Annotated in this window: 55 protein-coding genes and 1 pseudogene (1 of these 56 only partly in view); 29 read left to right on the top strand and 27 right to left on the bottom strand. The window is 60.5% G+C overall.

Going from position 1 to position 56,147, the window contains the following annotated elements:
• The 4 genes from AC0VX3_RS16240 to AC0VX3_RS16225 all read left to right on the top strand — a co-directional run.
• Nucleotides 1-793, top strand: partial view of an ArnT family glycosyltransferase gene (locus AC0VX3_RS16240; RefSeq protein ID WP_475521380.1) — the 3' portion only. The gene continues 1,037 nt to the left of window position 1, outside the view; only the last 793 of its 1,830 coding nucleotides appear in the window; its start codon lies beyond the left edge, outside the window; the stop codon is at nt 791-793.
• Nucleotides 777-1,688 carry a phosphatase PAP2 family protein gene (locus AC0VX3_RS16235; protein ID WP_475521379.1) on the top strand — a complete coding sequence of 304 codons (912 nt, stop codon included), beginning with the start codon at nt 777-779 and terminating at the stop codon, nt 1,686-1,688. Before AC0VX3_RS16240 ends, AC0VX3_RS16235 begins: the two co-directional genes overlap by 17 nt.
• Nucleotides 1,685-2,446, top strand: a complete 762-nt coding sequence (locus AC0VX3_RS16230) for a glycosyltransferase family 2 protein (RefSeq protein WP_475521378.1) — start codon at nt 1,685-1,687, stop codon at nt 2,444-2,446. The genes AC0VX3_RS16235 and AC0VX3_RS16230 overlap by 4 nt, the downstream gene beginning before the upstream one ends.
• 66 nt (nt 2,447-2,512) lie before the next feature.
• Nucleotides 2,513-2,827 carry a lipid-A-disaccharide synthase N-terminal domain-containing protein gene (locus AC0VX3_RS16225; protein WP_342894925.1) on the top strand — a complete coding sequence of 105 codons (315 nt, stop codon included), beginning with the start codon at nt 2,513-2,515 and terminating at the stop codon, nt 2,825-2,827.
• Nucleotides 2,828-2,850: 23 nt separating this feature from the next.
• Here the strand turns inward: AC0VX3_RS16225 and metC are convergent, their stop codons facing one another.
• Nucleotides 2,851-4,029 carry a cystathionine beta-lyase gene (metC, locus tag AC0VX3_RS16220; protein WP_475521377.1) on the bottom strand — a complete coding sequence of 393 codons (1,179 nt, stop codon included), beginning with the start codon at nt 4,027-4,029 and terminating at the stop codon, nt 2,851-2,853.
• 599 nt (nt 4,030-4,628) lie between these two features.
• On the opposite strand from metC, the gene AC0VX3_RS16215 reads away from it, so the two are divergent.
• The 5 genes from AC0VX3_RS16215 (at nt 4,629) to AC0VX3_RS16195 (ending at nt 10,015) form a co-directional block, all read left to right on the top strand.
• The gene (locus AC0VX3_RS16215) at nt 4,629-5,648 is read left to right on the top strand and encodes an amino acid ABC transporter substrate-binding protein (RefSeq protein ID WP_475521376.1); all 1,020 of its coding nucleotides are present in this window, start codon (nt 4,629-4,631) and stop codon (nt 5,646-5,648) included.
• A 234-nt stretch (nt 5,649-5,882) separates the two neighbouring features.
• A complete protein-coding gene (locus AC0VX3_RS16210; protein WP_475525193.1) occupies nt 5,883-7,088 on the top strand; it encodes an amino acid ABC transporter permease in 1,206 nt (401 codons plus the stop codon).
• A gap of 12 nt (nt 7,089-7,100) precedes the next feature.
• Nucleotides 7,101-8,420, top strand: a complete 1,320-nt coding sequence (locus AC0VX3_RS16205; protein WP_475521375.1) for an amino acid ABC transporter permease — start codon at nt 7,101-7,103, stop codon at nt 8,418-8,420.
• Nucleotides 8,421-8,488: 68 nt separating this feature from the next.
• Nucleotides 8,489-9,292, top strand: coding sequence for an amino acid ABC transporter ATP-binding protein (locus AC0VX3_RS16200; RefSeq protein WP_342894920.1), 804 nt, complete (start codon nt 8,489-8,491; stop codon nt 9,290-9,292).
• A 15-nt stretch (nt 9,293-9,307) separates the two neighbouring features.
• The gene (locus tag AC0VX3_RS16195; protein WP_475521374.1) at nt 9,308-10,015 is read left to right on the top strand and encodes a TIGR02117 family protein; all 708 of its coding nucleotides are present in this window, start codon (nt 9,308-9,310) and stop codon (nt 10,013-10,015) included.
• Nucleotides 10,016-10,059: 44 nt separating this feature from the next.
• Here AC0VX3_RS16195 and sseA read toward each other — a convergent pair whose 3' ends face one another.
• From sseA to AC0VX3_RS16165, 6 genes are all read right to left on the bottom strand, one after another.
• Nucleotides 10,060-10,905, bottom strand: coding sequence for a 3-mercaptopyruvate sulfurtransferase (gene sseA / locus AC0VX3_RS16190; protein ID WP_475521373.1), 846 nt, complete (start codon nt 10,903-10,905; stop codon nt 10,060-10,062).
• A gap of 9 nt (nt 10,906-10,914) precedes the next feature.
• Entirely contained in the window at nt 10,915-11,343 is a 429-nt protein-coding gene (locus tag AC0VX3_RS16185) for a GFA family protein (protein WP_475521372.1), read from the bottom strand.
• Nucleotides 11,344-11,411: 68 nt separating this feature from the next.
• Entirely contained in the window at nt 11,412-12,128 is a 717-nt protein-coding gene (locus AC0VX3_RS16180; RefSeq protein ID WP_475521371.1) for an alanyl-tRNA editing protein, read from the bottom strand.
• A 106-nt stretch (nt 12,129-12,234) separates the two neighbouring features.
• Nucleotides 12,235-12,879, bottom strand: coding sequence for a LysE family translocator (locus AC0VX3_RS16175; protein ID WP_475521370.1), 645 nt, complete (start codon nt 12,877-12,879; stop codon nt 12,235-12,237).
• Nucleotides 12,880-12,989: 110 nt separating this feature from the next.
• Nucleotides 12,990-14,504 carry a cardiolipin synthase gene (gene cls, locus AC0VX3_RS16170; protein ID WP_475521369.1) on the bottom strand — a complete coding sequence of 505 codons (1,515 nt, stop codon included), beginning with the start codon at nt 14,502-14,504 and terminating at the stop codon, nt 12,990-12,992.
• Between the two features lie 26 nt (nt 14,505-14,530).
• Complete coding sequence (locus AC0VX3_RS16165; RefSeq protein WP_475521368.1) at nt 14,531-15,565, bottom strand: cysteine synthase A; 1,035 nt, start codon at nt 15,563-15,565, stop codon at nt 14,531-14,533.
• Nucleotides 15,566-15,881: 316 nt separating this feature from the next.
• On the opposite strand from AC0VX3_RS16165, the gene AC0VX3_RS16160 reads away from it, so the two are divergent.
• Together AC0VX3_RS16160 and AC0VX3_RS16155 are read left to right on the top strand one after the other, a co-directional pair.
• Entirely contained in the window at nt 15,882-16,556 is a 675-nt protein-coding gene (locus tag AC0VX3_RS16160) for a ChrR family anti-sigma-E factor (protein WP_475521367.1), read from the top strand.
• Nucleotides 16,557-16,613: 57 nt separating this feature from the next.
• The gene (locus AC0VX3_RS16155) at nt 16,614-17,420 is read left to right on the top strand and encodes an SDR family NAD(P)-dependent oxidoreductase (protein ID WP_475521366.1); all 807 of its coding nucleotides are present in this window, start codon (nt 16,614-16,616) and stop codon (nt 17,418-17,420) included.
• 43 nt (nt 17,421-17,463) lie between these two features.
• On the opposite strand, the gene AC0VX3_RS16150 is transcribed toward AC0VX3_RS16155, so the two are convergent.
• The 9 genes from AC0VX3_RS16150 to AC0VX3_RS16110 form a co-directional block, all read right to left on the bottom strand.
• Nucleotides 17,464-18,693 (bottom strand): class I SAM-dependent methyltransferase, encoded by a 1,230-nt coding sequence (locus AC0VX3_RS16150; protein WP_475521365.1) that lies wholly within the window; start codon nt 18,691-18,693, stop codon nt 17,464-17,466.
• A 19-nt stretch (nt 18,694-18,712) separates the two neighbouring features.
• Complete coding sequence (locus AC0VX3_RS16145) at nt 18,713-19,570, bottom strand: DUF1365 domain-containing protein (RefSeq protein WP_475521364.1); 858 nt, start codon at nt 19,568-19,570, stop codon at nt 18,713-18,715.
• The gene (locus AC0VX3_RS16140; RefSeq protein WP_475521363.1) at nt 19,567-20,865 is read right to left on the bottom strand and encodes an NAD(P)/FAD-dependent oxidoreductase; all 1,299 of its coding nucleotides are present in this window, start codon (nt 20,863-20,865) and stop codon (nt 19,567-19,569) included. Before AC0VX3_RS16140 ends, AC0VX3_RS16145 begins: the two co-directional genes overlap by 4 nt.
• Nucleotides 20,866-21,141: 276 nt before the next feature.
• Nucleotides 21,142-21,741 carry a hypothetical protein gene (locus tag AC0VX3_RS16135; protein ID WP_475521362.1) on the bottom strand — a complete coding sequence of 200 codons (600 nt, stop codon included), beginning with the start codon at nt 21,739-21,741 and terminating at the stop codon, nt 21,142-21,144.
• Nucleotides 21,742-22,670: 929 nt separating this feature from the next.
• On the bottom strand, nt 22,671-24,107 hold the full coding sequence (locus tag AC0VX3_RS16130; protein ID WP_475521361.1) for a M81 family metallopeptidase: 1,437 nt from the start codon (nt 24,105-24,107) through the stop codon (nt 22,671-22,673).
• Nucleotides 24,108-24,116: 9 nt separating this feature from the next.
• Entirely contained in the window at nt 24,117-26,027 is a 1,911-nt protein-coding gene (locus AC0VX3_RS16125; protein ID WP_475521360.1) for a beta-N-acetylhexosaminidase, read from the bottom strand.
• A gap of 4 nt (nt 26,028-26,031) precedes the next feature.
• Nucleotides 26,032-26,811, bottom strand: a complete 780-nt coding sequence (locus AC0VX3_RS16120; protein ID WP_475525192.1) for an SDR family oxidoreductase — start codon at nt 26,809-26,811, stop codon at nt 26,032-26,034.
• A gap of 10 nt (nt 26,812-26,821) precedes the next feature.
• On the bottom strand, nt 26,822-27,688 hold the full coding sequence (locus tag AC0VX3_RS16115; protein ID WP_475521359.1) for a MurR/RpiR family transcriptional regulator: 867 nt from the start codon (nt 27,686-27,688) through the stop codon (nt 26,822-26,824).
• Nucleotides 27,689-27,692: 4 nt separating this feature from the next.
• Nucleotides 27,693-28,079, bottom strand: a complete 387-nt coding sequence (locus AC0VX3_RS16110) for a RidA family protein (RefSeq protein WP_475521358.1) — start codon at nt 28,077-28,079, stop codon at nt 27,693-27,695.
• 88 nt (nt 28,080-28,167) lie between these two features.
• Between AC0VX3_RS16110 and AC0VX3_RS16105 the strand changes: the two genes are divergently transcribed.
• The 3 genes from AC0VX3_RS16105 to AC0VX3_RS16095 are packed head-to-tail and all read left to right on the top strand — an operon-like array spanning nt 28,168 to nt 31,261.
• On the top strand, nt 28,168-28,689 hold the full coding sequence (locus AC0VX3_RS16105) for a hypothetical protein (protein ID WP_475525191.1): 522 nt from the start codon (nt 28,168-28,170) through the stop codon (nt 28,687-28,689).
• A 2-nt stretch (nt 28,690-28,691) separates the two neighbouring features.
• Nucleotides 28,692-30,197: a M81 family metallopeptidase gene (locus tag AC0VX3_RS16100; RefSeq protein WP_475521357.1), complete on the top strand. Its 1,506-nt coding sequence runs from the start codon at nt 28,692-28,694 to the stop codon at nt 30,195-30,197.
• Nucleotides 30,194-31,261 (top strand): alanine racemase, encoded by a 1,068-nt coding sequence (locus AC0VX3_RS16095; RefSeq protein WP_475521356.1) that lies wholly within the window; start codon nt 30,194-30,196, stop codon nt 31,259-31,261. Before AC0VX3_RS16100 ends, AC0VX3_RS16095 begins: the two co-directional genes overlap by 4 nt.
• A gap of 146 nt (nt 31,262-31,407) precedes the next feature.
• Here AC0VX3_RS16095 and AC0VX3_RS16090 read toward each other — a convergent pair whose 3' ends face one another.
• The 8 genes from AC0VX3_RS16090 to AC0VX3_RS16055 form a co-directional block, all read right to left on the bottom strand.
• On the bottom strand, nt 31,408-32,535 hold the full coding sequence (locus AC0VX3_RS16090; RefSeq protein WP_475521355.1) for an ABC transporter ATP-binding protein: 1,128 nt from the start codon (nt 32,533-32,535) through the stop codon (nt 31,408-31,410).
• A 64-nt stretch (nt 32,536-32,599) separates the two neighbouring features.
• The gene (locus AC0VX3_RS16085; protein WP_475521354.1) at nt 32,600-33,811 is read right to left on the bottom strand and encodes an ABC transporter substrate-binding protein; all 1,212 of its coding nucleotides are present in this window, start codon (nt 33,809-33,811) and stop codon (nt 32,600-32,602) included.
• A gap of 38 nt (nt 33,812-33,849) precedes the next feature.
• Nucleotides 33,850-34,692, bottom strand: a complete 843-nt coding sequence (locus tag AC0VX3_RS16080) for a carbohydrate ABC transporter permease (RefSeq protein ID WP_342894899.1) — start codon at nt 34,690-34,692, stop codon at nt 33,850-33,852.
• The gene (locus AC0VX3_RS16075; protein ID WP_475521353.1) at nt 34,682-35,578 is read right to left on the bottom strand and encodes a carbohydrate ABC transporter permease; all 897 of its coding nucleotides are present in this window, start codon (nt 35,576-35,578) and stop codon (nt 34,682-34,684) included. Before AC0VX3_RS16075 ends, AC0VX3_RS16080 begins: the two co-directional genes overlap by 11 nt.
• An 8-nt stretch (nt 35,579-35,586) precedes the next feature.
• Entirely contained in the window at nt 35,587-36,756 is a 1,170-nt protein-coding gene (locus AC0VX3_RS16070; RefSeq protein ID WP_475521352.1) for a Gfo/Idh/MocA family protein, read from the bottom strand.
• Nucleotides 36,753-37,499, bottom strand: a complete 747-nt coding sequence (locus AC0VX3_RS16065) for a copper homeostasis protein CutC (RefSeq protein ID WP_475521351.1) — start codon at nt 37,497-37,499, stop codon at nt 36,753-36,755. The genes AC0VX3_RS16070 and AC0VX3_RS16065 overlap by 4 nt, the downstream gene beginning before the upstream one ends.
• A complete protein-coding gene (locus AC0VX3_RS16060; RefSeq protein WP_475521350.1) occupies nt 37,496-38,407 on the bottom strand; it encodes an ROK family protein in 912 nt (303 codons plus the stop codon). Before AC0VX3_RS16060 ends, AC0VX3_RS16065 begins: the two co-directional genes overlap by 4 nt.
• 253 nt (nt 38,408-38,660) lie before the next feature.
• A complete protein-coding gene (locus AC0VX3_RS16055) occupies nt 38,661-39,542 on the bottom strand; it encodes an N-acetylmuramic acid 6-phosphate etherase (protein WP_475521349.1) in 882 nt (293 codons plus the stop codon).
• Between the two features lie 192 nt (nt 39,543-39,734).
• Here AC0VX3_RS16055 and AC0VX3_RS16050 point away from each other — a divergent pair, with 192 nt between their 5' ends.
• The 4 genes and pseudogenes from AC0VX3_RS16050 to AC0VX3_RS16035 all read left to right on the top strand — a co-directional run.
• Entirely contained in the window at nt 39,735-40,502 is a 768-nt protein-coding gene (locus tag AC0VX3_RS16050; RefSeq protein ID WP_475521348.1) for a GntR family transcriptional regulator, read from the top strand.
• On the top strand, nt 40,502-41,542 hold the full coding sequence (locus AC0VX3_RS16045) for an SIS domain-containing protein (RefSeq protein WP_475521347.1): 1,041 nt from the start codon (nt 40,502-40,504) through the stop codon (nt 41,540-41,542). Before AC0VX3_RS16050 ends, AC0VX3_RS16045 begins: the two co-directional genes overlap by 1 nt.
• Complete coding sequence (gene nagA / locus AC0VX3_RS16040) at nt 41,539-42,693, top strand: N-acetylglucosamine-6-phosphate deacetylase (RefSeq protein ID WP_475521346.1); 1,155 nt, start codon at nt 41,539-41,541, stop codon at nt 42,691-42,693. The genes AC0VX3_RS16045 and nagA overlap by 4 nt, the downstream gene beginning before the upstream one ends.
• 259 nt (nt 42,694-42,952) lie before the next feature.
• A pseudogene (locus tag AC0VX3_RS16035) lies at nt 42,953-43,524 on the top strand (transposase); the annotation flags it as partial.
• A gap of 251 nt (nt 43,525-43,775) precedes the next feature.
• Here AC0VX3_RS16035 and AC0VX3_RS16030 read toward each other — a convergent pair.
• Together AC0VX3_RS16030 and AC0VX3_RS16025 are read right to left on the bottom strand one after the other, a co-directional pair.
• Nucleotides 43,776-45,329, bottom strand: a complete 1,554-nt coding sequence (locus tag AC0VX3_RS16030; RefSeq protein WP_475521345.1) for a GMC family oxidoreductase — start codon at nt 45,327-45,329, stop codon at nt 43,776-43,778.
• Nucleotides 45,330-45,477: 148 nt separating this feature from the next.
• Nucleotides 45,478-46,149 carry a GntR family transcriptional regulator gene (locus tag AC0VX3_RS16025; RefSeq protein WP_475521344.1) on the bottom strand — a complete coding sequence of 224 codons (672 nt, stop codon included), beginning with the start codon at nt 46,147-46,149 and terminating at the stop codon, nt 45,478-45,480.
• Between the two features lie 189 nt (nt 46,150-46,338).
• On the opposite strand from AC0VX3_RS16025, the gene AC0VX3_RS16020 reads away from it, so the two are divergent.
• The 11 genes from AC0VX3_RS16020 (at nt 46,339) to AC0VX3_RS15970 (ending at nt 55,743) form a co-directional block, all read left to right on the top strand.
• On the top strand, nt 46,339-47,169 hold the full coding sequence (locus AC0VX3_RS16020) for an alpha/beta fold hydrolase (protein ID WP_475521343.1): 831 nt from the start codon (nt 46,339-46,341) through the stop codon (nt 47,167-47,169).
• A gap of 43 nt (nt 47,170-47,212) precedes the next feature.
• The gene (locus AC0VX3_RS16015; RefSeq protein WP_475521342.1) at nt 47,213-48,352 is read left to right on the top strand and encodes an FAD-dependent oxidoreductase; all 1,140 of its coding nucleotides are present in this window, start codon (nt 47,213-47,215) and stop codon (nt 48,350-48,352) included.
• A gap of 66 nt (nt 48,353-48,418) precedes the next feature.
• Nucleotides 48,419-49,009, top strand: a complete 591-nt coding sequence (locus AC0VX3_RS16010; protein WP_342894887.1) for an amino acid synthesis family protein — start codon at nt 48,419-48,421, stop codon at nt 49,007-49,009.
• 32 nt (nt 49,010-49,041) lie between these two features.
• Nucleotides 49,042-49,500 carry a YbhB/YbcL family Raf kinase inhibitor-like protein gene (locus AC0VX3_RS16005; protein WP_475521341.1) on the top strand — a complete coding sequence of 153 codons (459 nt, stop codon included), beginning with the start codon at nt 49,042-49,044 and terminating at the stop codon, nt 49,498-49,500.
• 68 nt (nt 49,501-49,568) lie between these two features.
• Nucleotides 49,569-49,973 (top strand): class II aldolase/adducin family protein, encoded by a 405-nt coding sequence (locus tag AC0VX3_RS16000; RefSeq protein WP_475521340.1) that lies wholly within the window; start codon nt 49,569-49,571, stop codon nt 49,971-49,973.
• Complete coding sequence (locus AC0VX3_RS15995) at nt 49,855-50,295, top strand: class II aldolase/adducin family protein (protein ID WP_475525190.1); 441 nt, start codon at nt 49,855-49,857, stop codon at nt 50,293-50,295. The genes AC0VX3_RS16000 and AC0VX3_RS15995 overlap by 119 nt, the downstream gene beginning before the upstream one ends.
• 22 nt (nt 50,296-50,317) lie before the next feature.
• A complete protein-coding gene (locus AC0VX3_RS15990) occupies nt 50,318-51,946 on the top strand; it encodes a GMC family oxidoreductase (RefSeq protein WP_475521339.1) in 1,629 nt (542 codons plus the stop codon).
• A complete protein-coding gene (gene fhmpcd1, locus AC0VX3_RS15985; RefSeq protein ID WP_475521338.1) occupies nt 51,943-52,869 on the top strand; it encodes a 5-formyl-3-hydroxy-2-methylpyridine 4-carboxylate 5-dehydrogenase in 927 nt (308 codons plus the stop codon). Before AC0VX3_RS15990 ends, fhmpcd1 begins: the two co-directional genes overlap by 4 nt.
• A 37-nt stretch (nt 52,870-52,906) precedes the next feature.
• Complete coding sequence (locus AC0VX3_RS15980) at nt 52,907-53,416, top strand: TRAP transporter small permease (RefSeq protein WP_475521337.1); 510 nt, start codon at nt 52,907-52,909, stop codon at nt 53,414-53,416.
• Complete coding sequence (locus AC0VX3_RS15975; RefSeq protein WP_475521336.1) at nt 53,413-54,687, top strand: TRAP transporter large permease; 1,275 nt, start codon at nt 53,413-53,415, stop codon at nt 54,685-54,687. Before AC0VX3_RS15980 ends, AC0VX3_RS15975 begins: the two co-directional genes overlap by 4 nt.
• A 27-nt stretch (nt 54,688-54,714) precedes the next feature.
• Nucleotides 54,715-55,743 carry a TRAP transporter substrate-binding protein gene (locus AC0VX3_RS15970; protein ID WP_475521335.1) on the top strand — a complete coding sequence of 343 codons (1,029 nt, stop codon included), beginning with the start codon at nt 54,715-54,717 and terminating at the stop codon, nt 55,741-55,743.
• 5 nt (nt 55,744-55,748) lie between these two features.
• On the opposite strand, the gene AC0VX3_RS15965 is transcribed toward AC0VX3_RS15970, so the two are convergent.
• Nucleotides 55,749-56,138, bottom strand: a complete 390-nt coding sequence (locus AC0VX3_RS15965) for a hypothetical protein (RefSeq protein WP_475521334.1) — start codon at nt 56,136-56,138, stop codon at nt 55,749-55,751.
• Nucleotides 56,139-56,147: the final 9 nt, after the last annotated feature.

Genomic DNA, 56,147 nt, shown 5'->3' with positions numbered 1-56,147 from the left:
TGCCGCCTGGTTCTTTCCGAGCTGGATCGTTTTTGAACTCGTGGCGACCAAACTGCCCCATTACACCATGCCGGTGCTGCCTGCGCTGGCGCTGCCGGTTGCCGCGGCGATGATCGAGGGAGCGGGCACGGGCACAAGGGCCACCTTGCGCTGGATCGCTGCCATCTTGCTGGCGCTGCCCGCCCTGGGTCTGGCGGTCGCCACTTTCGGGGGACCGTTTGCCCTGCAGACCTGGCCATCGCCTCCGGGTGTCGTCATCGTCTCTCTTGCCGGCGTTCTCGCGATCGCCGCTGCCGGGCGTCTTTTGCGCGGGCCTGCGCTTTATGCAATGCCCGCCGTGACCCTGTCGGCAATCTGTCTTGCCATTGGTATCTGGGGATTTGTCGGCCCCGCGCTCACGCCTGTGTGGGTGAGCCCGCGCCTGGTCGCGGCCCTTGACGAAATTCCGGGCTGTGCGGACCAGGGGTCCCGGCAGGTGGTCACGGCAGGTTTCCATGAGCCGAGTTTCATTTTCCTGGAAGGCACCGACACGCGCATCATATCACCGAAGGGCGCGGCCGAATTCCTGAGCGAGCCGGCCGGCGCGGACCCAGCAACCTGCCGGATCGCCGCGATAGAAAGCCGGGAAGAAGCGGCGTTTTTAGCGGCCGCGAAGGAAATTGGTCTTGTGCCGGAGGCGCGAAAAAGGGTAGAGGGCCTCAATATAAACGGCGGCGACAAGGTCGATATCGCGCTATATCAGAAAGCAAGTCCGCTTACGGGTACACAAGACCACCATGCAGAGCAGCAGTAAATATGTCTGGCATATTCTGGCGCGCATGCGCGGGAACATGCGGCGCGCTGCCATTTTGTTTTCCGGGCGCAGGGAGCGGGCACGGCAGAACCGGGACACCCTGCCACCGGGACAGAGGCCGCAGGATATCCTCGCCGTCCTCCTGCTGACCGTCGGGATCGCGGTGGTCGCGTTCGATGTGCCGACCTATCCCTGGCTGCGGTCGCTTCCGGGTGAATACCGGTCGGCTTTCCGGACATTCACCGATTTCGGCAAGGCGGACTGGATCCTGATCTCCAGCGGTGTCACCTGTCTGGGCCTGCTGGCGCTGGACGCGGGCCGCTACACATTCAGGCTGCGCATGGCCATCGGCGCGCTGTTCACCTACGCGGCTTTCATTTTCTACTCGGTCGCGGCAACGGGTCTCCTGGCTATCGCGTTCAAATGGTCGCTCGGTCGGGCCCGTCCGAAGCTCTATGAAGAAGTCGGACCCGTCCGGTTCGATTTCCTGGCCTTCGACGGCACCTACACCAGTTTTCCGTCCGGCCACTCGACCACGGTCGCCGCGCTTGCAACCGCGCTGGCTTTCATCTTTCCCGCTTACCGCTGGCTGATCGTTGTCGGAGCCTTCTGGCTGGCTTTCAGCCGGGTCATGGTCGGTGCGCATTATCCAAGCGATGTCATTGCAGGCACGCTGCTCGGCATGACCTTCACGTTTTTCACGGTCCGGGCCATGGCCCGGCGCCGGATCGGCTTTCACCTGTCTGCCACCGGCAAGATCGAACCCAATTTGAACCGGCGCTCGGCGATGGCCTGTCTGCGTGCGGCCTGGCAGGTGAGCCGCGGACAGCGCGGCGCCGACCGGGTCGTGATGGACGCCAACAGCGCTGATGTCGCAGAACGGACGGACCCATGACACAAAGCTTTCTGGAAGGGCTGGCTGCCGGCAGCGGCAGCCTTGCCGTCACGGTTGTCGTCCCGGCGAAGGACGAGGCGGAAAATCTGCCGATCCTTCTGGACGAGATCGAGGAGGCCCTGACAGGCCGGCGTTTCGAGGTGATCGTGGTCGATGACGGCTCCACCGACGGGACCGACATCGTGCTGCAGGACTATGCGGCGACCCACGACTGGCTGCGGCCTATCCGGCACGAAGGATCCTGCGGTCAGAGCTGTGCCGTGCGCACCGGGCTGCAGAATGCGCGCGGGGATGTCGTTGCCACGATCGATGGTGACGGGGAAAACAATCCGGCCTATATCCCGGATCTGCTCGATGCCCTGGAGGCCGCGGGACCAGCGGTTGCCCTGGCCGCCGGGCAGCGCCTCGGGCGCAAGGCAAGCCTGGCCAAACGCTATGCCTCGAAGGCCGCCAACAAGTTGCGGGGCGCTCTCCTGAGGGACCGGACCCGGGACAGCGGCTGCGGCCTGAAGGCTCTGCGCCGCGAGGTCTTCCTTCAGTTGCCGTATTTCGACAGCTGGCACCGGTTTCTTCCGGCCCTGGTGATCCGGGAGGGCTACGGCGTGACCCATATCGACGTCCAGGACCGCCAGCGCCGCCACGGCACGTCCAAATACGGCATCTTCGATCGTGCGCTGATCGGAATTCTGGATCTGTTCGGAGTTTGGTGGTTGCGCCGCCGCCGCAAGAAAACTCCGCAGGTCCGACCGCTCACCTGACTGTTCCTGCGGAACGAGACCGAATAACGGGGCTTACCGCCCGACGAAACTGACTGGATCCGCCTCATGGACGCACTTCTGAACTGGTTTCACGCCGTCTTTGTCGAGCAATTCGATTTCTGGATCATTCTGGGGTTCGTTGCCCAGTTCTTCTTCATGATGCGCTTCATGATCCAGTGGATCGCCTCCGAACGGGTCGGCCGTTCCATCGTTCCGGTCGCTTTCTGGTTCTTCTCCATCGGCGGCGGTTCGCTGCTCCTGATCTACGCTGTTCAGCGCCAGGATCCGGTCTTCATTGCCGGGCAGGGACTCGGCCTCCTGATCTATTTCCGGAACATCTGGCTGATCTTCAAGGAAAAGCGGAACGACCCGACCATCTGACCGGGCCGCTCCCAGGGGCCTCCTCAGCCGAACGCTTTCGTCAGGGCCTGGTCGAGATCGCCGATCAGGTCTTCGGGATCTTCCAGGCCGATATGAAGCCGCACGGATTGCCGGTCGGGATCGAACGGGGACGCCGTGCGCATGCCTTTCAGGCGAACGGGTATGGCCAGGCTTTCAAAGCCGCCCCAGGAATAACCCAGCCCGAACAGATTAAGCGCATCGAGAAAGGCGAAGGCCTGGTCTCGGGCGGTGCCGTTGGCGAAATCAAACGCACACAGGCCGGAACTCCCGGAAAAATCGCGCTTCCAGAGGGCGTGGCCAGGGTCTGTTTCAAGGGCCGGATACCGGATCGCACTGACTTGAGGCAGGTCCTTGAGCCAGTCGAGAACGCTCAGCGTGTTGCGCTGATGGCGCTCGAGCCGGACCGAGAGGGTTCTGAGGCCGCGCAGAGCCAGATAGATGTCATCTGGAGCGACATGACAGCCCATGGCGCCGTAGAAGCTGTCGAGCCCTTTCCAGGCCCGTTCGCTGGCCGCGACCGTTCCAAGCATGACGTCCGAATGCCCGACGATGTATTTGGTGCCGGCCTGAATTGAGAGATCAACGCCGAGGGACAGTGGCTGGCAATAAAGCGGACTTGCCCATGTATTGTCCATCAGCACCATGGCATCGATGTCATGGGCGGCAGCGGCGATGGCCGGAACGTCCTGCATTTCGAACGTGAGCGAACCGGGTGCTTCGGTGAAGACCGCGGTGGTTTCGGGCCTGAACAGCGCCTTGATACCGGCGCCCAGGCCGGGGTCGTAATACTCCACACTTACGCCGAGACCGGGAAGGACCGTGTCGGCGAAGTGCCTGGTCGGTCCATAGGACGTGTCGGCGACAAGAAAGTGATCACCCGATTTGACACAGGACAAAACCGCGAGCGCAATCGCGTTGAGGCCGGAATTCGCGATTTTGACACCGGCCGCGCCCTCGATTTCCATCAAGGCGCCTTCCAGGGCGTCGGTTGTCGGGTTGCCGCGCCGTGCATAGGTATATTGCTGGCCGGCCGTCAGCATCGTCTGCACATCGGGAAAAAGCACGGTGGAGGCGTGCACGACGGGTGGATTGACAAAGCCATGAAAGGCGAGGGGATCGCGACCCGCATGGGCCAGGATCGTGTCTAGACTCTTTTTCGACAGGGAGGAATCCTTGCTCATTTTGTCCTTCTTGAGTGTCCGGGCATTTCCGGCTCTTCTTTAATGTTTGAATTCAATGCATTAGATCACGATATCGGATTGTCGGTTTTCTTCAACCCATGTGGTCGCTTTGTGATTTTGGCGGCGTTCGAAACGGCTCGATGCAACGATCGCGGGACGGGCCGGAGACCAGGTTGCGCCTGCGAAGACCTCGCGTGAAGGGCGAAGGCTGAAGACTGTCTGGCATCGGTAAGCTGTGAGGAAGGTTTCGCGCGTTGCCGCCTGCTGTGAATGCACCGATGGGTACGCAGTTGCGATCCGGAATCTCGATCTGATCGAGAATTAGTCAGCATGTGTCGCAATTCTGGACATGTTCGCTATTTGTGCATCAATCAGGGCGGCAATTGGCGAGCGGCTCAGGAATTTTGGCGCGATAGACGCAGCAAGTACTTGACCCGCACAGTCAAATGCCATCGTATGGGTGGGCAGGGTTGGGACGATCGACATCTGGAGGAAACAGCTTTCAAGGCTGGGAACTGTCCGGAAACGAGATGGGGAAGATGTCTTTCGAACAGACCCGGCAATAAGAAGTATGGGTAACAAATAAAGGCTGCATATCCATGTCGAAAAAAATCCTTCCGCTCGTAATCGGCGCTGCTATGGGAGTCGCCGCGACGACGGCTGCCGGTGCAACGACGCTGGAAGACGTCAAGGCCAAAGGCTTCGTTCAGTGTGGCGTGAGCCAGGGTCTGCCGGGCTTTTCCAATCCGGATGCCCAGGGAAATTGGACCGGTCTCGACGTTGACCTCTGTCGTGCGATGGCGTCTGCCGTGTTCGGCGACGCGAATGCCGTCAAATTCACGCCGCTGTCCGCCAAGGAGCGTTTCACCGCGCTGCAATCCGGCGAAGTCGACGTTCTGTCCCGCAACACCACCTGGACCATGTCCCGCGACACTCAGCTGGGCCTGAATTTTGCCGGTGTGAACTACTATGACGGTCAGGGCTTCATGGTCCGCAAGGACCTGGGCGTGAATTCCGCTCTGGAACTTTCCGGCGCCTCCGTCTGCACGAACACCGGTACCACAACCGAGCTGAACGTCGCTGACTACTTCCGTGCGAACAACATGCCGTACGAAATCGTCGCTTTCGAAAAAGCCGACGAAGTCGTCGCGGCCTATGATGCCGGCCGGTGCGATGTCTACACGACGGATGCCTCCGGCCTGTACGCGCAGCGCCTGAAGCTGACCAACCCGGGCGACCACAAGGTTCTGCCGGAAATCATCTCCAAGGAGCCGCTTGGACCGGTTGTTCGCCAGGGCGACGACGAATGGTTCAACATTGCCAAGTGGACCCTCAACGCGATGCTCAACGCTGAGGAACTCGGCGTGTCTTCCGAAAATGTTGACGACATGAAGTCTTCCGACAATCCGTCCATCAAGCGCCTTCTGGGCGTTGAAGGCGCATTCGGTGAAGCCATCGGTCTGTCCAACGACTGGGCTTACAGCATCGTCAAGAACGTCGGCAACTACGAAGAGTCCTTCAATGCCAACGTTGGTCCGGACACTCCGCTCGGCATTTCCCGCGGCGTGAATGCGCTGTGGAGCAACGGCGGCTTCATGTACGCTCCGCCGGTACGCTGATCCTCTTGCGATATTGAGGATTGCAGGGGTTCCGGCGGGTGACTGCCGGAACCCTCAATAAATTCCACGCATAATAATCGGACGGACAGTCCGCAAGCGCGTGGGGGAACAGACTGCGTCCGCCGACAGGGGCGTGCCGGTGACGGCACGATGGGGATGCAGGACAGACATGATCGGGACACGGCGTGAAGCCGGTCTTCTTCATGGCAACTTGGGCGAGGTTCTATGTCAGTAATGGAGCAGGACTCGGCGGGGGCGCCGGCGCGTGCTTCGCTGTTGAACGATCCCAAAGCCCGCGGGCTGTTTTATCAGGTCATCCTGATCGCCGCGCTGGTGTTCTTTGGGTATTTCATCGTTTCGAACACGATCAACAACCTTGAACGACAGAGCATTGCCTCGGGTTGGGGCTTTCTTGGAAATACAGCAGGATTTGGCACCAACCAGTCGTTGGTGGAATATGCTGAAAATTCGACTTACGGCCGGGCGATATTCGTCGGCTTCCTGAACACCCTTCTGGTGGCCGGGGTCGGTATCTTTTTTGCGACGATTATCGGTTTCGTGGTCGGCGTTGCGCGGCTCTCGAACAACTGGGTCGTCAATCGCATCGCCTACTGCTACGTGGAACTTGTCCGCAACGTTCCACTGCTGCTGCAGATCTTCTTCTGGTACTTCGCGGTCCTGCGGTCCATTCCCGGCAAGCGGGACAAATGGTCCCTGTTCGACACGGTCCACCTGAATATTGGTGGATTGCGGTTGCCGAAACCGATCTGGGAACCCGGTTCCCAATGGATCGGCTACGCGTTGATCCTCGGAATTGTGCTTACGATCGCGGTCTCCCGCTGGGCGCACAAGCGCCAGGACGCCACCGGCCAGCAGTTTCCCACGTTCTGGACCGCTCTGGGCCTGATCATCGGCCTTCCGGTGATCACCTATCTCGTCACCGGAATGCCCGTTGCCATCGAGCATCCGAACTTTGTCGAAACCGGTCCGATCCTGCGCCAGGGTTTCGAGTTGAACGTCGGCATCAATGTGATCCCCGAATTTCTGGCGCTGACGGCGGCTTTGTCGATCTATACGGCCTCGTTCATTGCCGAGATCGTGCGGGCGGGCATTCAGGCTGTCAGCCACGGTCAGACGGAAGCCGCGCACGCGCTCGGCCTTCGGAGTGGCCCGACGCTTCGCCTGGTTGTCATTCCGCAGGCAATGCGTGTGATCATTCCGCCGCTGACGAGTCAGTATCTGAACCTCACCAAGAACTCGTCCCTTGCGGTTGCCATCGCCTATCCGGATCTTGTGTCCATGGGAGGTACCGTCCTGAACCAGACCGGTCAGGCAATCGAGATCATCGGCATCTGGATGGCGGTCTACCTGTCGCTCAGTCTGCTGACGTCGGCCTTCATGAACTGGTACAACCAGCGCATGGCGCTCGTGGAACGGTAAGGAGCGCACATCATGAACAAAACTGAAATGTTCCAGATCAGGACCGAGGAGGCGCCGCTCTTGCCGGCGCCGGTCTCGACCACCGGTGTGATCGGCTGGATGCGGCAGAACCTGTTTTCCTCCATCGGCAACACCGTCCTGACAGTCATCGGGATCCTGATCGCCTATTTGCTGATAGCGCCCTTCATTCAGTTCGCGTTTGTCGACGCGGTCTGGTCAGGGGAGAACCGGGAAGCGTGCCTGGCGAAGGATGGCGGTCACAGCGGTGCCTGCTGGGCTTATGTGAAGGCCTATTTCCCGCAATTCATCTACGGGCGGTATCCCACGGAGGAGGTCTGGCGGGTCAACATCGTCTATTTCCTGTTCGCTGTGCTGCTGGTCCCGCTTGCCATTCCGAATGTCCCGTTCAAGAAGATCAACGCGATCCTCTTTCTGGGCGTGTTCCCGTTTGTGGCGCTGATCCTGTTGACCGGCGGCGATTTCGAGATCGGTTTCTGGACATGGCTCGTGATTGCTCTGATTGCTCTGGTTGGCGTAGCTGCTGCACTGCTGCTGATGCTGATCGGCGGACGCAGCTTCAATGATACGGTGCCGGTCCTGACCGCGTTTGTCGGCTCGGCAGCGGTCCTGGCCATCATCTTCCTCGCCGCATCGATTGATTTCGGCCTTGTCGAAGTGGAGACCGCCCAATGGGGGGGGCTTCTGGTGACACTGGTGATTGCGGTGACGGGCATCGTTGCGTCACTGCCGCTCGGGATTGCACTCGCACTCGGGCGTCGGTCGAAAATGCCGATCATCAAGATGGTCTCGATCATCTTCATCGAGTTCTGGCGCGGTGTGCCGCTGATCACCGTGCTGTTCATGTCCTCGGTGATGCTGCCGCTGTTCCTGCCGGAGGGCGTGACTTTCGACAAGCTGCTGCGCGTCTTGATCGGGGTGACCCTGTTCTCCGCAGCCTATATGGCGGAAGTGGTGCGCGGGGGCCTGCAGGCCATCCCGAAGGGGCAGTATGAAGGGGCCATGGCACTTGGACTGCGGTTCTGGCCGATGATGTATCTCATTGTCCTGCCGCAGGCGCTCAAGCTGGTGATCCCGGGCATCGTCAACACCTTCATCGGTCTGTTCAAGGACACGACCCTGGTCCTGATCGTCGGCATGTTCGACCTTCTTGGCCAGATCCAGTCGTCCTTCACCGATCCGACCTGGTCGACGCCCAGCACCGGCCACACCGGTTATCTGTTCGCGGCGATGGTGTTCTTCGTCTTCTGTTTCGGCATGTCGCGCTACTCCATCTTCATGGAGAACAAGCTGCATACCGGACACAAACGCTAGACAACTTGCATCCGGGGCGCGCGAACCAGCGCTGCGCCCCGGCCCGAGACACTCTTGGAGTAGAATTCATGACAGCAAACGCAGTACGTGACGAGGAACTCGCAGCCGACCGTTCGAAAATGACGGTTTCCGATACGGATGTGGCCATTGAAATCAACAACATGAACAAGTGGTATGGTGACTTTCATGTTCTTCGCGACATCAACCTCAAGGTGATGCGCGGCGAACGGATCGTTATCTGCGGCCCCTCCGGGTCGGGCAAATCGACCATGATCCGCTGCATAAACCGGCTGGAAGAGCATCAGGCCGGCCAGATCATGGTGGACGGCATCGAGCTGACGGACGATCTGAAGAAGATCGACGAGATCCGCCGGGAAGTCGGCATGTGCTTTCAGCACTTCAACCTGTTCCCGCATCTGACGATCCTGGAAAACTGCACGCTGGCGCCGATCTGGGTGCGCAAGATGCCGAAAAAGGAAGCCGAGGATATTGCGATGCATTACCTGGAGCGGGTCAAGATCCCGGAACAGGCGCTGAAATATCCGGGGCAGCTTTCCGGTGGCCAGCAGCAGCGTGTCGCGATCGCACGGTCCTTGTGCATGAGCCCGAAGATCATGCTGTTCGACGAGCCGACCTCGGCACTTGATCCGGAAATGATCAAGGAAGTTCTGGACGTCATGGTCGGCCTTGCGGAAGAGGGCATGACCATGCTTTGCGTGACTCACGAGATGGGTTTTGCACGCAAGGTCGCGAACCGCGTGATTTTCATGGACGCCGGCCAGATTGTCGAGCAGAACGAGCCGGAAGAGTTCTTCACCAACCCGCAACACGAGCGGACCAAACTCTTCCTCAGCCAGATCCTGCATCACTGAACCGGACTGGATACAGTGACCGTTGTTGTCAGAAAGGTCTTTCTTGGACTTGCCCTGGCAGCAGTGGTCCTTGTCGTCGCAATGGTCCTTGGAACGGTGGTTCCAAGGGCCATTGCTATTCCGGACGCCGGAGCCGGGCCGATGTTTCGGGCGGAGGCTCCGCGACGGCGTATTCTCGTTCTTGCCAATGCCATCCACACTGGCATCGCGGTGCCTGCCGATCCGGATGTTCTGGAGGCTTTCGCATTCGTTTCAGGTGAAGGCCTGCCACTCGATTACCCCGGTGTTTCCTGGATTGTCTTCGGTTGGGGCGGACGGTCCTTCTACTTGGAAACCCCGACCTGGGCAGACCTCAAGCCGGGTCCGGTGATCGATGCGCTGACATGGGATCGTTCGGTGATGCACGTCCGGCGGTCGGGAGATATCCCGGTCTCGCTTTCGAACGTCCGCGCTGTGAACCTGGCGCCGCCGGACTTTGGCAGGCTGCTGTCAGCGATCAGATCAAGTTTCCAGCCAGGTAACGCCGGTATCCCGCGCCGGATAAACGGCGCGGCCTATGGGGATCATGATCTCTTCTTTCCCGCCAATGGCGGGTTCAATGCCATGGCCGGCTGCAATACGTGGACGGCGCATATGTTGCGGATTGCCGGTCTGACCACCGGAGCCTGGACGCCGTTGCCATTCAGTCTTGTCTGGTCTCTGGATCTGCACGCGGCGCCCTGATGCTGGTTGCGCGCGCGTCCGGAATGCGGCGGTCAAACGGACGGTCAGGCCGGGCCGGTGACGACCTCCGTGTCGTCGCGGCTTCCCCATTCGGCCCAGGAGCCGTCGTAAAGGGCAAGGTCCCGGACGCCGAGAGCCGTCAGGCCGAGCGTCAGTATCGCCGCGGTGACACCGGAGCCGCAGGTGGTGGTGACCGGTCTGTCAAGGTCCAGCCCTGCGTCCCGGAAGGCAGCGGCGAGGTCCTCTTTTTGCAAAAAGGTGCCATCTTCGCCGAGCAGTTTCGTGAATGGCAGATTGCGCGCCGTTGGCATGTGACCGCTTTGAAGCCCGGCCCTCGGTTCCGGCGCGTCGCCGGTGAACCGTGCCACGGACCGCGCATCCAGAATTTGACGCGCTCCGGAGGAGGCAGATTCGCGGACATCTGCAAGATCGGCCACGGCGCCGTGGTTGAGACGGGACGAGAAATGACTCTGGACCCTGCGGGGCGTGTCGTCGTCAAACGGCCTGCCTTCCGCCCGCCATTTGGGGAAGCCGCCGTCGAGCACATAGACACGTTCCGCGCCCATGGTGCGCAGCGTCCACCAGACCCGCGGAGCGGAATAGAAACCGAAATCGTCGTAGACCACGAGGGTCTGACCATCGCCGATACCGAGTTTGCGCATGGCGGAGGAGAACACATGCGGCGCGGGAAGCATGTGCGGCAGGTCGGAGCCCTTGTCGCAAATCTCGTTGACGTTGAAGAATACCGAGCCCGGAATATGGGCTTCCGGATAGACCGGAGGGGCGTCTGGATGGGTCACCGGTGGCATCCAGGCATTGATGACCACCAGATCGGGAGACGACAGATGATCGGCCAGCCATTGGGTCGACACGAGCGGGTGGTCGGTCATGCTGTTTCCTTAAGTCTCGTAAAGGCCCTTGGACCTGTGCCAGTCTTCGATCGACAGGTCCGGATATTCCTGGAAATGAACGTGACCGGGTCCCTCCGGTACGTCGATCCAGTCAGGTTTGAAAGCCAGCATGATATGGACCGTCTCCGGCGGTCTTGGCAAGGGGGTGTCGAGCGATCCGGCATGCGGGTGGACAAGATCCGGCCAACGCGGGTCCCAAACCCACAGATGAGATCCGCAGGTTCTGCAGAAATGGCGTTCAGCCGGGCTGGGCGTGCCGTCGATGACCGCGTTGTAGATCCCCTTGGCCTGCGCTCCCTGAACTTTCAAACTACCCGCTTCCGCCATCAGATTGATTGCATGGCCCGAGCTGCCACCGACCTTCCTGCAGATCGAGCAGTAACAGCGCATGTACGGATACGGTGTTTTGCTCTCCATCTCAAAAGTCACCGCACCGCAATGACAGCTTCCTGAAAGTTTCATGGCAGGCCTCTCCAATAGCGGCGTCAGTCCGTCAGGCGAATGCGAACGCGTCTGTTCTGTTTGCCCTTCTTCTCGATTTTTCCCAGGGCAAGCGCGCCGATCTCCGACGTTCGCGTGACATGGGTCCCCCCACACGGCTGCAGGTCGATGTCGCCGCCGATTCTCACCAGACGCACACGACCCGATCCGCGTGGCGGCTGCACCGACATGGTCTTGACGAGGCCTGGATTGGCATCGAGTTCGGCGTCGGTGATCCATTCCGTGGTGATTTCGTGGTCGCCGGAGGCAAGCTGATTGAGGCTTTCCAGAAGGCTGTCCTTGTCGATGGTCTCGTCGCCCATGTCGAAATCAAGCCGGCCTTCCGGATCGCCGATCTGGCCGCCTGTGACGGGAAAGGGCAGGGCGACCGACAGGAGATGCAGGGCCGTGTGCATCCGCATCAGCCGGTAGCGGCGGGCCCAGTCCAGATGGATGGTGACACGGGTGCCTGCCTCCGGCGCGGGCTGGTCGACGGCCGGCACGTGGACAATCGTTGTTCTGTCGTCGTCATAGACGGTTGTCGCGATTTCAGTTTTCCTACCGTCGTCAAGTTCGAGCACGCCGCTGTCGCCGGGCTGTCCGCCACCCGTGGCATAGAAAACGGTCCTGTCCAGCACGATGCCGCCGCGGCTGTTGATACCCGTTACCTCGGCTTCACAGCTACGAAGATAGGCGTCATCGCGAAACAGTGGCGTGGTCATTGGGTCGTCTCCGGTGATTTCCTGTCCGAAAGTGAGCGGTGATGCCCGGTCCGTGCAAGTCCAATTCGTCGCCGGTCAAGGTGCAGGCGTGCGCAGAGGGGCCGTCTCAGCTGTTGGCCCTGGCCACCAGAAGTTTCAGGGCAAAGGCTCCCATGATCCCTGCGAAGGCCCAGTCGAACAGGCGCATGACCCTGGGCGATGTCTTCAGGAAACGAGCGAAAGCGTTGGCGCCAAAAACCATCAGGACGCAGACGGGAACGCCCAGAAACACGAAATAGAACCCCAGGAACATCAGTTTCCCGACCGCGTCGGGGTCATCGACACGCACGAACTGCGGCAGGAACGTCACGAAAAAGAGCACGATCTTCGGGTTGAGAATGTTGACGCCAAGAGCCTCCAGCCAGACCCGGCCGAGCGATTGTTGCCGCGTTGCGACGGTCTTGATCGAGACTTTCGATCCGTATCGTATGGTCTGATAGGCAAGCCAGATCAGATAACCCGCACCGATAATCTTGAGCAGCAGGAAAGCGAATGCCGACGCGGACAGGAGCGCGGAGACCCCCAGAGCGGCCAGAACCGTGTGAATGACGAGACCGACTGCTGCGCCAAGCACCGCCGTGAAACCGGCGGCGCGCCCGTGTGTCAGGGTCTTTGACATGAAAAGCGTCATGTCCGGTCCCGGCGTGATTGCCAGAACGAGGGCTGCGACGGTGAAGGCGGCAAGTGTTGCGGTATCAGGCAGGAAGGTCATGTTGCACCAGTCTGACAAGTCGAATTCAGGTGAATTTTGGCGAATTTAGAAGATCATTTGCCCCGGGGCCAGCGTCCATGCCGGGGTGCGGGATTTTAGTGTCCAGGCCGTCACAGGATCGGCGACAGCAGCCGCGCGCCCTGGGCTAGCACCCGGAAGACATAACTGCGGGACTGGAAGGCGTCCGGCCAGGTCAGCTTGGCGTTCTGGAAGTCGGTGGTGAGCATGGTTTCCACGTTCGCGATCATGCGTTGATGGGTAAACCAGAGTGTCAGTTCGAAATTGATCTGGAAAGATCTGTTGTCGAAATTCACCGTGCCTATGGAGACCAGGTCGTCGTCCATCAGCGTGACCTTCTGATGCAGGAACCCGTCCGTGTACCGGTAGACTTTCACCCCGCGTTGCACCAGCGTGTCTTCATAGGCATGACTGGCAAGCCAGACGGTCCAGTGGTCCCGTTTTTCCGGCAGCAGCACTCGAACATCGACGCCGCGCATCGCCGCCGCGCACAGCGCCGTCTGGACGTCGAGGGACGGGACCAGATAGGGCGTGGTGATCCACAACCGCGTGCTGGCGCGGGCAGCAGCTTCCACGAAGGCAATGGCGCATTCTTCCAGTTCGTCGGCGGGACCCGTTGGCATCACCAGGATCGGTTCGTCGCCGGGCATCGGTATGTCCGCGACCTGCGGCACGGCGATCTGTTCGCCGCTGGCCCATAGCCAATCCTCGACAAAGGAGAGCGCGCATGCGACCGCGGCGGGGCCCTGCACCCGCACATGCGTGTCCCGCCAGTGGCCGAACCACGCGTTCCGGCCGACATACTGATCGGCGACATTGTGACCACCGACAAAGGCTTCCGTGAAGTCGGTCACAACCAGTTTGCGGTGATTGCGGTAGTTGAGCCGCATCGGCCCGAGCAGCTTCAGGAACCTGTGTTTTTCGTTGAACCCGCAAACAGAGACGCCGGCATGTTTCAAACGGTTGATGAAAGCCCGGGGCAGGGCATGGCTGCCGACATCGTCATATAGGAAATAGACTTTCACACCTTCTTTTGCCCGTGCGATCAGGGCGTCGGCCATGTCGCGGCCCAGTTCATCGTCGTGGACGGTAAAGAACTGGAAGAAGATGACGGACTGCGCACGTGCGATGGCGTCCTTTATCGATCTGAAGGTGGCGTCACCGTCCACAAGGAGTTCCGCCGTGTTGCCCGCCAGAAACGGCATTCCGGCGACACGGGTCAGAACCGGCCAGTCCCTGGTCTCCTCGTGATCCGTCAGGCCGAGTTCATCCGCGCGCCGGGCCCGTTCAGCCCGTCCGAGGGTCGCCTGAATTTTCGCGTAGTCGGAAAACGAACGCCAGCCGAACACGAAATACAGCGGCACGGTCAGATAGGGCAGGAAGAACAGGGACAGAAGCCAGGCAACGGACCCCTGTGATGTCCTGGAATTCATCACTTCGCGGACAGCGCAAACGGCCGCCACGACGTACATGGCCGCGACGAAGGCCGCGACCAGGCCGAGATTGTTGGCCATCGTGTCGAGAAAACCGATGTCCGCCACGGCATCGCTGATCAACGCCTCGGCGTCAGCGCCGTCGCCGGCTGGCAATGCATCTTGCGGCTCCATGAGGCGTCAGATCCCTGTCATGGCGGTCAGACGATGGGGGCGTTGATGGCAACGTCCCGTTCCAGCCAGGCCGGTACCGGCAGGTTTTTTGAGCGCATGAAGTCCGGATTGTAGATCTTGGACTGGGAGCGGGTTCCGTGATCGCACAGGATCGTCACGATGGTCTTGCCAGGGCCGAGTTCACGCGCGAGCCGCCGGGCACCGGCAAGATTGATCGCCGTCGACCCGCCGAGGAGCAGCCCCTCGTTTTCCGCCAGATCGAAGACCAGCGGCAGGGCTTCCTCGTCGGCGATCGTGTAGGCGTGGTCGATTTTCAGGTCTTCGACAATCGGCGTGCTGCGTCCGAGACCGATGCCTTCCGACACCGACCCGCCTTCGGAAGCCACCGCCTGTCCGGTCGTGAACAGCGACTGCATCGCCGCGCCCCGCGGGTCGGCGCAGCCGATCACCACGCCAGGCTTCCGTTCCTGAAGAAAGGTCGAGACGCCCGCCAGCGTTCCACCGGAGCCGACCGCACAGATGAAACCGTCGATCTTGCCGTCGGTCTGCGCCAGGATTTCAGGGCCGGTGGTGAGATAATGCGCCTTGCGGTTGTCGAGATTGTTCCACTGATCGGCGAAGATCACGCCATTGGGTTCCGTCCTGGACAGTTGCTCGGCAAGGCGGCGCGCGACATGCTGATAGTTGTTCGGGTCCTTGAACGGTTTGGCCGGGACCTCCACCAGTTCCGCGCCGCACAGGCGGAGCATTTCCTTCTTTTCCTGGCTCTGGGATTCGGGAATGACGATGACCGTTCTGTAACCGCGCGCGCTGGCCACCAGGGCCAGACCGATTCCCGTGTTGCCGGCCGTGCCCTCGACGATGACGCCGCCCGGTTTCAGGTCTCCACGCGCTTCCGCTTCCAGAATCATCTGACGGGCAGGTCGGTCCTTCACCGATTGTCCGGGATTCATGAACTCGGCCTTGCCGAGTATTTCACACCCTGTTTCCTCGGACAGTGCTCTCAGGCGGATGAGCGGCGTGTTCCCGATTGCATCGACAACAGAAGCGGACACAGACATTTCCTTAAATCCCGATTGATCTGACCTGTTTCTTTTGACCGGTCAGAGAATTCTGATGAGCACCGGACGCTAATGGTCAGCGGCATCTTGATCAAGGACGCAATGTAAGGCGCCCGATCCGCAATGCCAGCACCGGCGGCTTCGCCGGGATGGACTTTTTACGCGGACACTTGAAGACAGTGCGCAGATTGTTATTTTGCGGCTCAGACGAAAATTCATTTTCGGACTTTTATGGTGTAGAGAATGATCCGATCATCGTTGCCCCGCGTAAGGCGTGAGGAACAACAGTGAATGTCGGAAATTTATGAGAGCCGCAATGGAAAAAGACGTTACCGGTATGGACGAAATGCTGGCCGGATATGCCGCCGGTACGCTGTCCTACCCGGCGCAAGCGCTCGTCGGTGCGCATCTTGAGCTGAGTGACCGGAACCGGGGGTATGTATCCTCTCTGGAAACCCTTGCCGGTGCCGGGCTCGAAGATGTCGATCCTGTGGCGATGTCCGATCGCGACGCCCTCCTGTCCGCGATCTTCAGTGCGCCGCCGGTGGACGTCAACGACAATGATCCGGCGATCGACGCGTCCGGGCCTGAGACTGAGCCCAGTGCTGAAACCGCTTCCGTGCCGGCCTCGCTTCGCGCCATCGTCGGGGGCACCATCGACAGCTTGCCGTGGAAGACGCTTCTGCCGGGCGTGAAGGAGTGCAAGTTCGGCGAGATCGACGGCTGCAACAGCAGTCTCCTGTGGGTGCGCGCGGGCCGCGCGATGCCCTCGCACACCCATCACGGGACCGAGTTGACCCTGGTGCTCCAGGGCGGCTTCAGCGATCAGGACGGTCACTACGCGACCGGAGACGTTGCCTATGCGGACGGCGACATCGACCACAAGCCGCTCGCCGACAAGGGCGAGGACTGCATCTGTTTTGCGGTTACCGCGGGCCGGCTGGAGCTGACAGGTCCGGTGGGCCGCTGGTTCGCGCCTTTCATGAAATAAAACCGATCCGGTCCCGGTCCGGTCTGCGTATCAAGGCAAACCGCACGGGAGACGGACGTGACGAAATCACACTTTGTGGCCGCACCAACCGACGGGTGTGCATGGGTAACGGGAGCAAGTTCGGGCATCGGCCGGCAACTCTCGATCGAGCTTGCACGTTCGGGATGGTCCGTTGCCGTGACCGCCCGGTCCGCCGACAGTCTTGACGAGCTCGCGAAAGAGGCCGCCGGCTTGGCGGGATCGATTCACCCGTTTGCCGGGGATGTGACGGATACCGCGCTGATGGCGCGCCATTGCCGGGACATCGGCGACAGGCTTGGCGGAATCGCACTGGTCGTCGCCAACGCCGGCATCTATCTTCCGCAGAATGGGCTGAGCGCAAGCGCGGACGCGTTTCGCACCAGCTTCGATGTCAATCTCATGGGGACGGTCAACACTCTTCTGCCGGTCATCGACATCATGAAAAGCACGGGCAGGGGCCAGATCGCAGTGGTGTCCTCGGTTGCCGGATATGCCGGTTTGCCGACATCAGCCGCTTACGGCGCCACCAAGGCGGGCCTGATCAATCTCGTCGAATCCCTGAAATTCGACCTGGATCCCGCAGGTATCCGCATCCAGCTGATCAGCCCCGGGTTCGTGGATACGCCCGCCACGGAATCCAACCCGTTTCCGATGCCCTACCTGATCAGCGTTGACGAGGCCGTTGGAGAAATTCTCAAGGGTCTCAGGCACAAGACACGCTTTGAAATCGCCTTTCCGGCAGCATTCGTGCGCCGGCTGAAACTGCTGCAGCTGCTGCCTTACAGGGTCTATTTCCCGCTTGTGGCCCGGGCCACGGGCTGGACCGGGAAAAAGACGGGTTAGCGACAGCCGCCGGTCTTTTGTCACCGGACGAGGCGGCGCCGCGTCAGGACGATTTCACATAGACCATCTGGCGCACATCGATATTGCCGGAGCGGAACCCTGCCTCGCAGTAGTGCAGGTAGAACTCCCAAAGCCGCTTGAATCTTTCGTCGAAGCCAAGAGGGCTGATCTGCGGCCAGGCCTGGCGGAAACGCTCCCGCCATTCCGCCAGGGTGCGGGCATAATCCTGTCCGAAGATCGTCTGGTCCGCAAGATCGAGCCCGAGGGACTTGCCGATTTCCGCCAGACGGCTGGGAGGCGGAAGCATGCCGCCGGGAAAGATGTAGCGTTGAATGAAATCCGTGCCGCGCCGGTAGTCATCGAACATCCGGTCCTGAATGGTGATGATCTGCAATCCGGCTCTGCCGCCCGGCTTCAGGCATCTGGACAGTTGCTGGAAATAGGTCGGCCAGTATTTTTCGCCCACCGCCTCGAACATCTCGATGGATGCGATCCTGTCGAAGACACCGCTTTCATCCCGGTAGTCCTGAAAGACCACGTCGACCTTGTCGTTCAGACCCGCATTGAAAATGCGTGCCCGCGCGTAGTCGTATTGTTCCTGCGAAATCGTCAGTGCGCGCACATGCGCGCCGACGCTCTTGGCAACATGCTCGGCAAAGCCACCCCAGCCGCAGCCGATTTCCAGGACCGTGTGGTGCGGCTCAATGCCCGTCTGGCGCACGAGAGAAGCGTATTTTTCCGTCTGCGCCTGTTCCAGATCATTGGTCTCATTGCTGTAGATCGCGGAGGAATAGGTCATCGACGGGTCGAGCCACTCCTTGTAGAAGGCATTCCCCAGATCGTAATGCGCTGAAATATTGCGTTTCGAGCCCCGCTTGGTGTTGGTGTTCAGCCAATGCCGGATAGACAGCAGGAACCGTGACAACGGTTTGCCCTGAAGCGCCTCGATTGCCGATTCCTGGTTGATGCAGAAGACTTCCAGAAACGTGGTCACATCGGGCGACGACCAGTAGCCGGCCATGAAGGCCTCGCCCACGCCGACATCGCCGGCCTGGACCGCCATCCGGAAGAAACGCCAGTCGTGGATACAAAGGACGCCGTGCGGCCCGTCCTCCTGTCCCTTGATCAGAAACGTCCGGTCATCGGGAAACGTGACTTCTATCGAACCAAAACGGATTTTCAATGCAAGACCGGCGGCCATTCGGGCAAGGCGTGGCGCCCCCCTCAATTCACTCCGGACATTGTCCCCGGTCAGAAGAACAGGTGCACTCATCCCAGAACCTCTCGAAATGTCACTTTGTAAAACCCGTAACTGCATCCCGGCGATGCCGGTCGGGCCTTCCACCCGAAGCGTCATCCGCAGGCCGAGGATGAAATGGTACACGCTTGCGCCAGATTTTAAAGGCCTCCCAGTGGATGCCTGCGATGACCTTGAATGTCAGCAGCGGCACCCTCAGGCAGGCCCTGAGGATTGTCCCGGTGCGCAACGGGGACATCGAGCCTGAAAAGGTGGCCGCGAGCAGGGGACCCTCGCTGTCCTTTTCCAGGATCCGGACCCTGACACTGCGTCCGGGCGGCAACATGCGGAAATGATAGTGCTGCTCCATGCTGATGAAAGGGGAAACATAGAATTCCTTGCGCTGGCCCTGGCGGATCCCGGCGTCGCTGACCTCTCCCGGCCTGACCGGCGCCACATAGGTATGCAGGCCGCCGAGCGTGTTGCGTACTTCATAGATGAGCGCAGCGAGACGGTCCCGGCCGTCATAGGCATAGTAGACGCTGAGCGGATTGAAGCCGTAACCAAACAGTCTGGGATATGCGAGCAGCAGGATCCGGCCAGGCGCTGCCAGTCCCTCCGCGGCCATCAGGCCCTCGACGTGATCTCTCAGGCAGGTGCCGTCGCGCTTGCCATGGTCTTTTTCATGAAAGGACAGCAGATTGAAGCGGTTGACCGAAAAAAACCGGCTTTGCGCGGCGGCTTCGCCAAACCTGTCGACATCGATCAGAACGTTGAAGACCGTGTAGTTGAACCGGTTCTCACGCGGCTTCATCCGGTGATGCATGACCGATCCGTTGTAGAGCACGGCTGCCGCAGGTGGCGGCGGCCCGTTCTCGCTGGCGCGGTTGCTGTCCCGGTGCCTGTGTCTCATTCGGCCGCATCCAGGAATTCGGCCGGCGCGGACTTGTGTTCCCATGGCAACTGCGCCCCGAGGGCCTTGGCGACATCGAGGCCCGATGCGAGCCCATCCTCGTGGAATCCGTGGCCCCGCCAGGCACCGCAATACCAGGTGTTGCCGGCGCCTTGTATCTCCCCAAGCCGTTTCTTGGCCGCGAGTGCCGCGGCGTCGAATTGCGGATGGTCATAGACATACTTTGCGAATGTCTTGTCCTCGCGCGGCGCCTGGAACGGGTTCAGCGTCACGAACAGGGGCTTCGCGGGATCGATATTCTGTAGTCTGTTCATCCAGTAGCTGACGGTGACGTTGCGCGATTCACCGGCGTCCCGGTCCGACATGTAGTTCCAGGAGGCCCAGACGTTTTTCCTTCTGGGCATCAGGTTTTCGTCGCGGTGCAGGTAGACTTCGTTTGGCCGGTACCGCATCGCGCCCAGAATGTCGCGTTCCTGCGGGGTGGGATCGCCCAGGAGGGCCAGGCTCTGGTCGGTGTGGCTGGCAAGCACGACATGGTCGAAGACATCGGTGTTCCCGGAGGCATCCGTGACCAGAACCTCGCTGTCGCGGCGCAGGATCCGCGTGACCGGCGTGCCCAGACGGACCTTGTCCCGAAGAGGGGCCAGCAGGCGCTGGACATAAGACCGGCTGCCGCCGGAGACAGTCCGCCAGACCGGACGTTCCAGGGACAGCAGCCTGTGGTTCTCGAAGAAGGCCACGAAGCTTTCGGCGGGATAGGAGCGCATCTCGTTGATGGGCGTGGACCAGATCGCCGCCCCCATTGCCAGCAGGTAGTCGTTGACGAAACCGGCGGAGTAGCGTTCCCGGCTCAGGTAGTCTCCGAGGGAGACCCCGGCAAGGGCGCCATTGCCAAGATGGTCGACCGCGGTTCTGTTGAAACGCAATATGTCGTTCAACATGCGCAGAAAGCGGGGTGAAATCAGATTCTTGCGCTGCGCGAAGATCGTCCTGAATGAATTGCCGGACCATTCCAGCTTGCCACCGTCCGCCGACAGGGCAAAGCTCATGTCGCTGGCCTCGGTGGCCACGCCGAGATGATCGAGAAGTGCAGTGAAATTGGGGTAATTGAGTTCGTTGTAGACGATGAAACCCGTGTCCACGCAAATCTGCGCGCCGTCATAGTCAATGTCTTCCGTCGCGCTGTGACCACCGGGCCGCAAGCGCTTTTCGTACAAGACGACATCATGTGAGGAGCTGAGTGCCCAGGCTGCGCTGTTTCCGGAAATTCCGGAGCCGATGACGGCGATCCGCATGTTTTATCCTTCGGCCTGCCGGATTGTTTGTGAAAACACCGGCCGTCTGTAAGAGGGTCGGACAGTCTGTCCGATCCAGATTACGCCAATGGAGGACTGTCGGATCATGCAGGTCAATGAATTTAATAAATTTTTCGCGTTCCGGCGGCCGCAGTTTCGAAATGTGGCACGCCTGGATCCCTGCATCCGGAAATGGAACAAATACCGGTATTTCCGCTCTGCTGGACCTCCCCGACAGAGCGGATCTGGCGTCTTGCCTGCGCTATCGCCGGGACGTTATGCCTGAATGGTGCCGACGAGCCAGGTCCAGGCGACCTGGACACGGACCCGGGCCTCATCGAAGAAGGCGGCGACCTTGTTCCAGAGCGTTTCGCCGAAATCGGCGATCTGCAGGATCGGCCCCCTTTTCACCGGCGCCTCTTCAGCGGTTTCGATCAATTCGATCGTGGTGGCGTCGGCGCCCTCGTTGACCACCCGCCGGGTGACCATGAGCGTGCTTTCGCTGACGAGCCGGGATTCATCCTTGCCGGCAATGATCATGTCCTGATCCACGGAGCTGACCACGACTGCGCGGCCGTCCGGCAGAAGATGGGTCTCGTTCGTATTCACCTCTGAGTCGTAGATCACTTCGCCGTAGGAATCGATAAGTTCGACCCACACGGCCTTGCGGCCATCGAGTTCGATCTCGCCGACCCAGATCGTCAGTTCGCTTTCCAGCGGATCAAGCTGGTCCTGGGACGCGGACGCAACTGTCACTGAAAGACGGTCTTCCGGAAGCCTGATCGTTTCCTGCGGAAGCGGGGCGGCCACCGCACTTCCTGCCAGGGTCAGGACTAAGCCGAGCGCAAAAACACCTGTCTTGATATTCCGTTGCATGTACGCCTCCCAGGGCTGATACAACTTTATTCTCTGCGCAGGGGCTGTCTTGAGCCGGTCCTTTTGGGACATTTTTCAGTAGCTTGGGCTTATCCGCCCCTTACTGCGCAGACACGATTTTGCCATTATCGCACCACAATCTGTTGAATGCGTGTAATAAAGATCACAAATTCAGCGGTTGTCGGTGACTTTCTGTTAATAAATAAGGTGAACAGACTGTTCTTCAAGGCTTATCACCTCCAAGTGATGATTTGGACCTAGTTAGAATTATCAATAATTCTAAGTAAAATTTGTTGAGTGCGCTTTATCGACAGGGAAGATCTCATTGGTTGCTCTGCGTTGTCGGTTTGCGCCAGGCAGGAACAAGGGCATCAACACCACCGCAATTCCCGGTCCCTGGAATCCGCTGCATCAGACCAGGATCTGCGCGCTGCTTCCTGCAGAGAAGAACCGGATCCAGAACGTATCGAAGGTTGCCTGAATGCGAATACGCTCCACCGGACCGGTCCGATGGAGCGCATTCCTGATCCGCACGGTCGGATGGGGCCACGTGTCGAAAATCCGGTAAACCCGGTTCAATTGTCTTTCGTATCACGTTCCGTGCGATGACAGATATGAAACTGAGTGGTCAGTCATATTCAATACTGTCAAAAATACCAATATCGCCGTCCTGGAGGCGTGTGATTTGGTGTGTTTGCTTCTAACTTGTTGAATCTAATCCATTCTAACGGACTGCATAACTTAATAACCAAATTCGACTGATTAAATAAAAGCGATATAAATTTAAAAATACTCGCAAAAATTGAATTGCTTTAAGCCTGAAATACTGCGGGCGGTGTAAAGGAGCGTGAGACGGCACCGGATTATTCTTCGGTTGGTCGGTCGAAAATCCTGGTTTTCAGGTCCGCTGACCGGCTCGAACCTGAAATTCAGCGGTACGCCCTTTTGGAAAGGTGCGGTGCGGGGTGCCACTGGAAATCCTGTTGAAAGGGATGGCAGGGAAATGGCCGCCGTGTGTTCGAGAGTTCCGAAATCGCCTGATGAACGGCCCCCTCGGTCAGCGCCATGCGCGATGGATTGGCGATCGGAGCCAATTGCGGTGACAGGTAGCCGGACTTCACAATCAGAAAACGCGCCTTTTCGGGGTCTATTTCAAATCGGGCAAAGTCGCTCAGATCGTGAAACGGCTTGCGGCGTTCGGTCACGATGACCAGGTTACCCGCGATCTCGACCAGCACCTCCCGGTCCGCGGAAGTGCCGTCCCCCAGTTTCTTCCGGACAATGGCGGCAGCCGAAACGGGCGGGCAGGGGCTTCCGAACGCACCGCCGATGCGCAAACTCAAGGGTGTGCCTTCGACTGCGTTCCAGGCGACCTTGACGGCGCTCGGATCCGCAATGGCGGCAAAAACGCCTTCGGTCAGGCCTCGGGCGAGCCAGGCGTGCAGGACGTTGGTCCGGTCGCCGACACCGCCACCAGTCGGATTGTCACCGCTGTCGGCAAGGACAAAGGGTCCGGTGGAAGCGCTGGCCGCGTCGTCAAGGCATTCGTCCAGGGTCCTTGCCGGAACGCCGAAGTCGAAACGCGCGCGTGCGGTCCAGTAGCCTTGCGCGATGTCGGAGGCGGCGCGGCCAATCGCGTCCCGGTCGGTTCCGGTAACGACGGCTGCTGCCGTCGCGCGCGCGCTATCGGCCCAGACATAGCCGATCATGAGATTGGCATCGCAGATGCCCGACTGCCGGTCGATGTCGGGAAGCTGCCGGTAAAGTGATCTGGCGGGTTCGTCCTCCGTGCTGGTTCTTTCGCCCGGATGCAGGACCGGCACCGGCGCCCAGCCCACATACCGGCGCGCCCCGCCGCGCAACTGGTCGACAAGTTGAGCGGCTGCACGCACATGGGTTTGTCTGACGTTGATATGCGGCGCGGTGCGGTAGGCGCAGAAAATGTCGATCTGGTCGATGATCTTCTGCGTGACATTGCCGTGCAGATCGTAGCTGACGGCGATCGGCACGTCTTGTCCGACAAGAGCCCGGACCGCGGAAATCCAGTCCCCCTCCGTGTCTTCGATGCCGGGTACGTGCATTGCCCCATGCATGATCAGCAGGACCCCGTCGACCGGCAGTGCAGCTGTCAGCTCTTCAAGAAACGCGGTCTTGAAGCCGGTGTAACAGTCCGGTGCCACCGGGCCACCCGGGATGGCGCGAGCATGAAAAAGCGGTTTGAACGAAACGTCCTGAAACCCGTCTCCGTCGAGGCCGCAAAACTCCAGAAGGGCCCGGCCTCGGACGATCCTGAAATCGTCAGCGGTTTGAACCAGGGGAGAATAGGTGCTGCATTCGGTATGGATTCCGCCGAGGACGATTTTCATGAATTAGACCTAAAGCTCGGGAAAAAGAGCGCTGAGCGCGGCAAATCTCTGCCAATCCTTGTGCCGGGGCTCTGTCCAGCCAGCTTCGGCGACCGCGTAAAGCCTCGGAAAAACCATGTGGTTGAAGAGCCTGTTGTCGATCAGGTGCTCGCACCAGATGCAGGCCTGAACGCCCTTGAGCGCTCCTTTGCCGGCGTTGCTGAGACCTGTCGACGGCTCGTAGTCATAGGCTTCCTGGGGTGTCGAGACGCCTGCCCAGCTCGCTCCGGGCTCCTGCCAGCCGGACGCCTGGGCCATGTCCAGATAATAATGCTGACCAGGCGTGCAGATGACCTCGTAGCCCTGGTCGACAAGGTCCCTGGTGACCTCCGGCTTCTGCCAGGCCATCAGAAGAACGCCTTCCGGATCGATGCCGCCGCCATGCGAGACTTCGTCCCACCCGGCCAGTTTCTTGCCCAGCCCTTTCAGGATGTCCCGGACCCGACCCATGAAATAGGCCTGAAGTTCCATCGTGTCCTGAAGGCCGCGTTCTTCCATGAGACGCCGCGCTTTCGGAGAAGCCAGCCAGGAATGCGCGTCGACCTCGTCGCCGCCGATATGCACAAAGGCGCATGGGAACAGCTCGGCCACTTCCGCGAACACCGTCTTCAGGAAGGTGTAGGTCTCCTCCATCGCCGGATTGAGCGCGTTGTTGGGATAGCCCTGTACGGACTGATAGCTGTCCGGTGTCTCGGCCTGATCCGCGAAATGCGGATAGGTTTTCAGGAGCGCTGTGGAATGGCCGGGGACGTTGATTTCCGGCAGAACGTCGATGTTGAGGCTGGCGGCATGAGCGATGATCTCCCGCACCGTGTCCTGGGAATAGGCCCCCTGATAGACGCTGGATGCAAAACCGAGCTGCGCGACCTGCGGGCAGCCGGGACCGCGTCTGGCGCCGCTGATCGTCAGTTCGGGACAGGCTTTGATTTCCAGTCTCCAGCCTTCGTCATCCGTCAGATGCCACTGAAAGACGTTCATTCTCGCCCAGGCCAGTATGTCGAGCAGCCGGATGATGTCATTCGGTCCACGGAAGTGCCGAGAAACGTCCAGATGCGTGCCACGCCAGGAAAAGCGCGGTTGATCCTCGATAACGCCCTGCGCCGGGAACCGGTAGGTGTCGGGATCCGAATGGGCACCGTAAGCGATCTGTGCAAGCACGGTCAGGCCATAGTCCCGCCCTGTTGTCCCGCCGGATGCCAGGGCCGCACCATCTGGAGAAAATGTCAGCCGGTATCCGTCCGCCGGCAGGGTGTCCTCCTGCTGGAAGGTCAGGGGCACCAGGCCGTGTGTTTCTGAAAACCGGAATGGCGCGGGCGCTTCGGGAAACAGGCGTCTGGCGAGGCCATTGATCTTGTTCGCGGCGGCTTTATCCTGGGCGCCTGCAGTTTCCAAGAGGAATGCCCTGGCATCGGGGCGGCAGCTATCGACGGCAACGGTTTGCGGCCACGGAACAATGTAAAGCGGAAGGTCGACTCGTCCGGGCGGCACGCTCTTGCGCTCTCCCGTGTCCAGAGTGCCGGGCGCTTCAAGGTCATTGCAAAGCACATCCCGTACCGTCCCGGACGCGGTCAGATAGGCCGACTTGGGTCCGTCAAGCCTGTGACGGGCGGCATTGGTCAGCCCCTGGATGGCAAAGGACCAGGTTTCGCCGGGACGCAGCGACAATCCGTCCGGCGGCGTGACCTCATGGAAATTGGCGACGCGCGTGATTGCCGCGGCGTTTTCAAGCCGGGCGCCGGGACGCGCTCTTGCCAGGGATGTATAGGCCAGAGTGAAGGACGAGAGTTCTTCGGATCCTGTATTGGTCAGGGCAATTTCGAGCCGCGCGTCCAGCAGACGGTCAGCCGGTCTGAAATAACTGTCGAGTGCGAAACCGGTCATTGCGTTATCCATCAAAATCGGACGATTGGGTGAAGGTCCGGGGCAGGGCGGTGGTCCCCGCCGTCAGGCCGCTGTCGACGGGCAGGCAGATGCCCGTGATGCAGCGTGCGGCCGGACTGACGAGGAAATCCACGGCGGCTGCTATGTCGTCGGGTTCGGGCAGTTTTTTGAAGGGATACCGGTGCAGGGCCTCTTCAAAAACCTTTGGATTGGCCGCAGCCCGGTCTTTCCATGCCCTGGTTTTCACGGTTCCGGGCGCGACCGCATTGGCCCTCAATCCGTATTTGCCGTATTCGACCGCGATTGCCCGGGTTGCGTGAATGAGTCCGGCTTTCGCCGCGCTGTATGCGGGATGCCCGAACGTGCCCAGACCATTCACCGAAACGATATTGACGACAGCCCCGTTGCCGCACCGCGTCAATTCCTGTTCCAGAGCCTTGAAGCAGGTCAGGGCAGCTTCCAGATTGAGTGCAAGGTCCGCCGAAAGATCGCCCGGCGTCATGCTGTGCAGGGTGAGGCCCCTTGCGGCGCCCGCATTGTTGACGAGAATAGATACGGAACCGAGTTCCGACGCCGAAGCGGCCATTCGGGCGACGTCTTCCGTGTCTGTCACGTCACATCTGATCGCGGTCACGGTCAGGCCGTCCGCCTCCAGGTCGCTGACAGCGCCGGACAGGGCCTTGGCGTCGATGTCGATGGCCGCAACATGGTGGGTCGCCGCCAGGTGCCGGGCGATCGCGGCGCCGATGTCGCCGGCAGCGCCGGTAACGACGGCGACAGGCATGTCTTTCTTGTCAGTCACCAAGGGCCTCCTTGTCATCCGGATCGCGAGCGTTGCTGAGTTGGTATTTGACGCGCCTGAGATTTTCGCGCGCGCCGTCCCCAAGGTGCATGGCAACGAGGGTGGCCAGGAGGTCGGTCACGAACAGGAACGCATAGCGGCTGGTGCTGGGCCGCAGAATGTTGTCGCCCTCCGGCAGATCCAGGCCGATGGTGATGTCGGCGAGTTCCGAAATCGGCCGGCCGGGCCGGGTCAGTGCGATCACGGTCGCGCCATAGGTGCGCGCGGCCTCCAGGGCATTGGCCATCTGCAGGTTGCGGCCGGACACGGACAGGGCGAGCACAACGTCACCCGGTTTCAACGTGGCGGCCTGCATCAGTTGCATGGCATGATCGGTGATGCTGACCGTGCGCAGTCCCAGTCTGAAAAAGCGGTTCTGAACCTCATCCGATATCATCGAGGACGTACCGCCGGAACCGAACGCGGCAAGCAGATTGGAGCCTGCGATCGTTTCCGCCGCGCCAACGACCGCCTTCATGTCCAGGGCTTCGCGAGTTTTGACCGCGGCCGCCTGCAATTGGGCAAGCAGGCTGTCCGCCACATCGTCCGGATCGGCGGAGGAAGCGTTCGCCGTCAGGTACCGGGTGCCGCCAAAGGTTACCTGGGCGACCTGCATCTTGAACGCGGTGTAGCTTTCGCAGCCGAGGCGCCGGCAGAAACGGGTAACGGTCGGCGGAGAAACACCGGCGCGTTTCGCAACATCCGTGATGCCGGCATTGACCATGAAATCCGCGTCATTGCGCAAAAGCGCGGCCAGTATGCGCTCGGACTTGGAAAGCTCCGGCTCTACCTGCTGCAACACGGACAGGATATCCCGCATGGTGTCAGTCCGGCTTCTTGTAGGCGACGCAATCGATTTCGACCTTGCAGTCGACCATCATGGTGGACTGCACGCAGGCCCGCGCGGGCGGATGTTCTCCGAAATAACTCTTGTAGACGCTGTTGAAGGACCAGAAATCGCGGGGGTCGTCGAGCCACACGCCAACACGCACGACATCCTGCAGGCCGTAACCGGCTTCCTCCAGAATCGCGATGACGTTGCGGACCGTAAGATGCGTCTGTTCGACAATTCCGGCGCCGACGATTTCCCCGTCCTTCATGGGAACCTGCCCGGAAACGTACAGCCAGCCGTCCGCCTCGACGGCGCGGGCGAAGGGAAGGTTCTGACCACCGGCCCCCGATTTTTCAGCGCCATAGCGTTTGATCGACATGCAGAGCTCCATTTTTGTAAAAGATTTACATAGTGGTTTGACATTGGTTTTATTTCATCCGTATATTTTACAAAAATCAACCTCCGAGATGAAAAAGATTTCCGGTATGCAGAAAAGTTTGAACAACCAGGCCAACCCGTTCGCGGGCAGGGACGCAGACCGTGCCGAGATCTGGGACATGCTGGTCCAGCGCGATATCGAGGCATTCGTTGCGGCGGACTGGTCGCTGGTTGCCGATGATTTCGACGCCCCGGCGTTTTTCGGGATCGATGGCGGAAAGGTAGCAAATCCGGATGACTGGACACTCGGTTTTCCCGATCTCGAGACCTACCGGATCGAATGGCTGCGCCAGGCGCAGGAGTTCGCCGAAACGGATTTCGCGGAAGATGCCAGGGCGGCCATATTCGGCGCGACGCGTTTGACCGAGATCGAGATCAATGGCGCGCGTGCGGTCGCGCACAAGAAATTCGACGGGCGGATCCACAAAGCGGACGGCGGCGAAGACCGGTTGCTCTGGCAAACACTCTATTTTTGTGTGCGCAAGGACGGGCGGTGGAAGATTTCCGGATTTGCAGGGTACCTGCCGAACCCGCTGGAAGCGGCGTCCTGACCATGACCCGGCCCCGCGCATTCACCGCCGTTTTGGCGACGGAGACGAACACCTTTTCTCCGATCCGCATCGACATCGAAGCCTTCAGGGCGTCCCTGCTCGCGCGGCCGGGCGAACATCCCGACACGCCGACCCTGTGTTCCGCTGTCGTCACCGTTGGCCGCCGCTTTGCCCGGGACAACAATTGGGATCTTGTTGAGGGAACTGCGGCCTGGGCCGATCCGGCGGGACTGGTTTCAAGACAGACCTATGAACTTCTGAGAGACGAAATCCTTGACCAGATCGCGGCAGAGGCACCCTTCGATGTTGTCGTGATCGGTCTGCACGGAGCCATGGTGGCCGATGGTTACGACGATCCTGAAGGCGATTTCCTGTCCCGGATACGGGTGCTGATCGGCCCGAAGACGCCCCTGATTGCCACATTCGATCCCCACAGCCATCTGACTTCAAAGCGCGTGGACGCGGCGGATGCCCTCATTGCCTTCAAGGAATTCCCGCATATCGACTTTGTCGACAGGGCGGTGGAGGCATGGGATCTGGCCAAACGGACAATTGCCGGCGAGGTTGTCCCTGTCATGAGTGTCTATGATCCGAAAATGATCGACGTGTTCCCGACGACCTCCGGTCCGATGCGCGGTTTTGTCGACGACCTGGTCCGGAGGGAACGGGAAACACCCGCGATCCTGTCGCTTTCCGTCATCCACGGGTTCATGGCCGGGGACGTGCCGGAAATGGGCACCCGGCTGCTGGCAGTCACCGACAATGACCCCGCCCTGGGGGAGGCGGTCACGCGGGAGTTCGGCGAAGCCCTTTTTGCCTTGCGCGGCAAGGTCCGGAGCACCGAATTGTCCCCTGCGGAGGCCTATGAACGAGCACTTGCCCATGAGGGCGGACCGGTGACGATAGCGGACATGTGGGACAATCCCGGCGGCGGTACGGCTGGAGACGCGACCGTTCTTCTTGCCGAGGCCATGGAACGGAAACTGGAAGACACGGCTTTCGGTTCGATCTGGGATCCGATCGCCGTGCAATTGTGTCATGCGGCGGGAGAGGGCGCCCGCATGATGTTGCGATTTGGCGCCAAATCCGCGCCTTTCACGGGAAACCCGATCGACGCGGAAGTCGAGATCATTCGCAATATCAAAAACGCCGAGCAGCGGTTCGGTGAGAGCATCGTCCCCATCGGCGACGCCAGCCTGATCCGGATCGGCGGCCTGGAGGTGATCCTGAATTCCACCCGCGCACAATGCTTCGACATCAGCCTCTTCACCAACTTCGGCATCGATCCGGCGCGGCGCAAAATACTGGTCGTCAAGTCGACCAACCATTTCCACCAGTCGTTCGCCCGTGTCAGTCCGCTGATCCTTTATTGCGCGGCCGGGCGGCCCTATCCGAACGATCCCGCGGTGACGCCCTACACCAAGGCGCCCCGGGATATTTGGCCTATCAACGCGGCGCAGGGTGCCGGAGACCGCCCGCGGACGGCAAGCAGGGAGATAGAACAATGAGTGGAGGGCTTTCCATCCATGAATTGCTGACGCCGGTCGCGGTGATCGACGAAACGATCATGGAAACCAACATCAAGGTCGCCCAGGACTATTTTGACCGGATCGGCCGCAACTTTCGGCCGCATATCAAGACGCACAAGGTTCCCGCGCTTGCGGCCGCGCAGATTGCGGTCGGCGCGAAGGGCATCAACTGCCAGAAAATAAGCGAAGCCGAAGTCTTTGCCGATGCCGGGTTCACGGACATTCTGATCACCTTCAACATGTTCGGTCAGGCACGCCTGGACCGTCTGAAGACCCTGAACGCCAAACTGGATCTGCAGGTCGTGGCGGACAACGCTGTTGTTGTCGACGGTTTGGAGGAAGTCTTTCACGGCGAGCAGCCACTGAAGGTTCTGGTGGAGTGCGACACGGGAGCCGGGCGCAACGGTGTCCAGTCGCCCGAAGCGGCCGTCGAACTCGCCCTGCGGATCGCCGGCGCGCCGGGGTTGGCGTTTCAGGGACTGCTGACCTATCCGAAAGCGGGCTGCGAGCCGGCGGTCGAAGCGTTTTTCTCACAGGCGCTGGCGTTGCTCGCTGACGCAGGACTTGACTGCCCCGTGGTCTCCCATGGCGGTTCGCCCGGCCTGTTCGACAGTGATCTGGTGCCAAGCGCAACCGAGCACCGTGCCGGCACCTATATTTTCAACGACCGCTCCATGGTGCGGGCGGGCATGTGCGACTACGACGACTGCGCGATGCATGTGCTTGCCACCGTCGTCTCCCGTCCGACGGAAACCCGCGCGGTTCTGGATGCCGGTTCCAAGGCCCTGACCTCGGATCTGCTCGGATTTACGGATCATGGCCTGCTGATTGACTATCCCGACGCATCGATCGCGGCACTGAGCGAGGAGCATGCGGTGGTCGACCTGAGTCATTCGGACCGCAAACCGGTCATTGGCGAGCGTGTCCGCATCATTCCGAACCACACCTGCGTGGTCTCCAATCTGTTCGACAAGCTGGTGTTTCACCGGGACGGAATCGTAACGCGCATCGAACCTGTGGCGGCTCGCGGCAAGGTGGTTTAGCTACCGCGTCTCAACAGGCCGCGCACCCGGGCACGACGCGTCAGCGTCCCCATATCGACTGTCCGGCGACACGGAGCTTCCTCGGATAGACCGGGGGCGGACCGGGCAGGGGATGCCCTGAGTGGGCGCCAAATGCCCGGCACCGGTCAAACATGCATGTCGCCGGTATCGAGTTCGGCCAGGGAGTGCCTGCGTTCGAATGCCAGGCCGGTGTCGTCAAACAGGTGACAGTCGGCGCCGTTCAGACCCATGGAGACAGGCTGGCCGACTTTCGCCGGCGCGGAGCCTGGCAGCAGACTGCAGAATGTTGTGGTCGCGCCTTCCACGGCGCTGTAGGTGACCGTGTGAATGCCCAGATGCTCGACGACCGTCGGCACCACTTCGATCGACGCAGCCGCTTGCCCGATCGACAGGTGTTCCGGCCGGATGCCGAGTGTCAGGTTCCTGCCCGAAACGTCCCCCGTGGCCGAGACCTCGACCGTCACCTTCGCGCCGGAGGGCAGCCGGACCGTGACGCCGTTTTCGTCCACGCTTTCACCGGTGACCTTGATGAAATTCATCTTCGGATTGCCGATGAACCCGGCAACAAAGATGTTTTGCGGCTTGTGATAAAGCTCGAGCGGTGTTCCGCACTGGGAAATCACACCCTGGTCGAGCACGACGATCCGGTCCGCCATGGTCATCGCTTCAACCTGATCGTGGGTGACATAGATCATCGTTGCGTCGAGTTTGGTGTGCAGCTTGGCAAGCTCGACACGCATTTCCGCGCGCAGCGCCGCATCCAGGTTGGAGAGGGGTTCGTCAAACAGGAACACGGAGGGCGCCCGCACGATGGCCCGGCCAATGGCCACCCGCTGGCGCTGGCCACCGGACAATTCTCCTGGTTTGTGCTGAAGTCTTTCGGTCAGTTGAAGGATATTGGCGGCGGCCTGAACCTTCTCTTCCACCTTTTCCCTGGGGAGGCGTTCGACGCGCAGGGGGAAGGCGATATTCTCGAAGACGGACATATGCGGATAAAGCGCATAGGACTGGAACACCATGGCAATGCCGCGCTTGACCGGCGGGAGATTGTTGACGACCTTGTTCTCGATGGTGATGTCGCCGCCGGTGATCTCTTCAAGCCCCGCAATCATGCGCAGCAAGGTCGATTTTCCGCATCCGGACGGGCCAACGAAAACGATGAATTCGCCATGGTCGACATCCAGATCGACGCCCTTGATGACTTCCACCCGGCCATAGTGCTTGCGGATATCGCGAAGCTGCAACTCGCCCATGGTCATTCCTCTTTAGAAAAGCAGGCCGGGCCCCCGGGATGGGGACCCGGTCGATGCGCAGGGATTACTTGAATTCCTCAAGCTGCTCGGCGGCGATCTCGACAGCTTCCGCTGCTTCGACTTCTCCCAGAACGACGCCCTGAACGGCTTCGTTGATGGAGTCCTGAAGCCCGACATAGTCGGTCACGAACGGCTCGGGACCACCGGTCGGAATGGCTTCCAGGAAAGCTGTCCAGGTCGGGTCTTCCTTGACGATGTCCTGGACCTCGGGCAGGTCGCGCAGGGGCGTGTAGCCCTCGGCGACTTCGAAGGCCATCTGGTTTTGCGGGTTGGTCAGCAGCTTGGCGAGGGACAAGGCCTGCTCCTCGACACCCGAACCCTTGAATACGGCAAGGGAGTCGGTGATCAGAAGTGTTCCCGGACCGCCGCTCGGACCGGCCGGGATCGGTGCCACACCCCAGTTCACGTCCTTCACGCGGACCCGCTCCCACGGACCGGAAATGAACATGCCGATCTTGCCTTCGGAAAAGAGCGGACGGAGTTTCGCGCGGTCATAGGCGACCGGCCCAGGCTGGGAAACCCCGGCCATCTTGCCGTAGAACGCGAGTGCTTCGACATTGTTCGGGGAATTGAAGACGATTTCGCCGTCCTCGTTGATGACCTCGCCGCCGTTCGTGTACACGTAGTTCATGAACTGGTGCATCGTGTTGTCGAAGGAGGCCGCTGCCAGGCCGAAGCCGTCGGCATCGGTCTTGTCCTTGATCGCCTTGGCGGCGTTGTACATCTCGTCCCAGGTCTTCGGCGGTGTTTCCGGATCGAGGCCCGCTTCCTTGAAGAGGTCCTTGTTCCAGTAAAGTGCCTTGGTGGAGAAGGCGCGCGGCAGGCCCCACTGCTTGCCGTTGGCCGTGATCGTGGCAAGAATCGGAGCGGCATAGGTGGCTTTTTCTTCGTCGCTCATGTCGACCGGGATGATCAGGTCATTGGCTGCGAGCTGTTTCAGCGTGCGCGAGCCCATATAGGCGACAGCCGGCGGCTGGCCCGCGGAGGCGAGCGTCGTGGATTTCTCCTGGCACTGGCCCCAGGGAACGAATTCGACCTGGACCTTGTAGCCCGCATTGTCCGCCTCCCAGTCCTTGATCAACTTGTCCTGGACCGGAATGCCGGCGCCGGTGTTGTCACCGCAGTTGATCATGTGAATGACCTTGTCCTCCGCCTGGACGGCGGTCACGAGGCTGAGGGCGAAGGCGCCCCCCAGTAGCACTGATTTGTATGTCATCTGACTTTCCCTTTCTGGTTGGTTTCTTTTTGTTTTTGTTATTCTTTCACGGCGCCGGCCGTCAGGCCGGCGACGATGTAGCGCTGAAGGAAGACATAGACGAACAGCACGGGCAGGATGCCCACCAGGCTGGCGGCCATGAGTTCGTTCCAGACCACCGACTGGCGTCCGAAAAACTGGAACAGGCCGACCGGAAGCGGGTTCAATTCGTTCACCGAGTTGAAGGTCAGCGCGTAGATGAATTGCTGTGCATAGGCTGTGATGAAGGCCGTGATGGTGACCACCATGATGCCGGGAAGCGCGACCGGGATGATCACCCGCCACAAGGTGTAGAGCCTGCCCGCGCCGTCGACCCAGGCGGCCTCCTCGAGTTCTTTCGGAATGCGCACCAGGTAGGAGCGCAGCAACCAGATGCCGGTCGGGATCACGAAGGCGGTTCCCGGTGCGATCATCGCGAAGTAGGTGTTCAGCAGACCGTATTGCTGCATCAGCTTGAACAGCGGAATGATCAGGACGGCTCCGGAAAACATGTTCACCGCGATGAAAACACCCAGCAGCGAGTTGCGCGCGGGAAACTCGAACCGGGCAAAGGCATAGGCCGCCGGTATGATGCAGATCAGGCCCAGAACGGTGACCACCGTCGCGATGAAGAACGAGTTGAACATGTACATCCACAGCAGCGGCACGTTCTCCCACATGGTGAAATAGGCATTGAAACTCATGTCGTCGGTGATGAAGCGGTAGGGTATTGAGAACAGGCGGCTGAGCGGGCGCAGCGAGACCACGAAGGCTTCCACGAACGGCGCCAGCACGAAAGTCAGGAACACCGCGACGCCGGAATAGATCAGCACATATTCGTACCAGCGATACTTATGCAGCATTGTTCGGGCTCCTTCTGGCAAGGCGCGACAGCAGCAGGAAATAGACCAGAGTGAAGGACCCGAGGAACAGCACGATCATGACCGTGCGGGCGGCGCCTTCGCCGTATTTGAACCGGCTTATCGCTGTCTTGTAGGTGTCGATGATCATCGTGGTGGTTGCCCCGCGCGGGCCGCCTTCGGTGAGGATCCAGATGATGTCGAAGGAATTGAATGTCGCGATCGCCGACAACAGGGCCATGGTCGCGATCGAGGGGGTGATCAGCGGCAACGTGATCCGGCGGAACCGGTACAACCGGGAGGCCCCGTCGACCCAGGCGGCCTCGTAGAGGTCCTTTGAAATCGACTGCATCGAGGCCAGCAGGTAAAGCGTCACCATCGGCACGCCGATCCACACATCGGTGACGATGGTCGCCATGAAGGCGGAGTTCTTGTACGCGAGAAATTCGAACGGCGCATCCAGGATGCCGATCCGCTGCGCCACGCCGGAAATCATGCCGAACTGGCCGTTGTACATCCAGCCCCAGATGAAAACGCCAATGGCGATCGGGATCACCCAGGGCGGCATCACCAGGATCCGGAACAGGGTCCGGCCCGGCACCATGGCGTTCAGCAGAACGGCCCCGAACGTTCCGATCATCATCTTCAGGGCGACCGAGAGGCTCATCCAGTAGAAGGTTCGCGCGATCACTTCCGGGAATCGGCGGGACATGATCTTTTCGTAGTTGGCGAGACCGACATAGTCGAATTTCGGGCTCATGCTGGTGTTGGTGAAGGAAAGCCGAAAGGTTTCGAACAACGGATAGGCGACGATGGCAAACATGACGAGGCTTGCCGGCACCAGCAGGAGGTAAGGGAAGTAGTCTTGCTTTTTCGCCGTGTGTGCCATGAGACCCTCTAAGCCAGACCGAAGCTGTCGAATTGCTGCCAGGTGTCCGCGAGATCCAGAACCGCGCGCGCCTGGCGCGCCTCGTCCAGCTTGATCGCGGTGAGCCCGGCTTCGAGTGCATCCAGCACTCCGACGGGCAGGTCGCCGCCATTTTCGAAATAGTGGACCAGATCCCTGGCCATGGCCTCGTCGGCGCCGTAATGCCCGTCGCGGGTCGCGTCGACGACTTGTGGCCGGTCGACCAGGCAGGCCGAGGTCAGCGCATCGTGGACCTTGTAGTAGTTGCGGATGAAATCGCCTTCCGCCATGCCCTTCGTGCCCATCACCGCGAAACGGCGAAATTCGTCGGGCACATACATGTTGGTGTGAAAACACAGGTTGGCGCCGTCTTCATATTCGATCAGCGCGGTCTGGTAATCGATGATGTCGCCGTCGGAATCGAAATCGGCATTGGCGCCGCCCCAACGCGGCGTGAACGGATCGACCCGGCCGCTGATGTCCGGCACCGGGAAACTGTGGTCCTGATCGGGCCGGTTTTCCGGCACAAAGCTCTTGCGGCCACCGAAACTGGAAACAAACCGTGGCCGGCAACCGGTGACACCCTGGTAAAGGTCCAGGTCGTGGCAGCATTTTTCCAGCATGAAACCGCCGGAATTCTTCGAATGGCGCCGCCAGTCGCGCATGAAGAAGGAGCCGTGATAGGGGCCGATATGTTCGGCCGCCTCGATCGAGACGACCTTGCCGATCTGACCGGTCTCAAGGCTTTTCTGAAGTGCGGTGTAGAGAGGCGAATACCGCAGCACGAGGCCAACGAGGATTCGCCTGGCGCCGCCATGCTCTTTCATCAGGGACAACAGCTCGAAGGTTTCCGCCTCGGTGATGACGATCGGTTTTTCGCAAAAGATATGTTTCACATCCGAGCGCAGCGCCGTTTTCAGATGTTCCAGATGCAGAAAATTGGGGGACCCGATCATCAGGAGATCAAGGTTCTCCACCCGCAGCATGTCCGACAGGTCGTCATGGGCGGTGAGGGAATTTCCGCTTCGCGCCTCGACATGTTTCAGGCCCGCGGGGGCGGGGTCGACATAGGCACATGGGTCGATCTTCGCGGAAACATCCTGCAAACAGTTGCTGACATTGGCGATCCTGGCGCCCAGGCCGACGTAACCGGTCTTCATGCGGCTGCCTCTTCAAAACGGTTCATGGTAAGGCGAAGGGCCCTGACGAGATTGCCATCTGTCTGTCTGATGCCGGCTTCCGGAACAAAGCCGAGACGCGCTTCCGGCAAATCGGGTGTGCGGGCCTTGATCCGGACGGAACAGGAGGCGTGCAATTCGCTGACAGACGCCTGCTTCAGCAGACGACCGGCGTTTTCGGCCGTGACACCGGAACCGGCCATGATCGACAGCCGGCCGGCGGCCAGATCAACGGCATGCGCCAGTTGTTCCAGGCCGCATGCCGCGCTGTGTGCCTGGCCAGACGTCAGGACACGTTCAAACCCGAGAGTGATGGCGGTTTCTATCGCAAGGTCGAAATCGGCGACCGTATCGATGGCCCGGTGAAGGGTGGCCGGCAACTCAGCCTGTGACAGGGCATCGGCCAGAAAGTCCCGGTCCAGGCGCGCATGACCGTCGACCGCGCCGATGACGATGCCCTTGAGCCCCGCCCGTTTCACCGCCGCGATGTCTTGCAGCATGAGGCCTTTTTCGGCGTCCGAAAAGCGAAAGTCACCGGCCCTTGGCCGGATCATCGCGTAGACGGGCAGGGGCAGGACGGCTGCGGCTGTCATCAGACCGAAGGAGGGGGTCAGGCCGCCTTCCGAAAGTGCCGCGCACAATTCGATCCGGTCGGCCCCGTTTTCGGCGGCTGTCCTGGCGCCTTCAATCGTGTCGACGCAGATTTCTAGAGGGACGCGGCTCATGCGGGCGCCTCGCCATAGGCGGTCCGGGCGATGATGCCGGCGCCCATGAGGCCACCGTTTTCGGCAAATCGTCCCTTGATGACGAGGGGATCGGCGTAATCGGCCAGCACCAGCGCCCTGGTTTTCCTGTCGATCAGGTCGAGCAGTTCCGCTTCCCCTGAAAGACCGCCGCTGACCGGAACAACATGCGGGCCGAGTGTGTTGACGACTACCGAGAGGGCGCGGGAGAGCAGCGTCGTGTACGCCTCTATGGTTCGGAGCGCCACCGGGTCGCCCTCATGCCACGCACCGGTGATCTGCCTGCTTGAACGGGCAAGACCATGAAGCGAGAGGTGGATTTTCTCCATGCCCCGGGCGGAGCAGACCGCGTCGATGCAGCCGGTCTGGCCGCAGCCGCAGGGAAAATGCCCCAGCCCGCTGAATTGCCCCCCGGCCGTCGGGTCCATCACGGGACCGTGGCCCCACTCGCCGGCGATCCCGCCATAGCCCTTGACCAGCCCGCCGTTGACAGCGATGCCGCCGCCGACACCTGATCCCAGAATGATACCAAAGACGACAGGTTTGCCGCGTCCGCTTCCCGCGGCGGCTTCCGCCAGGGCAAAGGCGTCGGCATCGTTGGTGATCAGCACCGTCCGGCCAAGCGCCGCTTCCAGATCTTTAAGGACGTTGCGTTTGTGGAGACACGGGATATTGGCGACATCGGCGATGCCGGTGCGCTCGTCAAAGGCGCCGGCCAGCGAGATTGAAACCGGATCCGAGCCGGTGTCGCAACGGTTTTTGATCGCGTCGACAAAGGACAACCAGTCCGTGCCGGGTGTTTCCACGCGGCCGCTTTCAACAACGCTGCCATCAGTCTGGAGGAGACCGTGACGGACGAATGAGCCTCCAATGTCGAAACAGGTGATCATTGACTGATCAGGCGCCTCTGGTTTTGTATTTTGCCAATTATTAATACCAATATGCAACCAATTAACGGGTTCGTAAACCTTAAAAGTAATTGGCATGGTTTTTTTAGGGAATTGGACGCGAGGTCACCGGGCGCAGGGGGATCTGGCCGCAGGGCGGGTTTGGCGGCAATACGCTGTCGCAAGCTTGACGGAATGACCGGTTTCGGGCGCGCGCTCATCGATGTGAACGCCGGCAATTTGAAAAATCGGGATGTTAGAGAAACGGTCTCAGATTGCCGTCATTGGCGCTCAACAGCTGTGCGGCGCCTTCCGCGTCCAGGTCTTCCAGGATCATCAGCGCGGCGATCTTGACCCTGCCGTCAGCCAGCGCGAGTTTTTCTTCCGCCGTCCCTGCGGCACAGCCGGTCAGGTCCTGCAGGATCCGCTGCGCGCGCTGGCGCAACTTGTCATTGTCGGCAACCAGATTGACCATGTGGCCACGAACGGCGTGGCCCAGTCTGAGTGCGACAAGGGTCGAGATCATGTTGAGCGCCGCTTTCTGCGCGCTGGCCGCGCCAAGCCGGGTGGAGCCGGCAACGATCTCCGGGGGCGTGTTCAGGAACACCGGGTTGTCGGCGATCCTGAGCAGAGGGGTATCCGGGTTGTTGGCAAGCGCGATGGTTATGGTCCCCGACTGTCTGGCTGCGCGGAAAGTGCCCAGTGTGAAAGGGGTTGTGCCGCTTGCCGACACGCCGATGAGGATGTCGCCTGCGCCCAGTCCGGAGGCCTGAAAGTCCCGGTAACCGGTTTCCTCGTTGTCCTCGTGGCTGCCGGCAAGATGCAGCAGGTTTTCCGCGCCCCCGGCGAAAAGCATGCGCAGGCGTTCGGGTGGAAATCCGAATGTGCCCGGCAGCTCAAGACAGTCCGCGAGCGCTGTCAGGCCCGCGCTGCCCGCGCCCGCGTAACCGATCTTCTGGCCGGCTTGAGCGGCTTTGCGAAGGGCAGCCGCCGCGCGGGCGATCTGCGGTATGGCGGCTTCCGTCGCCGTCAGCGCATCCCTTTGCCGTTGCAGCAGCAGAGCAAGGATCTCCTCATCCGGCCTTGTTGAAAGGCCGATGGAAAGCGGGTCCCGGTCTTCTGTCGTCGGCAGTTTCATGGTGTCGGGTACTTGAGTGCAAGGTGGCGCTGTTATGAGTGTCGTGCCCGCACGGGCCTTTGAAACTCCTTCCGGTGCCCGGACGCCCGAACGGGAAGGGATGAGACCTTTTACCACTTGATTTTCGGTATCGATAGAGTTTAAATTGGTATCTGAAAGGTATTATTTTCATTTCCCGAGGCGTCTCGTTTCATGACCGAATTTATCTCGATGCTGGAAGATGGCGATTGGCGTGTGAATGCCAGCGGGCCGCGCTATCTTCAGTTGCGTCGGCGGATCCAGAAGGCGATCGACGAGGGGGTCCTCGGCGAAAACGAGCCTCTGCCCTCCGAGCGGGAAATCGCGGCGCTTACGGATCTGTCGCGTGTCACTGTCAGGAAAGCGGTCGCCGGCCTGGTCGAGGACCGGGTCGTCGTCCAGAAACGCGGCAGTGGTTCCTTCGTTGCACCCAGGGTCCACAAGGTCGAGCAGCGCCTGTCCGGCCTGACGTCGTTCAGCGAAGACATGGCGCGCAGGGGACTGACGGCAAGCAGCGAATGGCTGCGGCGCGGCCTGTTCCCCGCTTCGCCCGAGGAAATGTTCACGCTCGGGCTGACCTCCGGCTGCCGTGTCGCCCGCGTCGATCGGTTGCGCAAGGCCGACGGCACGCCCATGGCGATCGAGCGGGCTTCGTTGTCCGAAACCGTTCTGCCGCATCCCGAAGAGGTCACCCGTTCGCTCTATTCGGTCCTGCGCGCGTCCGGGATGCAGCCGGTGCGCGCGATCCAACGGATTTCCGCGCGCAATCTTGACCCCGTCGATGCGGAAATTCTCGGAGTTCCGGCGGGCTCGGCCGGTCTGAAGATCGAGCGCGTCTCTTATCTCGCCAACGGAAATGTCGTTGAATTCACCCGGTCGGTCTATCGGGGCGATGCCTATGACTTCATCGCAGAGTTGCAAATACCGGAAGAACAGACCTGATGGACACCACCGCGAAACCGGACACTCAGACGCACATGCGGCGGGAAATCGAGGAGATCCCAGAGGCCGCCGCCCGGTTGCTGAACGGGGCGTCTGCGCGGATCGGGGACATCGCGAAACAGGCCGGCACACCGGTCTTTCTGGCCAGCGTGGCGCGGGGGTCTTCCGATCACGCCGCGGCCTTTCTGAAATACGCCGCCGAAATTCATCTCGGTGTGGCAATGGCCTCGCTCGGTCCCTCGGTCTCGTCCGTTTACAAGGGCCAGGTCAACCTGAGCCAGGCGCTGGTCATCGCGATTTCCCAGTCCGGAGCCAGCCCGGACATCCTGTCCGTTGTTGAAAGTGCTAAGGAGCAGGGCGCCGTCACGATCGGGCTGACCAACACCGCCGGAAGCGAGCTGGCACGGCTGTCGACCGCGTCTGTCGATATTCACGCCGGACCGGAGCGCAGCGTCGCGGCGACCAAATCCTTCGTCAATTCCGTGCTTGCCGGCCTTCTTCTGCTGGCGGAGATGGCCGGTGACGAGGCCTTGCTGGAGGCACTCAGGCAGGTGCCCGGGCAGTTGGAAAAGGCGATCTCCATGGACTGGCGGGCCCTTGCCGAACCGCTGGAAAAGCGGGGCTCTCTCTATGTGATCGGGCGCGGTCCAGGTCTGGCGATTGCCCACGAGGCAGCGCTCAAGTTCAAGGAAACCTGCAGGATCCATGCGGAAGCCTATTCATCCGCCGAGGTGATGCACGGACCCGTGTCGATTGTCGAGGATGGCTATCCGATCCTGGCACTGGGTGTCAGGGATGCGGCGGAAGTGGGTCTGGCGGACGCTGCCGACCGCATGGCGGGCCAGGGCGGCAGGGTCTTTGCCACCACCGCCAGGGTCACGCGCGCTGAAAAACTGGCCTTTGTCAGTACAACACATCCCTTGACGGACGCGCTTGTCCAGATCGTCTCCTTCTACGCCTTTATCGAATGGTTCGCGCGCCGGCGCGGGTTCAACCCGGATCTGCCCAGGCATCTGAAGAAGGTGACGCAGACGGTATGACCGGTCCGACAGCGTATCTGTCCCGCCGGATCTTCGACGGCGGGAAAATTGTCCCGGACGCGGCGCTTCTGGTCAAGGGCGATGTCGTCGCGGGCGTGATCCCGCAGAACGACATTCCTTCGGATGCGCACAGGATCGATCTCGGCGACCGGCTGGTCACCCCCGGCCTGGTCGATCTGCAGGTCAACGGCGGCGGTGGCCTGATGCTTGGCGAGGTGGAAACCGCCGGCGATATTGCCCGGATCTGCGCGGCCCATGCCCGTCTCGGCACAACGGCCCTGACGCCGACACTCATCACCGATACGCCGGAGACTACCCGCAAGGTGGTGGACCTCGCGATCGAGTCCTGGTCGAGCGGCGTCAAGGGCTTTCATGGCCTGCATCTGGAAGGCCCGCATCTCTTCGCGGGCCGCAAGGGCGCCCATGACGCGGATCTGATCCGGCCGATGACCGAGGCGGACCTGGCGCTCTACGAACACGCGGCCAGCCACCTGCCGAGCCTGATCATCACGGTCGCGCCCGAAACGGTGACGCCCGAGCAGATTACCAGACTGTCGGCCGCCGGAATTCACGTCAGCCTGGGCCACAGCGATGCGTCCTACGAGACCTGCCGCCGGGCGGTGGAGGCGGGTGCTTCTCTGGTGACGCATCTGTTCAATGCGATGAGCCCGCTTCGGCACCGCGAACCCGGCCTTGTCGGCGCGGCGCTGGATCTTGGCGGCTTGAGTGTCGGTCTGATTGCCGACGGGATACACGTCGACCCGGCCGCCATCAGGATCGCGCTCCGGGCGAAGGCCGGTCCGGGCCGGATCTTCCTGGTGACCGATGCCATGTCGCAGACAGGCACCGATGTCAGCTCGTTTTTTCTGGGCGGACGTGAGATTTTCCGCCGCAACGGCACATTGACCCTTGCCGACGGCACGCTTGCCGGCGCGGATGTCGATCTGCCCGCCTCCCTGAAATTCCTCACCGGGCCCCTGGACCTTCCTCTTGAGACCGCATTGGCCATGGCAACAAGCGGCCCGGCGTCGGTTCTCGGCCGCCCGCTCGGCAGGCTGGTCCGGGGCTGTCCGGCGGATTTTGCGGCATTCGGAGAGGGATTTTCAGTGGAGGGCGTCTGGATCGGCGGAGAGCGTCAAGCGCCCGGCTGAGATTTGACGTGCACCTGTTGATCGGAAGAAATCCAGGGGCGCCGGACAGCTTCACAGGCGTCCGCGCGCAGGCCTGGGGGCCCTGATGGGCGCCGTTTGCAACTGGAATGGTAATCGTCCCCAAAAACCATTGGGTTGAAGATTGGACTTCTCCAGCCTTTGATGCGTTTGGAGAACCAGATGAAGAAATCAAGATTTACAGAGAGCCAGATCCTGGCGATTTTGAAGCTATGATGAGGATTAGAAAATGATCCAGTGAATCATTTTCCCGAAGAATGAGAGCGGTGTGTCGGTTGCTGACCTTTGCCGGGAGCACGGGATCAGCAACGCGACGTACTACAACTGGCGATCCAAGTACGGCGGTAAGGATGCGCCCTTGTTGGCGGAAATGAAGGCCATGGCCGAGGAGAACCGCCGTCTGAAAAAGATGTATGCCGAGATGGCGATGCAGAACGAACTGCAGAAGGATGCTCTGGGAAAAAAGCCTTGAGGCCGTCTCAACGCAAGGGGATGGCCATCAGTGCAGTCCGGTTGCGTGGCGTGAGCATTGCTCTTGCCTGCCGCACGTTCCTGATCAGCGAAAGCTGCTATCGCAATGAGCGCAAACTCAGCAACGAGAACGCAGAGATCGCGGACTGGCGGGTCCGGCTGACGACGGCTCACCGAACCTGGGGTTTCGGCCTGTGCTTCCTTTATCTGCGCAATTTCAAAGGCTTCGCATGGAACCACAAGCGGGTCCGGCGGATCTATCGTTCGCTCGAACTGAACCTGCGCATCAAGCCGAAAAAGCGCTTGGTTCGGGAAAAACCGGAACCGTTGGCTGTTCCCGATGCTCGACTTCAAAAGCATCAGCTCAGCTAAAGCAACCCTAACGGGCATCTAAGTCGCGCACATGATCCGCAATGGGCAGATTGGATCCTCTGCATGCGGGTTCCTTCAATTTCCAGAGCTCGCTGGATAACTCCGCCCAATCAGAGCGACAGCTTTGAAAAGCGTAAAAGTTTGCGACAAAAACCTTCCTTTGTGCTGGTCCGATCCGTGTCTCAACCGATATGACCGCGGCTTGTCTACGAAGGCCATCGTCAGTTTTTCGTTGAACAATCGGCTAGGGTTCGGACAAAGGTCTCGGCAATCGCCAGAACGGCTGCGTGAATTGGTCCCGCGGTAAGGCTGGGCAGAACCGAGGCGTCCACCACATAAAGGTTATCGATAGATCGAAGTCGCAGATCCGGACCGACAACGGCAGTGTCGTCATTGCCCATCCTGCAAGTGCCGCACGGGTGGTGATGCGTGATGACCGCTTTCGCTATAAAATCGTCGATCTCGGCCCTGGTTTTGAGGGTGCCAGGATAAAGTTCGCGATCGCGCCACCCGGCAAGCTCCTGCGTATGTCCGATTGTCCGCGCGGCCTCGAGAGCCTGGCGAAACATGTCTCGGTCATAGTCTGTTTGCAGGTAGGCTGGATCGATGCTCAGACGATCGCCGGTCTCTGGTCCGGTAATGCGAAGGCTGCCTCGGCTCGTGGGATGGGTCACCCCGAACAGCAGAGAGTAGGCCGTGCCGGTTTCCGGCTGCGGAAAGCACTCGGATACGATCGGCGCCACGCCGCAACCGACGACGATATCGGGCTGTCCCGTCCCGGTGAAGTCGCCGGCTCTCATATACGCCATCGACTCCGAATGCTGGAGGCGAGAAGGCGGAAGTGGCTTGCGCGTGGAATAGACATTGCCCGCGCCCAGCAGGTGATCCTGGAGATTCCGGCCGATATCGGGCATGTCGACAAGGCATTTGACGCCTGCGGCATTGAGAACCTCGGACGGCCCGATGCCGGAGCGCATCAGCAGAGCAGGGCTTTCCAGCGAGCCGGCACACAAGAAGACCTGGTCGGCGGAGATACGTGTCAGGCCATCCCTGCCGACGACCTCGAGGTGGCGCACCCGATTGGCTCCCTGGACGAAACGTCGGGCGAGGGCGCCGGTCAGAATCCTCAGGTTGCCGCGGGCACGAACCTCCGGTGTCAGCCATGCATCTGCAACCGTCACCCGTCTTCCGTCGCGGATGTTCAGCGAGTTCGGCGTCACGCCGATCATCTCACCGTCATTATGACCATTGAGGCGGGGCAGGCCGAGGGCGCTGCCGGCAGCGATGAAGGCATTGGTAAGCGGGCTGATGTCCGCATCCGTCCTGTGGACAGGCAAGGGGCCACCCTTGTGACCCGGGGTTTCTCGGTCTTCATTTGCTTCGAAGGCGGGCAACAAACCCTTCCAGCTCCATCGGGAACTCCCCGTCGCCTCGGCCCAGGGCGCAAAATCTTCGGGATGTCCGCGCATGTAGCCCATCGCGTGCAGGCAGCTCGATCCACCGACAAGACGGCCGCGTGCCCAGGAATGGATCCTGCCGGCTGTGCCCGCCTGCGGCTCCGTCATATAGTCCCAATCGTAGCTGCGGCCCTGAAGCGCCGGCCAGGCCGCCGGATTCCAGATGTCGGGATCTGTTGCTTCATCGCCGGCTTCAATCAAAAGTACGCTTCGGGTCGGATCCTCGCTCAGACGCGCGGCCAGCAGCACCCCGGCCGAACCGCCTCCGATGACAAGCGCGTCCGCGTTCATGTCGCTTGCTAATAAAACCTCAGTCATCAAGATCCCCCTTTTACGGCTGCCGTGTCAGACCCTTGGAGACCGCGGCGTTTCAAGCCGGCGCTGCGATGCACCCTCTGAAACACGCCGAAATCGATATGTCATGATGGGCTCAACGACCTGAATGCAGGGAGTGGCGGGGCGGTGCCTAGTTACCGCACTCCATAGATTTTTTCGCTGCCGCCATCGCCTTGAGCACGTGTTTTCGTGCGGCCTTCCGGGCAGCTTTTTCGTCACCTGCGGCGATAGAATTGTAGATCTCCCTCATCTCCGCCAGACTGCTTAGCGCCCGGCCTTTCAGTGACATCGATCGTGATCTGAAGAGGCTGATCCTCGCAACAAGGCCCCGATGGATCTCCTCAAGAATTGGGTTTCCGCAATTGGCGAGGATGATGGAGTAGAAGTCGGCTGCCGTCGTCACCCGTGCCAGGGCATCGTTGCTGGAGGCGGCGGCTTCGAACGCGGAAAGTGCTTTTTCGAGCGCCTGAAGCTCCAGCTGCGAGATCGTCTGAGAGCAGCGGCCGACAGCTTCGACTTCCAGAAGTTCCCGGGCCTCGTAGATGGCGGTTACCTGCTCCCATGAAAGAGCGGGAATAAAGGGGCCCTTGTTCGGCACGATATCGATGAGGCGTTCGGCCGCGAGGCTGCGCAAGGCTTCGCGGAGGGACGGTCGGCTGATGCCGAGCTGAACGCACAACTGACTTTCAACCAGCCGGCTGCCGGGTTCGAAAACCCCGGAGAAGATAGCAAGCCTCAACTTGTCGACCGTCGCCTGCTGCACGGTGCGCGGCAATACTCTCAAATTCAGGTCTGGCAGCATTGTTTTGATCTCGTACATCCGGAGTGAGCGCAACCAGAAGGAATATAGGCGGCGTCTTTCTATTTTGACAGAACTATCACACATTCTGTCAATACGTAAGATTGAAAGATTGTCTGACAATTTGGTTGACGCTTATCAGATTTGTGTCATGCTTCAAATACCGAAAGACAGCGACGCAGGATCTGGGACATGGTGGCGACCGCCTCTTACGAAGACATGAGTTTGCGCCGTATCGACACCGGCCGCATTACCTTGAGCATACGTGAGGCCGGGAGCGGCCCGTTGATGCTTTTCTTTCACGGGATCACCGCCAATTCCGCAACGCTGGCGCCGTTGGCCGCTAATTTCAGCGACCGTTTCACGACCATCGCGGTCGACCAGCGCGGTCATGGCCTCAGTGACAAGCCCGAGAGCGGATACGGCGCGGATGACTTTGCCGATGATATCGCGGCCCTGATCCGGGCGCTTGATCTTGGACCGGCAGTTCTGGTCGGCCACTCCCTCGGATCACGCAACGCCGTCACCGCCGCGACCAGATTCCCCGAGCTGGTTCGCTCTGTCGTGGCGATCGATTTCACCCCGTATATCGAGGCGGAAGTCTTCGATGCGCTGGAAGCGCGGGTGAATGCGGGAGATCAACTGTTCCACGATCTGAAGGCGGTGGAGACCTATCTCGCCGCCCGCTATCCGAATATTCCGGCGCAGGCCATCAGGATTCGAGCCGAGAGCGGATACCGCAAGGTCGAGGGAGGGCTGCGTCCGTTGGCGTTCCCCTCAGCCATGTCCCAGATCGCCACCGGGCTGCGCGCGGATCTCACCCGGACGTATCGCGATCTCCGCAGGCCGGTTCTTTTGATGCGCGGGGAGGAGAGCAAGCTGGTCTCCGCCGAGGCACTGACGAAAACCAGCCGATTGCGCCCCGACCTTCCGGTCGTCGTCGTTCCCGGCGCCGATCACTACGTCAATGAGGTGTCTCCGGACATCACATTCAAGGCAATCACCAACTTCATCGATGCCTGAGAGCGGATGTTCCGTTTTTATTTTACGCAACAGGATTTGAACTATGGCGAACATTAACAAGACATCTGGCAAAGCGCTTCGTGCGCAGGTCGCCGGCGCGGGCTTTGCCGGCCTGACGGCCGCAATCGCGCTGCGCCAAAACGGCTGGGATGTTACGCTGCATGAGAAGGATTCCGAGCTTCGGGCGTTCGGTGCGGGCATCTATCTATGGCACAATGGCCTGCGGGTGCTCGAAGCGGTCGGCGCGCTTGACGATGTCCTTCTGGGGTCGCATACGCCTCCCACCTACGAGACCTGGATGCAGAACAAGTCGGTTTCCAAGGAAACCTTCAACGGGCTGCCATGGCGTATTATGACCCGCAGCCACCTGCATAATGCCCTGGTCAAGCGCGCCCGCGATGTCGGTGTCGAGATGCGCGTCAATTCCGAGGCCGTTTCCGCCGATGCGGATGGCCGGTTGACGCTTCAGACCGGAGAAGTTTTGGAAGCCGATCTGATCGTCGGGGCCGATGGTGTCGGCTCCAAGGTCCGCGACTCCCTGAACTTCAAGCAGGATCGCTGGACCTCCACCGACGGCATCATTCGTCTCATCGTTCCCCGCAAGAAGGAAGAACTCGGCGACGGAGAGTGGGACAATACGATCGACATGTGGAATTTCGAGCCGCGTGTCCAGCGCATCCTTTATTCGCCTTGTAACAAGGACGAGCTCTATCTCGGCCTTATGGCGCCGGCCGCCGACCCACGTGGTTCGCACGTTCCCCTTGATCTCGAGGTCTGGGTAGAGATGTTCCCGTTCCTGGAACCTTGTCTCGTCGAAGCCGCGAAGCTGCAATCTGCACGCTATGACAAATATGCGACCACCAAACTCGACAACTGGGTGAATGGCAAAGTGGCGCTGGTGGGCGACGCCGCCCATGCCATGTGTCCGGCCCTTGCCCAGGGCGCGGGCTGCGCCATGGTCAACGCCTTCAGCCTTTCTCAGGATCTTGCCGAACAATCTTCGGTCGAGGACGCGCTGGCCGGTTGGGAAAAACGCATCCGCCCAATTACCGACCGGTGCCAGGCGCTTTCGGGTGAGTACGCGGCGAACCGCTCGCTTTCCAATGGCAACATGTTCACGCCCGCGGCTCTCGAAGCTGCGCGCTACGACCCCATTCGCCGCGTCTATTCATGGCCGCAATAGCGGTCGGCAGGCCAGCCACAAAAACACTTGTTCGCGCCGGAGCCGCGCGTTCCCAAGGAGAAAGAAATGAAACATTCGGCCTCAGTCGAGAAACACTATGAAGTGCGTGGCTGGTACTCGTCAGTTCAGGAAATCTTGCATGATGGCGGCGCGTCCGGCGAAACGCTGATCAAGGTCGCCGTGGGTGTGATTATCCGCAATCCTTTCGTGGGTACCTACCAGGCCGATCTTTCGGCACTTACGCAGCCGAGTGCCGCCATTGGTCATGCGCTCGGAGAGCGTGCCGTGGCGCTCCTCGGCGGCCGGCCCGCCGAAAGCTATGGAAAGGGCGGAATCGCCGGCGTGGGTGGTGAGCAGGAACATGTCGTCGCCTGCATCACGACTGAGTTCGGCAATCCGCTGCGCGAGCAGGTGGGGGGCGGCGACGCCTGGATTTCCTCCGCCAGCAAGGTGGCGTCAGCCGGGACGTCGATCGACATTCCGCTGGCCCACAAGGACGAGCTTTATATCCGCTCTCACTATGATGCCATCACCTTCGCGGTGCCGGATGGCCCCCGGCCGGATGAAATTCTCATCTGCGTCGCGGCGGCAACCGGCCCGCGTGTTCACCAGCGGGTGGGCGGCAAGACTGTCGCGGACCTGGCGGCTGCACAATAACCCGATCGAATATTGACTGAAGGACGTATTCCATGCCCCTGAACATCAAAGACCTCAAGATAACGTCCGCGGATTTCAATCCGCTCGAGATGATGCGCGACGAGCATGCCGGAGACAAAGGCAACGTACTCCCAAGACTCACGGTCAGCGGGGTTCCTGCCGGGACCAGGGAACTCGCGGTGATCTGCCATGATCCGGATGCGCCGCTGCCTCGGGGTTTCACGCATTGGACCGTTTACGGCATCGATCCGTCTGCGACCGATCTTTCGGACGCTCAGGAAAAATACCGCGTCGGACCGAACGGGGCCGGTGGCTTGCAGTACTACGGTCCTCAGCCGCCGGCCGGCCACGGCAAGCACCACTACTACTTCTGGGTCTACGCCCTCGACACGGCGGTTGAAGGAACTCCCACCCGAGAAGAGTTCCTCGCCGGGTATGCCGACAACATCATCGAGCAAAACAGGATCGTTGGCCTTTACGAAAACAAGTGAAGTGCAAGGTCCCGGTGAAAAGACCAACCCCACCGGCCGGGACCTCAGCGACTCGGGAGAACTCAGAAATGACCACCATAACCCAAGCCCGGCAGACCGTGTTCGAAGAGCTGGTCACAGCTACCAAGATTTTGTTGCACGAAGGCATCCTCGATACATTCGGACACATAAGTGCCCGTGACCCGGAGGATCCTCAAGCTTTCTTCCTGGCGCAGAAACTTGCCCCGAGCCACATCACGACCGGTGATATCCAGCGGTTCAATCTGGAAGGCGAGACCGACGACAATCGACCGTCTTATCTTGAACGCTACATTCACAGTGAGATCTACAAGGCCCGGCCGGAACGTCAACTGCGTGCTTCACAGCCATTCTCCGGCTGTGCTTCCCTATTGCTTTACAGGCCAGGCGCTAAGGCCTGTCACCCACATGGGGGCGTTTCTCGGCGAGACGGTTCCCGTCTACGAGATCCGTGACAAGCTGGGTGACGACACCGATCTTTTCGGCGGCAGCCATAGCGTTTGTGCCGATATCGCCGAAAGCCTGGGTAAGCAAGCCGTCGTTCTCATGGCCCGTCACGGGGTCGTCAACGTCGGCGGTTCTGTTCGTGAGGTCGTGTTCCGCGCGTTTTATACCGAGCAGAACGCTGCCGCGCAGACCGCGGGCCTGCAGGTGGGCAACATCAAGTACCTGTCGCCCGGTGAGGTCAAGACCGCTGGAAAGCTCGTCGGAGCCCAGATTGACAGGGGATGGGACCACTGGACCATGACCCTTCGTCAAGCCGGGCTGCTCAAGTAGCCCCCCAGAAAGCAGAGACGTCATGCAGCACGCGGAAAACTACAATTACATCATCGTCGGAGCCGGTTCGGCCGGCTGCGTCCTCGCTCACCGGCTGAGTGCGGATCCGGCCTGTTCCGTGCTGCTGCTCGAGGCGGGTGGCTGGGACCGCGATCCGATGATCCACATTCCGCTCGGTTGGGGCAAGATCCTCACCGAACGCCGCCATGACTGGATGTATTTTTGCGAGCCGGAAGACAATGTTGGCGGCCGCAGCGTCGAATGCGCTCGCGGCAAGGTCATCGGCGGATCGTCCTCGACGAACGCAATGGCCTATGTACGGGGCAATCGCGGCGATTACGACCGTTGGGCCGCCAACGGCCTCCCGGGCTGGTCCTACGACGAAGTCCTGCCCTATTTCCGCAAGCAGGAAACCTGGGAAGGCGGTGCAAACAAGTCTCGCGGAGGATCCGGTCCGCTCAGCACTCAGCATTGTCGCTACGAGGACCCGTTGATCGATGCCTTCGCCGAGGCCAGTGTCCATGCCGGCTATCCGCAGACCGACGACTACAACGGCGTCCTGCAGGAAGGCTTCGGCCGGTTGCAGATGACGATTTCGAAGGGCCGTCGATCTTCTACAGCCTCGGCCTATCTGAGGCCGGCTCTGAAGCGGCCCAACCTGACCGTCCTGACAAATGCCATGGCCACGAGGATCGTGATGGATGGCAAGCGGGCCACCGGTGTCACGATCAACCACAACGGATCTGAAAAGACGGTCACGGCTCGCAATGAGGTTCTTCTGGCGGGTGGGGTCATCAATTCGCCACAGCTCCTCATGTTGTCGGGTGTGGGGGCCCCGGAGGAACTCGCCGCGCATGGCATTGAAACGCGCGTCAACCTGCCCTCTGTAGGCAAGAATCTGCAGGACCACGTTTCCGTTATCCTGATGTACAGGCGCCGTGAGCCAGGTCCGTTCTTCAAGAAGATGAGGGCCGACCGGATCGGTCTTGATTTCCTCAAAACCTATCTGACGGGCAAGGGTTTCTCCGCCGACGTCCCTGGCGGAGTGGTTGCCTTCCTCAAGAGTGGCGAGGATCGGCCGCTGCCGGATGTGCAGCTCCTGTTCACAGCCGCTCCGCTTGCCGCATGGCCCTATTTCGAACCTTTCAAGGCACCGTTCCAGGACGGCTTCGCCACCCGGATCGTGGCAGTGCAACCGGAAAGCCGAGGATCAGTGAAACTGGCTTCGGCGGATCCGTTGGCGGCACCGCTGATCTATCAGAATTTTCTGGCCTCTCCGAAGGACTGGGATTCGCTTCGTGCCGGTTTTCGAGTGGCGCGGGACCTCGCGGCGCAGCCGTCAATGAAGCCCTTCATGGAAGCGGAGTTCTTTCCCGGGCCCGGCTGCCAGTCCGACGAGGAGATCGACGAGCATATCCGCAAGACCTGCATCACTGTCCATCATCCGGCAGGCACCTGTCGGGCCGGCTCCGATGCGGCCTCGGTTGTCGACCCGCAATTGCGTGTCAAAGGCGTTGACGGGCTGCGCGTGGTCGATGCGTCCGTCATGCCGGACCTTGTCTGCGGAAACATCAATGCCGCCGTCATCATGATCGCCGAGAAAGCGGCTGATCTCATCATGAAACCCCAGATAAGCGAGGCAGCAGCGTGATCAAGCGTGTAGCCATCATTGGTCTCGGAACGATGGGCCCCGGTATGGCCGCCCGTCTTGCAAGAGGCGACATCGAAGTCGTGGCCCATGACATAGCACCGAAGGCGATCGAGCGTGCCCGGTCGATGCTGGATGCGGCCGAAGGTGTTCTCGACAATCTCGGAATTTCGACTTCCGGAAACAACGGCTCGGTGCGGTTCACCGACAAGATCGAGGATGCCGTCGCCAGCGTTGATCTCGTCATCGAAAACGTTCCCGAGAAGGAAGAGATCAAGGCGGATGTCTACCGAAAGATCGATGGCTTGATCGCGCCGGATACCATTGTGGCGTCCGATACGTCCGGCATTCCGATCACCAACTTGCAGACGCATATCTCCAACCCCGCGCGGATGGTGGGGATGCACTGGTCCAATCCGCCGCACATCATTCCCATGATCGAGGTTATCGGTGGACAGCAGACGGCGCCTGAAACGGTTCAAACCATACGCGACTTTATCCGCTCTCTCGGCCTCTTGCCCGTGCTCCTCAAAAAGGACGTTCCAGGATTTGTCGAAAACCGCGTGCTCTATGCGCTCTTGCGCGAGGTCGTCGATCTTGTCGAGCGCGGCGTCATCGAACCGGAGGATATCGACACCTGCGTTTCCTGGGGCATCGGCTACAAGCTGGCCGTGATCGGTCCCATGGCGCTTCTCGACATGGCCGGCATGGACATCTATCACTCGGTCTCCTCCTTCCTCAACGAAGACCTATGCGACCGCAAGGATGTTGCGCCTCTGGTGCGCGAACAGATCGCGGCCGGCAAGCTCGGTATCAAGTCGGGTGAGGGGATCTATTCCTACACATCCGAGAGCATCGCCAGTCTCCAACCGGAACGGGCGCGAAAGCTCGTCGCGATCCGGCGCATTCTCGAGAGAAAAGAATAACGCCATGAACACCGGGCCGGAGGATGGAGAAAGGCGCATGAGTGGCAACGGAATTATCCGTGCCGAAGCGCTTGCCGTTCGGCTCATCTGCGTCCTGTTGGGCCTATGCCTGATCGTCATGGTCCTGATCAACGTCGCCAACGCAGTGGGCCGCTACAGCGGCTGGTTCTCGCTCGTCGGCGCGGACGAACTGCTGGTTTACGGAATGATCTGGATCGTCATGCTTGGAGCGATCCTGGCGGCGCGAAGTCGAGACCATCTGTCGATCAATCTTCTGCCGACCGCGATGTCCGGCCGCCTGGCAGCCGGTTTGCAGATCGCGATCGATGTGGCGACAGTTTCTGTTTCCGTCCTCATCGCATGGAACAGCTTCATCTTCATTGAGCGTATCGCGAGCCTCAACCAGAAGAGTATGGGCCTGGGCATGCCTATGGTCATCCCGCACTCCGCAATCCTTGTCGGCTTCATAGGCATCGCCGCTGTCACAGCCTTCCTTACCATTGTCGACATTGCCCGCTTCACCACTTCGGAAGAGGTGCAAAAGTGACCTGGGTCCTCGGCATCACCGTCACGATACTGATCGCATTGGGAGCGCCCATCTTCGTCGCGCTGCTCTTCGCGGCGTCGCTGGCGCTCCTGTTCTTTCCCGGCCCTCCGCTGATTGCTCTTCAGCAGACGATATTCGGCGGTCTGGATACCTACGCGCTGCTGTCCGTCCCGTTTTTCGTCTTCGCCGGCGAATTGATGGCGATCAGCGGCATTGCCGATCGCCTCATCAATCTGGTGCGTGCCCTGTTCGGCCGGGTCCCAGGCTCGCTCGGGATTGCGGCGCTCGGCGGCTCGACCCTCATCGGCACGATCTGTGGGTCTTCCGCCGCCGCAGTCGCCGCCGTGGGCCGCAACATGTATCCTCAGCTCATTGAAGGCGGATACGGCAAGCGGCGCGCAGCCGGTATCATCACTTCCAGCGGTGCGATCGACATCGTCATCCCGCCCTCGATCGCCATGATACTCTATGGCGCGGCGGCCGAGCAGTCGATTGCCAAGCTGTTCATTGCGGGCATAATTCCCGGCATCGTCATGGCGTTGCTGATGGCTGGCTACATCTCGTTCTCGGCTCTGGTTGCGCACATTCCGAGGGATACGAAATTCCAGGCCCGGATCGCCTTGGAGGCGTTCAAACAGGCCTTCTGGGCATTGACCATGCCGGTTTTCGTCATCGTGGGCATCTATGCAGGTTTCTTTTCGCCCACTGAAGCCGGCGGCTTTGCCTGTGCCTATGCAGCGATCCTCGGCATGGTCGTCTATCGCACCGTCACCTTCCGCACTTTACTGGAGGCGGCCGTCAGTTCGGCAATGATGACAGCGCGCATCATGATCGTGGTCGCCGCGGCGGGCGTCATCAGTTGGGTCCTCACGGTCGAAGGTGTGCCCCAGGCGCTGATTGCCATGACAGCGGATTCGGGCCTGTCGCCCCTCGGCTTCCTCTTGACCGTCAACCTGCTGCTTCTGGCGATAGGCTGCGTTCTGGACCCGACTTCGGCGATCCTTGTCCTGTCTCCGCTTCTCGTGCCCATCGCGGTGTCGCTGGGGATCGATCCCATTCACTTCGGCGTGGTCATGACCGTCAATCTCGCCATTGGCATGTTCACGCCTCCCTTCGGCTTGAACATCTTCGTCGCCCAGTCGGTACTCTCCTTGCCTACCTCTGACATCTACCGCGGGGTTCTGCCTTACATGGCGGTCCAGATCTCCGCTCTAGCCCTCATCACCCTGATCCCCGCGCTTTCGCTATGGCTGATCAACGGCATGTCGTGAGTGCATTGAAGCACATGGAGGATAAATATGACGTCTTACACCAAACGCCTGTCACTTGCCGTGGGTGCATTCGGCACCGCTCTCGCCCTGATGCTGCCAATCGCCGGTGCTGCCCACGCTCAGCAAAGCACCATGAAACTCGCTTCCGCGACCATCAACGACGTGCAGCACGAGTGGCAGAAGGAGTTCCAGAAAGAAGTCGAGGCCCGCGTCGGTGATGCCCTGAAGGTTGAAATCTACCCGGCCTCGCAGCTTGGTGCGATACCGCGGATGTCGGAAGGTGTGCTGCTCGGCACGATTGAAGCATTCACCACGCCGACCTCCTTCGTCACCAATGTCGATCCGCGCTTCCAGGCCTTCGATGTCCCAGGCCTCTTCAAGGATGCGGATGAGGTGCGTGCAGTGATCCACGACCAGGAATTCCGCGACTACATGGAAACCCTGTTCCTGGACAAGGGCGTGCGCATCATCGGCGCGATCTTTAATTCACCCACCCAGATCCTCACACGAGAACCGGTGACTTCAATCGACGGGTTCGAAGGTCTCAAGGTGCGAACCTTCGCATCGCCGCTTCAGATGGAGCCGATGAAGGCAATCGGCGTGAACCCCACGCCACTCGCGCTGTCCGAAGTCACTCCGCAGCTCCAGGCCGGCGGCATTGACGGCATGCTCGCGGGGATTCCGATCCTGACCGCCTTCAAGTTCTACGATACCGCCAAGTACGTCACCAACATCAACATGAACCAGATCGTTTCGGTGACACTGGTCAACGAAGCCTGGTTCCAGTCGCAGTCCGACGAGGTGAAGACTGCCATTATCGAGGCTGGCCGGGCGGCTGAGGAAACCGTTTTTCCCTGGGGAGTGGAGAATGTGCAGCGCGCTGAAAAAGCGTGGTTGGACAACGGTGGCGAGATCCAGATCCTTCCCGACGATCAGCAGGCCGAACTGCAGGAAACCTTCGCAAGAGTAACCGACGAGGTCATTTCGGACCAAGCGGACGTGGTGGAAGTGCGTGACCAGATCATCTCGAAACTCGAGGCGGTCCGCGCTCAATGATCCAGCTAGCCGCCCGTGCCTCTGCAGCTCAGACCCGTGTCACCGCCGGTACGGCAAAGGAACCGCAGCGTCGCTTCCGTCTTGCCGGCGGCAATAGGCAGGTCGAGCCGCGTCCGGACGGTGTCGGCGGAGCACCAGAGCGCTTCCAATGGCATCCGGTCGTCGGTCGCGTTCATCAAGTTGAGAACTCCCGTCGCCGGGTCGTGCCAAAGCGTCAGCGTCAGTTCGCCGCTTGGGGCAATGCGTCCGAGTTCTTCGGAATACCAGTGAGCCAGCGCGGCTTTGCAATCGAGCTGAACGCCAGTCTCGTTGACAATGGAAATTTCGACCGGATCAGCGCCTTCGGTCCCGTGAACGATCCCTGAATAGGGCACATAAGCTCCGCTTTCGGCCATGGCCGGGAG

Source organism: Roseibium sp. QJM3NY_11 (genome assembly GCF_056173175.1).
This window is presented reverse-complemented; position numbering and strand designations above follow the sequence as displayed.

Excerpts from the sequence above, each read along its gene's own strand:
- AC0VX3_RS16235 (WP_475521379.1), top strand. The coding sequence starts at position 777 with ATGCAGAGCAGCAGTAAATATGTCTGGCATATTCTGGCGCGCATGCGC.
- AC0VX3_RS16230 (WP_475521378.1), top strand. The coding sequence starts at position 1,685 with ATGACACAAAGCTTTCTGGAAGGGCTGGCTGCCGGCAGCGGCAGCCTT.
- AC0VX3_RS16225 (WP_342894925.1), top strand. The coding sequence starts at position 2,513 with ATGGACGCACTTCTGAACTGGTTTCACGCCGTCTTTGTCGAGCAATTC.
- metC (WP_475521377.1), bottom strand. The coding sequence starts at position 4,029 with ATGAGCAAGGATTCCTCCCTGTCGAAAAAGAGTCTAGACACGATCCTG.
- AC0VX3_RS16215 (WP_475521376.1), top strand. The coding sequence starts at position 4,629 with ATGTCGAAAAAAATCCTTCCGCTCGTAATCGGCGCTGCTATGGGAGTC.
- AC0VX3_RS16210 (WP_475525193.1), top strand. The coding sequence starts at position 5,883 with ATGGAGCAGGACTCGGCGGGGGCGCCGGCGCGTGCTTCGCTGTTGAAC.
- AC0VX3_RS16205 (WP_475521375.1), top strand. The coding sequence starts at position 7,101 with ATGAACAAAACTGAAATGTTCCAGATCAGGACCGAGGAGGCGCCGCTC.
- AC0VX3_RS16200 (WP_342894920.1), top strand. The coding sequence starts at position 8,489 with ATGACAGCAAACGCAGTACGTGACGAGGAACTCGCAGCCGACCGTTCG.
- sseA (WP_475521373.1), bottom strand. The coding sequence starts at position 10,905 with ATGACCGACCACCCGCTCGTGTCGACCCAATGGCTGGCCGATCATCTG.
- AC0VX3_RS16185 (WP_475521372.1), bottom strand. The coding sequence starts at position 11,343 with ATGGAGAGCAAAACACCGTATCCGTACATGCGCTGTTACTGCTCGATC.
- AC0VX3_RS16180 (WP_475521371.1), bottom strand. The coding sequence starts at position 12,128 with ATGACCACGCCACTGTTTCGCGATGACGCCTATCTTCGTAGCTGTGAA.
- AC0VX3_RS16175 (WP_475521370.1), bottom strand. The coding sequence starts at position 12,879 with ATGACCTTCCTGCCTGATACCGCAACACTTGCCGCCTTCACCGTCGCA.
- cls (WP_475521369.1), bottom strand. The coding sequence starts at position 14,504 with ATGGAGCCGCAAGATGCATTGCCAGCCGGCGACGGCGCTGACGCCGAG.
- AC0VX3_RS16165 (WP_475521368.1), bottom strand. The coding sequence starts at position 15,565 with ATGTCTGTGTCCGCTTCTGTTGTCGATGCAATCGGGAACACGCCGCTC.
- AC0VX3_RS16160 (WP_475521367.1), top strand. The coding sequence starts at position 15,882 with ATGGAAAAAGACGTTACCGGTATGGACGAAATGCTGGCCGGATATGCC.
- AC0VX3_RS16150 (WP_475521365.1), bottom strand. The coding sequence starts at position 18,693 with ATGAGTGCACCTGTTCTTCTGACCGGGGACAATGTCCGGAGTGAATTG.
- AC0VX3_RS16145 (WP_475521364.1), bottom strand. The coding sequence starts at position 19,570 with ATGAGACACAGGCACCGGGACAGCAACCGCGCCAGCGAGAACGGGCCG.
- AC0VX3_RS16140 (WP_475521363.1), bottom strand. The coding sequence starts at position 20,865 with ATGCGGATCGCCGTCATCGGCTCCGGAATTTCCGGAAACAGCGCAGCC.
- AC0VX3_RS16135 (WP_475521362.1), bottom strand. The coding sequence starts at position 21,741 with ATGCAACGGAATATCAAGACAGGTGTTTTTGCGCTCGGCTTAGTCCTG.
- AC0VX3_RS16130 (WP_475521361.1), bottom strand. The coding sequence starts at position 24,107 with ATGAAAATCGTCCTCGGCGGAATCCATACCGAATGCAGCACCTATTCT.
- AC0VX3_RS16125 (WP_475521360.1), bottom strand. The coding sequence starts at position 26,027 with ATGACCGGTTTCGCACTCGACAGTTATTTCAGACCGGCTGACCGTCTG.
- AC0VX3_RS16120 (WP_475525192.1), bottom strand. The coding sequence starts at position 26,811 with ATGCCTGTCGCCGTCGTTACCGGCGCTGCCGGCGACATCGGCGCCGCG.
- AC0VX3_RS16115 (WP_475521359.1), bottom strand. The coding sequence starts at position 27,688 with ATGCGGGATATCCTGTCCGTGTTGCAGCAGGTAGAGCCGGAGCTTTCC.
- AC0VX3_RS16110 (WP_475521358.1), bottom strand. The coding sequence starts at position 28,079 with ATGTCGATCAAACGCTATGGCGCTGAAAAATCGGGGGCCGGTGGTCAG.
- AC0VX3_RS16105 (WP_475525191.1), top strand. The coding sequence starts at position 28,168 with ATGAAAAAGATTTCCGGTATGCAGAAAAGTTTGAACAACCAGGCCAAC.
- AC0VX3_RS16100 (WP_475521357.1), top strand. The coding sequence starts at position 28,692 with ATGACCCGGCCCCGCGCATTCACCGCCGTTTTGGCGACGGAGACGAAC.
- AC0VX3_RS16095 (WP_475521356.1), top strand. The coding sequence starts at position 30,194 with ATGAGTGGAGGGCTTTCCATCCATGAATTGCTGACGCCGGTCGCGGTG.
- AC0VX3_RS16090 (WP_475521355.1), bottom strand. The coding sequence starts at position 32,535 with ATGGGCGAGTTGCAGCTTCGCGATATCCGCAAGCACTATGGCCGGGTG.
- AC0VX3_RS16085 (WP_475521354.1), bottom strand. The coding sequence starts at position 33,811 with ATGACATACAAATCAGTGCTACTGGGGGGCGCCTTCGCCCTCAGCCTC.
- AC0VX3_RS16080 (WP_342894899.1), bottom strand. The coding sequence starts at position 34,692 with ATGCTGCATAAGTATCGCTGGTACGAATATGTGCTGATCTATTCCGGC.
- AC0VX3_RS16075 (WP_475521353.1), bottom strand. The coding sequence starts at position 35,578 with ATGGCACACACGGCGAAAAAGCAAGACTACTTCCCTTACCTCCTGCTG.
- AC0VX3_RS16070 (WP_475521352.1), bottom strand. The coding sequence starts at position 36,756 with ATGAAGACCGGTTACGTCGGCCTGGGCGCCAGGATCGCCAATGTCAGC.
- AC0VX3_RS16065 (WP_475521351.1), bottom strand. The coding sequence starts at position 37,499 with ATGAGCCGCGTCCCTCTAGAAATCTGCGTCGACACGATTGAAGGCGCC.
- AC0VX3_RS16060 (WP_475521350.1), bottom strand. The coding sequence starts at position 38,407 with ATGATCACCTGTTTCGACATTGGAGGCTCATTCGTCCGTCACGGTCTC.
- AC0VX3_RS16055 (WP_475521349.1), bottom strand. The coding sequence starts at position 39,542 with ATGAAACTGCCGACGACAGAAGACCGGGACCCGCTTTCCATCGGCCTT.
- AC0VX3_RS16050 (WP_475521348.1), top strand. The coding sequence starts at position 39,735 with ATGACCGAATTTATCTCGATGCTGGAAGATGGCGATTGGCGTGTGAAT.
- AC0VX3_RS16045 (WP_475521347.1), top strand. The coding sequence starts at position 40,502 with ATGGACACCACCGCGAAACCGGACACTCAGACGCACATGCGGCGGGAA.
- nagA (WP_475521346.1), top strand. The coding sequence starts at position 41,539 with ATGACCGGTCCGACAGCGTATCTGTCCCGCCGGATCTTCGACGGCGGG.
- AC0VX3_RS16030 (WP_475521345.1), bottom strand. The coding sequence starts at position 45,329 with ATGACTGAGGTTTTATTAGCAAGCGACATGAACGCGGACGCGCTTGTC.
- AC0VX3_RS16025 (WP_475521344.1), bottom strand. The coding sequence starts at position 46,149 with ATGCTGCCAGACCTGAATTTGAGAGTATTGCCGCGCACCGTGCAGCAG.
- AC0VX3_RS16020 (WP_475521343.1), top strand. The coding sequence starts at position 46,339 with ATGGTGGCGACCGCCTCTTACGAAGACATGAGTTTGCGCCGTATCGAC.
- AC0VX3_RS16015 (WP_475521342.1), top strand. The coding sequence starts at position 47,213 with ATGGCGAACATTAACAAGACATCTGGCAAAGCGCTTCGTGCGCAGGTC.
- AC0VX3_RS16010 (WP_342894887.1), top strand. The coding sequence starts at position 48,419 with ATGAAACATTCGGCCTCAGTCGAGAAACACTATGAAGTGCGTGGCTGG.
- AC0VX3_RS16005 (WP_475521341.1), top strand. The coding sequence starts at position 49,042 with ATGCCCCTGAACATCAAAGACCTCAAGATAACGTCCGCGGATTTCAAT.
- AC0VX3_RS16000 (WP_475521340.1), top strand. The coding sequence starts at position 49,569 with ATGACCACCATAACCCAAGCCCGGCAGACCGTGTTCGAAGAGCTGGTC.
- AC0VX3_RS15990 (WP_475521339.1), top strand. The coding sequence starts at position 50,318 with ATGCAGCACGCGGAAAACTACAATTACATCATCGTCGGAGCCGGTTCG.
- AC0VX3_RS15980 (WP_475521337.1), top strand. The coding sequence starts at position 52,907 with ATGAGTGGCAACGGAATTATCCGTGCCGAAGCGCTTGCCGTTCGGCTC.
- AC0VX3_RS15970 (WP_475521335.1), top strand. The coding sequence starts at position 54,715 with ATGACGTCTTACACCAAACGCCTGTCACTTGCCGTGGGTGCATTCGGC.
- AC0VX3_RS15965 (WP_475521334.1), bottom strand. The coding sequence starts at position 56,138 with ATGGCCGAAAGCGGAGCTTATGTGCCCTATTCAGGGATCGTTCACGGG.